At 48.0% G+C, this 57,671-nt stretch carries 42 protein-coding genes and 1 pseudogene (2 of these 43 cut by a window edge); 25 read left to right on the top strand and 18 right to left on the bottom strand.

Annotated elements, in window-relative coordinates:
* Positions 1-100, bottom strand: the start of a protein-coding gene (locus ACXX82_RS02335) for a ferritin-like domain-containing protein (RefSeq protein WP_322239663.1). Its footprint begins 761 nt before the window's first position; only the first 100 of its 861 coding nucleotides appear in the window; its start codon is at positions 98-100; the stop codon falls past the left edge of the window.
* 214 nt (positions 101-314) lie between these two features.
* Here ACXX82_RS02335 and ACXX82_RS02330 point away from each other — a divergent pair, with 214 nt between their 5' ends.
* Both ACXX82_RS02330 and ACXX82_RS02325 read left to right on the top strand, forming a co-directional pair.
* The gene (locus tag ACXX82_RS02330) at positions 315-554 is read left to right on the top strand and encodes a hypothetical protein (protein WP_322239661.1); all 240 of its coding nucleotides are present in this window, start codon (positions 315-317) and stop codon (positions 552-554) included.
* A gap of 110 nt (positions 555-664) precedes the next feature.
* A complete protein-coding gene (locus tag ACXX82_RS02325) occupies positions 665-820 on the top strand; it encodes a hypothetical protein (protein WP_322239659.1) in 156 nt (51 codons plus the stop codon).
* Between the two features lie 100 nt (positions 821-920).
* Here ACXX82_RS02325 and ACXX82_RS02320 read toward each other — a convergent pair whose 3' ends face one another.
* The 10 genes from ACXX82_RS02320 to dapC all read right to left on the bottom strand — a co-directional run bounded on the left by ACXX82_RS02320 (position 921) and on the right by dapC (position 12,419).
* Positions 921-1,583, bottom strand: coding sequence for an amino acid ABC transporter permease (locus ACXX82_RS02320; RefSeq protein ID WP_458562315.1), 663 nt, complete (start codon positions 1,581-1,583; stop codon positions 921-923).
* Positions 1,584-1,776: 193 nt separating this feature from the next.
* Positions 1,777-2,574 (bottom strand): cystine ABC transporter substrate-binding protein, encoded by a 798-nt coding sequence (locus tag ACXX82_RS02315; RefSeq protein ID WP_322240732.1) that lies wholly within the window; start codon positions 2,572-2,574, stop codon positions 1,777-1,779.
* A 208-nt stretch (positions 2,575-2,782) separates the two neighbouring features.
* Entirely contained in the window at positions 2,783-3,757 is a 975-nt protein-coding gene (locus tag ACXX82_RS02310; RefSeq protein WP_458562314.1) for a Rossmann-like and DUF2520 domain-containing protein, read from the bottom strand.
* Positions 3,715-5,694 carry an ATP-binding cassette domain-containing protein gene (locus tag ACXX82_RS02305; protein WP_322240730.1) on the bottom strand — a complete coding sequence of 660 codons (1,980 nt, stop codon included), beginning with the start codon at positions 5,692-5,694 and terminating at the stop codon, positions 3,715-3,717. The genes ACXX82_RS02310 and ACXX82_RS02305 overlap by 43 nt, the downstream gene beginning before the upstream one ends.
* Positions 5,695-5,995: 301 nt before the next feature.
* On the bottom strand, positions 5,996-6,880 hold the full coding sequence (prmB, locus tag ACXX82_RS02300) for a 50S ribosomal protein L3 N(5)-glutamine methyltransferase (RefSeq protein ID WP_322239653.1): 885 nt from the start codon (positions 6,878-6,880) through the stop codon (positions 5,996-5,998).
* 260 nt (positions 6,881-7,140) lie between these two features.
* Positions 7,141-8,283, bottom strand: coding sequence for a succinyl-diaminopimelate desuccinylase (gene dapE / locus ACXX82_RS02295; protein WP_322239651.1), 1,143 nt, complete (start codon positions 8,281-8,283; stop codon positions 7,141-7,143).
* Between the two features lie 2 nt (positions 8,284-8,285).
* Entirely contained in the window at positions 8,286-8,639 is a 354-nt protein-coding gene (locus ACXX82_RS02290; RefSeq protein WP_458562313.1) for an ArsC family reductase, read from the bottom strand.
* 127 nt (positions 8,640-8,766) lie between these two features.
* Positions 8,767-9,918 carry a PilT/PilU family type 4a pilus ATPase gene (locus ACXX82_RS02285; RefSeq protein ID WP_458562312.1) on the bottom strand — a complete coding sequence of 384 codons (1,152 nt, stop codon included), beginning with the start codon at positions 9,916-9,918 and terminating at the stop codon, positions 8,767-8,769.
* Between the two features lie 306 nt (positions 9,919-10,224).
* Entirely contained in the window at positions 10,225-11,052 is an 828-nt protein-coding gene (dapD, locus tag ACXX82_RS02280; RefSeq protein ID WP_322239645.1) for a 2,3,4,5-tetrahydropyridine-2,6-dicarboxylate N-succinyltransferase, read from the bottom strand.
* Positions 11,053-11,207: 155 nt separating this feature from the next.
* On the bottom strand, positions 11,208-12,419 hold the full coding sequence (gene dapC / locus ACXX82_RS02275) for a succinyldiaminopimelate transaminase (RefSeq protein ID WP_458562311.1): 1,212 nt from the start codon (positions 12,417-12,419) through the stop codon (positions 11,208-11,210).
* Between the two features lie 426 nt (positions 12,420-12,845).
* Between dapC and smc the strand changes: the two genes are divergently transcribed.
* The 10 genes and pseudogenes from smc (at position 12,846) to galU (ending at position 30,728) form a co-directional block, all read left to right on the top strand.
* Entirely contained in the window at positions 12,846-16,367 is a 3,522-nt protein-coding gene (gene smc / locus ACXX82_RS02270) for a chromosome segregation protein SMC (protein ID WP_322239641.1), read from the top strand.
* A gap of 635 nt (positions 16,368-17,002) precedes the next feature.
* Positions 17,003-18,166 carry a cell division protein ZipA C-terminal FtsZ-binding domain-containing protein gene (locus ACXX82_RS02265; protein WP_322239639.1) on the top strand — a complete coding sequence of 388 codons (1,164 nt, stop codon included), beginning with the start codon at positions 17,003-17,005 and terminating at the stop codon, positions 18,164-18,166.
* Between the two features lie 1,366 nt (positions 18,167-19,532).
* Positions 19,533-20,414 (top strand): AraC family transcriptional regulator, encoded by an 882-nt coding sequence (locus tag ACXX82_RS02260; protein ID WP_458562310.1) that lies wholly within the window; start codon positions 19,533-19,535, stop codon positions 20,412-20,414.
* Positions 20,415-20,753: 339 nt separating this feature from the next.
* Positions 20,754-21,641 (top strand): ABC transporter substrate-binding protein, encoded by an 888-nt coding sequence (locus ACXX82_RS02255; RefSeq protein WP_322239634.1) that lies wholly within the window; start codon positions 20,754-20,756, stop codon positions 21,639-21,641.
* Positions 21,642-21,708: 67 nt separating this feature from the next.
* Complete coding sequence (locus ACXX82_RS02250) at positions 21,709-23,208, top strand: sugar ABC transporter ATP-binding protein (protein ID WP_458562309.1); 1,500 nt, start codon at positions 21,709-21,711, stop codon at positions 23,206-23,208.
* Positions 23,186-24,181, top strand: coding sequence for an ABC transporter permease (locus ACXX82_RS02245; protein WP_322239630.1), 996 nt, complete (start codon positions 23,186-23,188; stop codon positions 24,179-24,181). Before ACXX82_RS02250 ends, ACXX82_RS02245 begins: the two co-directional genes overlap by 23 nt.
* A gap of 54 nt (positions 24,182-24,235) precedes the next feature.
* Positions 24,236-25,363, top strand: a complete 1,128-nt coding sequence (locus ACXX82_RS02240; protein WP_322239628.1) for an alcohol dehydrogenase catalytic domain-containing protein — start codon at positions 24,236-24,238, stop codon at positions 25,361-25,363.
* A 20-nt stretch (positions 25,364-25,383) separates the two neighbouring features.
* Positions 25,384-26,952 (top strand): annotated as a pseudogene (locus ACXX82_RS02235) (FGGY-family carbohydrate kinase).
* Between the two features lie 390 nt (positions 26,953-27,342).
* Positions 27,343-29,541, top strand: coding sequence for an NAD-dependent DNA ligase LigA (ligA, locus tag ACXX82_RS02230; RefSeq protein WP_322239624.1), 2,199 nt, complete (start codon positions 27,343-27,345; stop codon positions 29,539-29,541).
* A gap of 311 nt (positions 29,542-29,852) precedes the next feature.
* Complete coding sequence (galU, locus tag ACXX82_RS02225) at positions 29,853-30,728, top strand: UTP--glucose-1-phosphate uridylyltransferase GalU (RefSeq protein ID WP_322239622.1); 876 nt, start codon at positions 29,853-29,855, stop codon at positions 30,726-30,728.
* A 705-nt stretch (positions 30,729-31,433) separates the two neighbouring features.
* Here galU and ACXX82_RS02220 read toward each other — a convergent pair.
* Positions 31,434-31,811 (bottom strand): hypothetical protein, encoded by a 378-nt coding sequence (locus ACXX82_RS02220; RefSeq protein ID WP_458562308.1) that lies wholly within the window; start codon positions 31,809-31,811, stop codon positions 31,434-31,436.
* A gap of 208 nt (positions 31,812-32,019) precedes the next feature.
* The gene (locus tag ACXX82_RS02215; RefSeq protein WP_458562307.1) at positions 32,020-33,123 is read right to left on the bottom strand and encodes a hypothetical protein; all 1,104 of its coding nucleotides are present in this window, start codon (positions 33,121-33,123) and stop codon (positions 32,020-32,022) included.
* A gap of 361 nt (positions 33,124-33,484) precedes the next feature.
* Here ACXX82_RS02215 and def point away from each other — a divergent pair, with 361 nt between their 5' ends.
* Positions 33,485-34,021: a peptide deformylase gene (def, locus tag ACXX82_RS02210; protein WP_322239616.1), complete on the top strand. Its 537-nt coding sequence runs from the start codon at positions 33,485-33,487 to the stop codon at positions 34,019-34,021.
* A 203-nt stretch (positions 34,022-34,224) separates the two neighbouring features.
* On the opposite strand, the gene cphA is transcribed toward def, so the two are convergent.
* A complete protein-coding gene (gene cphA, locus ACXX82_RS02205) occupies positions 34,225-36,795 on the bottom strand; it encodes a cyanophycin synthetase (protein ID WP_322239614.1) in 2,571 nt (856 codons plus the stop codon).
* A gap of 191 nt (positions 36,796-36,986) precedes the next feature.
* On the bottom strand, positions 36,987-39,185 hold the full coding sequence (locus ACXX82_RS02200; RefSeq protein WP_322239612.1) for a cyanophycin synthetase: 2,199 nt from the start codon (positions 39,183-39,185) through the stop codon (positions 36,987-36,989).
* A gap of 356 nt (positions 39,186-39,541) precedes the next feature.
* Here ACXX82_RS02200 and ACXX82_RS02195 point away from each other — a divergent pair, with 356 nt between their 5' ends.
* Both ACXX82_RS02195 and ACXX82_RS02190 read left to right on the top strand, forming a co-directional pair.
* The gene (locus ACXX82_RS02195; protein ID WP_416186891.1) at positions 39,542-41,803 is read left to right on the top strand and encodes a cyanophycin metabolism-associated ABC transporter; all 2,262 of its coding nucleotides are present in this window, start codon (positions 39,542-39,544) and stop codon (positions 41,801-41,803) included.
* 13 nt (positions 41,804-41,816) lie between these two features.
* Complete coding sequence (locus tag ACXX82_RS02190; protein WP_322239608.1) at positions 41,817-42,287, top strand: cyanophycin metabolism-associated DUF1854 family protein; 471 nt, start codon at positions 41,817-41,819, stop codon at positions 42,285-42,287.
* A 140-nt stretch (positions 42,288-42,427) separates the two neighbouring features.
* On the opposite strand, the gene ACXX82_RS02185 is transcribed toward ACXX82_RS02190, so the two are convergent.
* From ACXX82_RS02185 to map, 3 genes are all read right to left on the bottom strand, one after another.
* Positions 42,428-43,174: a pseudouridine synthase gene (locus tag ACXX82_RS02185; RefSeq protein ID WP_322239606.1), complete on the bottom strand. Its 747-nt coding sequence runs from the start codon at positions 43,172-43,174 to the stop codon at positions 42,428-42,430.
* 54 nt (positions 43,175-43,228) lie between these two features.
* Complete coding sequence (locus ACXX82_RS02180; RefSeq protein WP_322239604.1) at positions 43,229-45,781, bottom strand: [protein-PII] uridylyltransferase; 2,553 nt, start codon at positions 45,779-45,781, stop codon at positions 43,229-43,231.
* Positions 45,782-45,981: 200 nt separating this feature from the next.
* Entirely contained in the window at positions 45,982-46,785 is an 804-nt protein-coding gene (map, locus tag ACXX82_RS02175) for a type I methionyl aminopeptidase (RefSeq protein ID WP_322239603.1), read from the bottom strand.
* Positions 46,786-47,159: 374 nt separating this feature from the next.
* On the opposite strand from map, the gene rpsB reads away from it, so the two are divergent.
* From rpsB to ACXX82_RS02125, 10 genes are all read left to right on the top strand, one after another.
* Positions 47,160-47,912: a 30S ribosomal protein S2 gene (gene rpsB, locus ACXX82_RS02170; RefSeq protein WP_322239601.1), complete on the top strand. Its 753-nt coding sequence runs from the start codon at positions 47,160-47,162 to the stop codon at positions 47,910-47,912.
* Positions 47,913-48,106: 194 nt separating this feature from the next.
* Complete coding sequence (gene tsf / locus ACXX82_RS02165; protein ID WP_322239599.1) at positions 48,107-48,988, top strand: translation elongation factor Ts; 882 nt, start codon at positions 48,107-48,109, stop codon at positions 48,986-48,988.
* A 266-nt stretch (positions 48,989-49,254) separates the two neighbouring features.
* Positions 49,255-49,971 carry a UMP kinase gene (pyrH, locus tag ACXX82_RS02160; protein ID WP_322239597.1) on the top strand — a complete coding sequence of 239 codons (717 nt, stop codon included), beginning with the start codon at positions 49,255-49,257 and terminating at the stop codon, positions 49,969-49,971.
* 173 nt (positions 49,972-50,144) lie between these two features.
* Positions 50,145-50,705 (top strand): ribosome recycling factor, encoded by a 561-nt coding sequence (gene frr, locus ACXX82_RS02155; RefSeq protein ID WP_322239595.1) that lies wholly within the window; start codon positions 50,145-50,147, stop codon positions 50,703-50,705.
* Positions 50,706-50,933: 228 nt separating this feature from the next.
* Positions 50,934-51,698, top strand: coding sequence for a polyprenyl diphosphate synthase (gene uppS, locus ACXX82_RS02150; protein ID WP_322239593.1), 765 nt, complete (start codon positions 50,934-50,936; stop codon positions 51,696-51,698).
* The gene (locus ACXX82_RS02145; protein ID WP_458562306.1) at positions 51,698-52,531 is read left to right on the top strand and encodes a phosphatidate cytidylyltransferase; all 834 of its coding nucleotides are present in this window, start codon (positions 51,698-51,700) and stop codon (positions 52,529-52,531) included. The genes uppS and ACXX82_RS02145 overlap by 1 nt, the downstream gene beginning before the upstream one ends.
* An 8-nt stretch (positions 52,532-52,539) precedes the next feature.
* On the top strand, positions 52,540-53,709 hold the full coding sequence (ispC, locus tag ACXX82_RS02140) for a 1-deoxy-D-xylulose-5-phosphate reductoisomerase (RefSeq protein WP_458562305.1): 1,170 nt from the start codon (positions 52,540-52,542) through the stop codon (positions 53,707-53,709).
* Positions 53,709-55,076: an RIP metalloprotease RseP gene (gene rseP / locus ACXX82_RS02135; protein WP_458562304.1), complete on the top strand. Its 1,368-nt coding sequence runs from the start codon at positions 53,709-53,711 to the stop codon at positions 55,074-55,076. The genes ispC and rseP overlap by 1 nt, the downstream gene beginning before the upstream one ends.
* Before the next feature lie 106 nt (positions 55,077-55,182).
* On the top strand, positions 55,183-57,570 hold the full coding sequence (bamA, locus tag ACXX82_RS02130; protein ID WP_458562303.1) for an outer membrane protein assembly factor BamA: 2,388 nt from the start codon (positions 55,183-55,185) through the stop codon (positions 57,568-57,570).
* Between the two features lie 59 nt (positions 57,571-57,629).
* Positions 57,630-57,671, top strand: partial view of an OmpH/Skp family outer membrane protein gene (locus ACXX82_RS02125; RefSeq protein WP_416186840.1) — the 5' end (the start) only. The gene runs 480 nt beyond the window's last position; only the first 42 of its 522 coding nucleotides appear in the window; it begins with the start codon at positions 57,630-57,632; its stop codon lies beyond the right edge, outside the window.

Below are 57,671 nucleotides of genomic sequence, written 5' to 3'. Positions count from 1 at the left end.
TATCGATTGTCGAGAATGCCAGGTCGTCAATACGCCAATGCGGGGTTTGCTGATGCTCTGTGGTCGATTCGTCCTCGCTGTGCGTGCTGTGTGTTGTCATGATCGATCTCTCCAAACTAGTTGAGACTGCGGGTGGATAATGAAAACGCATAGATTCTTGCACCACTGCAAGTAGGACGAATAACAATGGATTTGGTTCACTTTCAATAACGTTATCACTCTTACACAGTACATCATCGACACGAGATGCGTAATTTTCGGTCGCATGCTAGGATATTTAGATAAATTTCCGACCAATTCAATGGAGGTAAAAAATGCTCTCAGCTGATAATCAAAATGAAAATATTGACTACCGTGGTTACACCATCGTGCCACTGCCGACGCAAGGCCACGATGATCTTTGGCACGATGGATACCAAATTCTTATTGCTGGCGCTCAGGTTACTAGTAGAAATAATACGGAAAGTGCACATTCGACCCGTGATACGGCGTTCGATAGCAGTGTCGATTTTGCTAAAATTGAGGTTGATAATTTGATTGCGTTGACGGAGTAAACTCAGATTTTAAAAGTTATCAGCGCCATTGATTGGCGTAATGGGGAGCTTGAACTGAGAGTTGTCCTTGAGAACTGTCGATAAAAATCTTACATCAGACGGAGAAGAGCATGCCTGAAGCAGCCTTTTTTGAATCGCAAGCGGGCAGTATTGGGCACCGCGCGCCAACACCCGTCCCGGCGGAAGAGCCACCATTGCCAGGACCGGGACCCGTCCCTAGCCCTGAAGAGGATCCGGTACCAGATCATAATCCGAGCAATTTCTAGATATTTGGTTTTAAAAGTATCTGGACCGGCATAGACAAATTGCGGAGCGCTGGTTTTGAGTCGGTTTAGCGCTCTACAGCGCAGAAGAGCCGCATAAAACTTAGTTAGTTTTATGCGCTTTACCCAATTTCTTCTCAAGACGGCTTTGAAGGCGCTCAAAGCAAATGCTTAAACACCAATACATCACCGCGGCTGCAAGATATAAGGGCAGTGGACGAAAGGTCACGGCGATGACTTCTTTAGTTGCCAGCATCAGTTCCGTGACGGTGATGACCGACACTAAGGACGTGTCCTTTATTAAACTGATGAGTGTATTGCTCATCGAAGGCACGGCAATCCTGATGGCTTGAGGAACGACGATATAGCGCAGTGTCTGCCAATATGTCAAACCGATGCTGTAACTGGCCGACCATTGACCTTTATCCACACCAATAATAGCGCCCCGAAGGCTTTCGGACAGATAGGCTGATGAATTGAGACTTAATGCAAGGATACCGGCAGTCAAGGGAGAAAAATTGATGCCAACGCTTGGCAGGCCATAATAAATCACAAAAATCTGCACCAGCAAGGGCGTGCCGCGTAGCAAGCTGACATAGACGGTGGCAGGCCATTGACACAGGCGCGACGGCAAAATGCGCGCAACCGCCAGCGGAAAACCGAGTAGAAGACCGCCTAGCATTGATGCCACCGCAAATATCAGGGTGTAGCCCACGCCTTTTATCAAGGTCGGCAGTGCAAGCTGCAACAATTCCAGTAATTCCATAATGTCTTTGTGAAAAAATATCCCCGCACGACAATTCGGGCGGGGATAGTTGCGCTGATAAGACGCTCATTTTAAAACAGCTAAGCCGTGAATGGTTTGTTAATGCATTGCATTAATGGCATCCATCTGATGCATCCTTAGATTATCGCCGAAAAAATCTCTTTGGCTTAGAAATGATACGTCGCAAATGCTATCACTTTGCAGTCGGCGGTTTGCTGACATCGATACCGAACCATTTCATCGACACTTGTTTAAAACTGCCATCTTTCAGGATGTCTTCAATGGCTTTGTCAAGAGCAGCCTGAAATTTTGGGTTGCCTTTTTGGAACGGAATACCAATTTTATCGACTGCGCCAATTGGTGCACCGGCTTTTAACGGTAGCTTGGTATTTTTTAACAAATAGCCAACCAACAAGCTGTCATTCAAGGCTGCATCAATTCGACCGCTTGCCAGATCTGATAAATATTCTGGCGAGCCTGGATACGTTTTGACATCAATACCTGGGACACTTTTCGCTTTTTGTTCGAAGTTGGTGCCTTGTCCCAGACCAAGTTTTTTACCTTTTAAATCTTCCAGGCTAGTGAAGTTGCGTTTTTCATCTTTACGGACGATCAGCTGCGCACTGGAAATCGTGTACGGAATAGAAAAATCGAATGCTTTTTTGCGCTCATCGGTGATGCCAACCTGATTCAGAATCACGTCATATTTTCCTGCACCCAGGCCCGCCAGAATGCCACTCCATTCAGTCGTGGTGAACTCTGTTTTTACGCCGAGTTTGGCTGCGATCAAATTAGCCACGTCGACTTCAAAGCCGGTAAGTTGACCATTTTTAGGGTCTTTAAAGTTGAATGGAGGGTAATTGCCTTCCATTGCTACTTTGAGTGTTCCGCGTGCTTTGATCGTATCGAGAAGGTCGGCGGCAAAAGCGCTGACCGCTAAACTAGAGATAAGAACGGCAGCGGCGATTTTGGTCAAACTGGAAAGTTTTATTGAAGCCATTTTTAATCCTTCGGTCGGTGTGAATTGAGTGATATCGCTAAGCTAAAGGGATTAGCAAATTGCGGACTTGGGCCATCCGTGTGTATATGTTGATAAAAATTTTAACGACTATATTAAGCGCTCATCCTGACGAATGGGAAGTAATGGTTTGGTTGTTAGATAGTTGTTTAGTAAAAAGAAAAATCTTTTATGAATTTCTTTAGGGTTTTTGTCGCGCCAGATGCAACGTCAATCCTTCAAACTGTTGGTATAGCCCGGCAATTTCGGGGTTCCAATGCTGCACCGCGTCACGTTGTCGCTTGACGGTGTCCATGTCGCCACGCGCAATCGGGCCGGTAAGGGCGATTGCCGGGCCTAGCTTAAAGGCGTTAGTGGCGCTTTCAATGAGCAGTGGTTCGATTAAGCGTAGTGCAACGTCGGGCGGCAGACCCGCCTCTACGTAAGCTTGACGGGCCACATCGATCAGCGTTACCAGATAGTTTGATGCAAATACCGCTGCTGCGTGATACAAAATTTTGTTTTCGCGTTTGATGGCGACGCAACATCCACCGATGGCGTCAAATGCGGGAATCAGTCGGGCGAACGCGACGGTGTCGCCTTCGCTGCCGCAGTAGGTACCGGCGAAATTTTCAGTAACTTGTAGTGGATCAGCGAAGCTACGAATTGGATGAATGCTGGCAACTGCCGCGCCTTGCTCGGCCGCAGAAATCAGTGTATCGGAACCTAACGCGCCGCTGCAATGGAAGACGACGCTGCGCGCAGAGAGCTTTCCACTAGCGGCAAGTGCGGCACAACAGGCGGTTATCTGATCGTCACCAGCTGCGATCAGATAGACATCTGCGTGGCGTAACTCGGCATAGGTGTTGACGGGATTACCGCCGCCAATGAACGTACACGCTTGCTGCGCGCTATCGGAGGAGCGATTTAATATGTCCAGTAACTGGAATGCCTGATGCGCGTGCCAAAGCCGCGCAAGGGTTTTCCCCACTTTACCGCAACCGATGATGGAAAGGGTTGGCACAGCGAGAGCGTGACCAGCGTTTTGCTGGCCAGTCGCCTTATTGTTGACATCGCTGACATCGTAGGAGTCAATACCGGCAATCGTCTTATCTGCAGTATTGCGCACCTTGGTTAGTTGCCCAGCTGTTCCAATGCTTCCTGCTGTTCTAGCCATTCAGCCTCCAGTTGTGCCAACTCTTTGGCGTAAAACGCCTGATCGGTCAGCAAAGTTGTGAGCTCTTTCTTCTTATCTTTATCGTACACTTCCGGATTGGCCAGATGCGTATCAACGGTTGCTTTTTGTGCGTTACGTTTTGCTAACTGCTCATCTAAACGTTTGATCTTTGATTCGATCGGCTTTTTCAACGACGCGAGTTTTTGACGCGCCTCTGCATCCTGACGTTTTTGTTCGCGGCGGTCTGCGCTGTCAACCTGCGGCGCTGCGGCGGGTGCGACTGCGCTGGTGATTTTTGCGGTTTCCTTGGTTTTAGGTAAGCCGGCATCTTTACCAACGTTTTTGGCAGCAAGCTTGGTTTTGAATAGCCAGTCTTTGTAGTCGTCCAGATCGCCGTCAAACGGTTCCACTTTGCCATCGGCAACGATAATGAATTGATCGGTCGTTGCGCGTAACAGATGACGATCATGCGATACCAGTACCAGCGTGCCTTCGAATTGCGCCAGCGCCATGGTCAACGCTTCGCGGGTTTCCAGGTCCAGATGGTTGGTCGGCTCATCCAGCAGCAGCAGGTTGGGGCGCTGCCAGACGATCAAGGCTAAGGCCAGACGGGCTTTTTCGCCACCGGAGAAAGGTGCGATAGAACTGGTTACCATCGGGCCGTTGAAGTTAAAGCTACCCAAGAAATTGCGTAGCTCTTGTTCACGCGTCGTCGGCGCAATTTTTGCCAAATGCCATAACGGTGATTCGTCATGACGCAGCATTTCAACTTGATGCTGGGCAAAATAGCCAATCGACAAACCTTTACCGAACTGGGCGTCACCGTGCAGTGGTTTCAGTTCCTCTGCAATGGTTTTGATGAAGGTTGATTTACCCGCACCATTGACGCCCAGCAATCCAATTCGCTGACCAATTTGCAGTGAGAAGTTGATCCCGGCGATGATAACTTTTTCCGTGACATCATGGCTGGTTGCGCTTTCAATCCGATAACCGGCGCTGACATCTTCCATCGTCAATAACGGATTAGGCGCACTCAGTGGCTCACGAAACTCAAAAGAAAATTCAGCAGCGGCGCGCAGTGGTGCCAGCTCTTCCATTTTGGCGAGTGCTTTCATCCGGCTTTGCGCTTGACGGGCTTTGCTTGCCTGCGCCTTGAAGCGACTGATAAATGATTCAAGATGTGCGCGTTGACGGGTTTGCTTTTCAAGCGCACCAGCGGCCAGAATCATTTGCGCAGCACGTTGTCGTTCGAATGATGAATAGTTGCCGGTATAACGCTTCAATTTGCGTTCGTCGATATGCACGATGACATTGACGACGCCGTCAAGGAAGTCGCGATCATGCGAGATGATAATCAGTGTGCCAGTATAGCGTTTGAGCCAGTCTTCCAGCCAGATAATGGCATCAAGATCCAAATGGTTGGTCGGTTCATCAAGCAGCAACAAGTCGGACGGACACATCAGCGCTTGCGCCAGATTCAAACGCATGCGCCAACCACCGGAAAAACTGGCGACGGGTTCTTGCATTTGTGCCATTGAGAAACCAAGGCCGGTCAATAATTGTTCACCACGTGAGCGCACCGTGTACGCATCGGCGTCGGCCAGCGCACTATACAAATCGCCGATCAACGTGCCATTGGCAGCGCTTTCCGGTTCACTTTCCAGAAAAGCCAATTCTTCTTCCAGACGACGCAGCGTGATGTCGCCATCAATGGCGTATTCCAACGCTGGACGGTCAAGGGCAGGGGTTTCCTGCGCGACGTATGCCATGCGCCATTTGGAGGGAAAGTCGATCTCGCCGGCATCGGCGTGAAGTTCGCCGCGTAATAGTCCGAACAGGCTTGATTTACCGGCGCCGTTAGCCCCGATCAGGCCGATTTTGTCACCCGGATTGAGGGTAATATCGACTTTGTCGAGCAGCGGCTTGATGCCGCGCATCATTGAAACTTGTAGGAAACGTATCATGAAAATGGTGTGTTGGAAATGCGTTGGGGGAAGCTAAGTGACGCAGTATTCACATTGACCAGAATAAATGCTGCATGCCTGGAAGCACATTTAGCATCAATTATGGCGGTCAATCATTGATTGAATCTTCAGTAAGTCAGGAAAGACTATTAAAAACCCAAAATCGTCGGATATTTAACCCTTCCTGCCACTTTTAGCGTGCTTCCCTAAAAAAGAAAGCGCCTATGATAAGGCGCTTTTATCAATTTGCCTAAATTCTGGCATCTTCTTGTTGTTAAGGCAGCTGATCGGCTGTTAATAAAAACACCATGTCATCGCCCGCGCTGGTCGATACCCATGTCATTTCCATATCAGGGAATGCTGCTTCGGCAAATGCGCGTTCGTTACCGATTTCCACGATCAACACACCGTTTTTGGTCAGGCGTTGTTTTGCACCAGCCACGATTGTACGCACTAAATCCATTCCGTCACTACCGCCAGCTAAAGCAATCTGCGGTTCCGCCAGATATTCTCTCGGTAACTTACCCATTGAGCCAGTATTAACGTACGGCGGATTGGTAACGATCAGGTCATATTTTTTGTCAGGTACGTTGGTATACAAATCAGATTCGATGAGAGTGATCCGATCTTGCAAGTCGTAATCGTCTACATTGCGCCGCGCTACCGCCAACGCATCGGCAGAAATGTCAGCAGTGTCAACATGCGCGTTGCCAAAGGCATCCGCCAACATGATCGGCAAGCAGCCAGAACCGGTGCACAATTCCAGGATATTGGTGACTGCTGCGGGATTTTGAACCCATGGCGAAAAGAAATCGGGAATCAGTTCAGCAATAAACGACCGTGGAACGATCACCCTTTCATCAACATAAAAGCGGTAATCGCCGAGCCATGCTTCTTGCGTGATGTAAGCGGCGGGAACGCGGTCAGTGCTGCGGCGTTCGATGACGCGTAGCACTGTGTCCACTTCTTGCTGCAACAATCGCGCGTCAAAAAACGGCTCGATTTTATCGAGTGGCAGCTTTAATGTATGCAGGATCAGATAGGCGGCTTCGTCTAGGGCTGTGCTGCTGCCGTGGCCAAAGAATAGTGCTTCGGTGTTAAAGCGAGTGACTGCGTAGCGCAGCAAATCGCGGATGGTGGCGAAAGAATTGGGTGTCATGGGACGGATTATAGATGTTATGAGCGCTGACGAGAAGAAGAGGCGCAATGTTGGTCGACTATTGATGTGTATTTCTCGCTGCCGTTCTATATGAAAGCGTTGAGCAGAAAGATCCGATTAATCGCATACAAAACGTAAATAAAAGGCGACATCTTGAATGCCAATGTTTTGGTCGTGATTGTATTTAGCTGGGAGGAGGTGAGTTCATCGCCTTGTCGCTCTAACGACAAGGCGATTGCATACCGGATTACGGCAGCAAATTACGGCAGCAGATTTTCGAGCGTCTTACGATAGATATTTTTCAATGGATCGATAAAGCGCACTTCAATGTGTTCATCGATTTTGTGAATGCTGCCATTAGGGGGACCAAATTCGATGACTTGAGGACAGATTTGCGCAATAAAACGTCCATCAGAAGTCCCCCCAGTTGTCGATAATTCGGTTTCAATCCCGGTTTCTGCCTTGATGGCAGATGCTAAAGCCGCGCTCAATGCGCCACGTGGTGTCAAAAATGGGCGACCGCCGATAATCCACGCCAGCGAGTATTCGAGTGCATGTTTGTCTAGAATCGCTTGGACGCGCTGTTGCAGGTCTTCTACCGTACTGGCTGTTGAAAAGCGAAAATTGAAATCAATGACCATTTCGCCAGGAATGACGTTTGATGCACCGGTTCCACCGTGAATGTTTGACATTTGCCAAGAAGTTGGCAAATAGTACTCGTTAGCGTCATCCCACTTTTCCGCAGCTAACTCCGCTAGTGCTGGCATCGCCAGGTGGAGTGGATTTTTAGCCAAGTGCGGATAAGCGATGTGGCCTTGCACGCCTTTGATGATGAGCTTGCCTGACATCGTCCCGCGTCGGCCATTTTTGATCATATCGCCGAGTTCACCGCTGGAAGTCGGTTCGCCGACGATACAATAATCGAGCTGTTCACCGCGGGCTTTTAACTTTTCGCAGACCACCACGGTCCCGTCGGTGGCAGGACCTTCTTCATCACTGGTAATCAAAAAACCTATAGAGCCGGAATGATTTGGATGGGCCAGCGTAAACTCTTCGACTGCCACCACCATGGCGGCAATCGAGGTTTTCATGTCGGCGGCACCACGTCCATATAATTTGCCATCACGATGGCTGGGCAGAAAGGGGTCTGATTGCCATTGGTCACGTGGACCAGTTGGCACTACATCTGTGTGACCAGCAAACACCAGTAATGGTTGCGTGGTGCCTTTACGGGCCCAGAGATTGGTGACATCACCAGACTGAATCGTTTCGCAGACAAAGCCAAGCGGAGAAAGGAGTTCGATCAGACGGTCCTGACATCCTTTGTCCTGTGGTGTGACGGAAGATAAGGAGATCAACTCCTCTGCAAGTGCAAGGGTTTTGCTGACGACGGTATTTGACATAGTTATTGATTAAAAATCTGTTGATAAAGCGCGTCGGAAAAGCCGACGTAGGTGTTTTTGCCAGTAAATAATACCGGCCGCTTGATAACGGAAGGGAACTCCATCATCAAAGGCGTCGCACTGATACTGTCGGTAATGCTGGCGCGGCGCTGGTTAGATAGATTGCGCCAGATTGTGCCTTTGCGATTCACCAGCACGTCCCAGGGGATATCGGCGAGCCATGTGTTGATCAGGGCGACGCTGACGCCATCTTTTTTAAAATTATGAAACGTGTAGGCGATCTCTTGATCTTCAAGCCAGGTGCGGGCTTTTTTAACTGTGTCGCAATTCGGGATGCCATAAAGGGTAATTGCCATGCGAGGTTACATTCTTTTGAGTGATATGGACGATGAGTATAAATCGAAGCAACGTGCGCTTTAGCTGCGCACGGAGCTGGCTATAAGGCGATATATATCGGCTCCGCTGCTAAACCTTTAAAGATTGCTATAAATCAAGCGTAAACTCAGTGTAGGTCGGGCCTTCGCCTTTATCTGGAGAAGGTGGTACGGTGTTTGTTTTTTTGGACGCAGCGCCATTGTCACTGGCGTTGCTGATGAGCCAGTATAAATTGCTAGGGGAATCGGCTTGAGAAAGTGCTTCTTCTTGCGTAATGATACCTTCTTCGATCAATCGCATCAGTGCTTGCTCAAAGGTCTGTGAGCCTGGCGCCATACTTTTTTCCATGGCATCTTTAATCTGACCGATTTTTCCATCTTCCATTAGCTCAGATATATGCCTGGTGTTGAGCATAATCTCAACCGCTGGCGTACGTTTATCGTCTGTTGTGTTGACCAGCCGTTGCGACACGATGGCAGTTAATGTTGATGCCAGATCTTCAAGCAAGGTTGCACGATTTTCCAGAGGGAAAAAGCCGATCATCCGATTTAAAGCGCGGTAACTATTATTTGCATGCAACGTTGACACCACCAAGTGGCCTGATTGGGCATAGGCAAGTGCCGCTGACATCGTTTCTCTGTCGCGGATTTCTCCGATCAAAATACAATCGGGGGCCTGCCGTAAAGCGTTTTTGAGTGCAACGTCGAGATTGTCGGTATCAATTCCGAGCTCACGTTGATTGACGATCGAGCGCTCATTCTTGAATAAAAATTCAATCGGATCTTCGAGCGTCAGAATGTGACCGGCCTGGGTTTTATTGCGATAGTCCAGCATTGATGCAATTGTCGTCGATTTGCCTGAGCCGCAGGCACCAACGACAAGGAGCAAACCGCGTTTGCGGTTGATTAGTTCCATCAGAACGGGGGGCAAGCCAAGACCTTCAAACGCCGGAATGTCGAATGGAACATAACGAATAACTGCGGAGATATTGCCGCGTTGCTTGAATACCGACAGTCGGAAACTACCGATTCCGCTGATGTGTAAACCCATATTCAGTTCTTTATCGCGTTCCAGCTCTTGCAACCGCGCGACCGGCACAACTTCGTTCAATAGCAGAAGAATGGTTGCCTTATCCATTTTTTGCTGATTGATCGGTACCAACTGACCTTTAATCTTAAGGTGGATTGCCGAGTTGATGGTCAGGAACATATCCGATGCTTCTTTTTCCTGCATCAGACGGAACAAGCGATCCATTGCCATAAGGGTTCCTCAAAAAATAGGTGTCAGGACTTACGCAAAATCGCCCCAGCGGCTTTGTGCGTTTCTAGCCAAAGTCGCTACTGTCTGCATCGACAGAGTTGGCAAGCCCGTTGCTGGGACAATTTTGAGTAAGTCCTAAACAAGTCACTTTAGTTTCAATTTTGCTTTATGGTGTTCGGTCTGGATTGAATAATCACGAAATAAGCAAAAAATATCAACAAAACTAAGTGGTAAATTTATATTTAAAATAAGAAACGGAACCAGTGCACACGTTGGTTCCGAGGCTTATTTATTTTGCGTTACTTATTAAGCGTCGCGTAGTAGTTCGTTAATAGCTGTTTTTGCACGTGTTTTTGCATCCACACGTTTAACGATAACAGCGCAATACAGACTGTATTTGCCATCGGCGGATGGCAGGTTGCCAGAAACGACGACTGAGCCCGACGGAATGCGGCCGTAAGTTACTTCGCCCGTTGCGCGGTCATAAATTTTGGTTGATTGACCGATATAGACGCCCATCGAAATGACTGAGTTTTCTTCAACTACGACGCCTTCGACGATTTCCGATCGCGCACCGATGAAGCAATTGTCTTCAATAATGGTCGGATTGGCTTGCATAGGCTCCAGAACACCACCAATACCAACGCCGCCGGACAGGTGGACGTTTTTACCAATTTGGGCGCAAGAGCCAACCGTTGCCCAAGCATCAACCATCGTGCCTTCGTCGACATATGCGCCGATGTTGACAAAAGAAGGCATCAGAACGACGTTTTTGCCGATGAAGCTACCGTGACGTGCGACCGCCGGTGGCACCACGCGGAAACCGCCTTTGGCGAAATCATCCGCTGTGTAGTTCGCAAATTTGGTCGGAACCTTGTCATAGAATTGCATATTTTCACCTGCAGGCATCGGCATGTTGTCTTCCAGGCGGAATGACAACAGCACGGCCTTTTTGATCCACTGATTAACAATCCAGTTGCCGTCGATTTTTTCAGCGACGCGCAAGGTACCTTGATTTAACTCGGCGATCACTTTCGCGACCGCTGCGCGCAGGTCGGAAGGGGCCGTTTTAGGTGAGAATTCAGTGCGCTGTTCCCAGGCTTGGTCAATAAATTGTTCTAGAGATTGAGTCATGATTTTGTCAGTTAAAAGTTAAAAAAATGTTATTAAACACGATGTGTGTGAAAAGCGCTCAGACGCCGTGGGTGACTATTGACTACTACTATTGATGATTGTACTTATTAGTCGTTATCGACAGTCACTACCAGTGGTGAACAAATTTGGTACGTTTATTGGTTTTGTAAACCGTGAACGAATTTAACAATGCGATGTGCCGCCTCAAGGCATTCGTCGACTTCTGCGACCAGTGCCATTCGAATACGCTGTTGACCTGGATTGATGCCATGTGCATCACGGGCAAGATAGCTTCCCGGTAAGACCGTGACATTATATTCGGCATACAGGCACTTGGCGAAGTCGACATCTGAAAGCGTAGTGCATTTATCGACTTTAGCCCATAAGTAAAATCCCGCGTCAGGGAGCGATACGTCCAATACCTCTTGCAACAATGGTGTCACTTGCTGAAATTTGGTGATGTATTTTGCACGATTTTCTGCAACATGGGTTTCGTCGTTCCAGGCGGCTATCGAGGCTGATTGCACAGAAGGGCTCATCGCAGCACCGTGATAGGTGCGATATAGCAAGAACTTCTTCAAAATCGCGGCGTCGCCAGCGACAAAGCCTGAGCGCATGCCCGGTACATTGGAGCGTTTGGATAAGCTGGAGAACGTGATCAGGCGCGGGTAGCCATCGCGTCCTAAACGATGTGCTGCTTCCAGGCTGCCGAGTGGCGCTTCCGGTTTGAAATATATTTCTGAGTAACACTCGTCGGCGGCGATGATAAATCCATAACGATCTGAGAGCGCAAACAGTTCTTTCCAGTCGTCCAGAGTCAGTACCGCACCTGTTGGATTACCCGGCGAACACAAATAAAGGAGTTTAACGCGCGCCCAGACATTTTCCGGCACGTTGCTGTAATCCGGCGCAAAGTTGCGATTTGCGTCTGAATTAACAAAATACGGTTGCGCGCCCGACAAATACGCTGCGCCTTCGTAAATTTGATAAAACGGATTGGGGCACATGACCAATGCATCACGATCAGAGGGGTCCACGACGGTTTGTGCCAAGGCGAACAAGGCTTCTCGAGAGCCGCTAACTGGGAGGATTTGCGTAGTAGCGTTGAGCGCGGGCAAGTTATAGCGGCGTTCTAACCATCCTGCGATTGATTGCCGTAGGGCTTCGCTTCCGGCTGTGCTCGGATAACTGGCGAGACCGTCCAGATTGTCTGCTAGCGCTTGCCGTATAAAAGCTGGCGTCGGATGCTTAGGCTCACCGATCCCGAGGCTGATCGGTTTATAGGCTGTATTTGGGGTGACGTCGGAAAAGAGCATCCGCAGTTTTTCAAATGGATAAGGCTGCAACTGGTCTAGTAGTGGATTCACGGAGATTTTAAATGGCAGAAAAAGGATTCGTAAGGCAAAAAAGCGTATTTCGCATTATATACAGAAGTAAATACACAGAACTAAATACACAGAGGCAAATAAGCGGGGGTAGTGTGTGGAGTATTGGTTATAAACTTGAAGAAATATTTCCTTTGGTGCAATCTTTAGCGTACTTTGTTCCTTAATGGCTATTAAATAAAATGATTTAAGGCGGTGTGGAAGACAGGTTTTTACTACGTTAGAGTCACCCTCCAACTATTGCCTCTTTACGATTGTATGGGTTATCACTATTTTTGACCTTTTCCGCGTCAACGGAGGTCACGTCGAATGTTATGATGCTGATCCTTTGCGAGATTTTTCTCGCTTTTATGCATTTTGAATGCGGCGGCGCTGTATTCGCCGACTTTGATAAGAATAGTCAATAACGTGCGTCTAACTTCCATTAAATTAGCGGGATTCAAGTCTTTCGTTGATCCAACCAATTTTCAGGTTCCTGGCCAACTGGTCGGTGTAGTCGGTCCGAATGGTTGCGGAAAATCCAATATTATTGATGCCGTGCGCTGGGTTTTGGGTGAATCCAAAGCTTCCGAGTTGCGCGGTGAGTCGATGCAGGACGTCATTTTTAATGGCTCGTCACATCGTAAGCCTGCGGGTCGCTCGTCTGTGGAGCTCGTTTTTGATAACGGGATGGGCAAAGCCAGCGGACAATGGGGCCAATATGCTGAAATTGCGGTTAAGCGTACGCTGACGCGCGACGGAACGTCTACTTATTACATCAATAATCAATCAGTTCGACGTCGCGATATCCAGGATATTTTCATGGGTACGGGTTTGGGACCACGCGCCTACGCGATTATTGGACAAGGGATGATTTCCCGCATTATTGAAGCGCGGCCTGAAGAATTACGGATTTTCCTGGAAGAAGCCGCGGGCGTGTCTAAATATAAGGAGCGCCGCCGTGAAACTGAAAATCGGCTGAACGACACCCGCGACAATCTTTTGCGCGTGGAAGATATTCTGCGGGAGTTGAACAGTAACCTCGAAAAATTAGAGGCGCAAGCGGCTGTTGCGCATAAATTCCATGCATTGCAAGGTGATCAGGAAGAAAAACAAAAATTGTTGTGGTTATTGCGCAAGAACGAAGCCAAAGCCGAGCAAGAAAAATTTTTCCGCGAGATCGAAAAAGCGCAGACAGATTTAGAAGAGCAAACTGCCAAATTGCGGCATGTTGAAACAGAACTTGAGCATATGCGGCAATCGCACTATGCAGCGGGTGACCGTATGCATCAGGCGCAGGGCCATTTGTATCAGACCAATTCTGAAATCGGCAGTCTGGAAGCGCAAATCAAATTTGTTATCGAATCGCGCAATCGCCTTCAGTCGCAACTCAATTCATTGACCGCGCAGCGCGACCAATGGCAACGCCAAAGCACGCAGCACCAGGATGATTTGTCGGAAGCAGAGATTCACCTTGAAGAGTTGGCCGCCCGCGTAGAGCAATCGCAAGTTACCGCGCAACAGCATAGTGATCACGTGCCGGCACTGGAACAATTATGGCGTGAGGCGCAACTCAAAACTACAGAGTCACGCGCCAAAATCATGCAATTCCAGCAGCAAATCGAGCTGGAATCAACGCATCAGCGTAACGCCTCGAATATTTTGAATGGCCTGACCGGTCGCCGCGAGCGCTTGTCGCAGGAAAAAAGTGGACTGAACTTGCCAGACACCACGCATTTGACCAACCTCAAAATGCAGCTCGAAGAAAAGCAGGCTGGGCTGGAAGAGGTCAGCATGCAGCTGGAAGAGGCGCAAGAGCAACAACCGCGTCTTGAAGAAGAGCGGCGCACCGCACAGCAGCAGGTGAATACCGAAACTGCAAACAATGCGCAATTAGAAGCCCGTCTGACGGCGCTAAAGCAATTGCAGGAAAGCGTGCAGAGTCAGGGCAAGGTGCAGCCATGGTTGCAAAAGCATGAGCTTGCCGAGTTGCCACGTCTATGGCAAAAGCTGCACATCGATCAAGGCTGGGAAACTGCACTCGAATCGGTTTTGCGCGAGCGTACATCTGCCCTGGAAATGTCGAATCTGGACTGGGCCAAAGGCTTTTTTAACGATGCGCCTCCAGGGAAACTCGCATTATTCACGCCTAGCGGGATAGCATCAGAAAGCAGCGTCCCCGTTCCAGCCGGTTTTAAGCCCTTTCTGAATTTGATGCAGCTCAACGATCCGGGCTTGCGCGCATTAATGCAAGATTGGTTGCACAACGTATTTGTGGCAGACGACACCGTAACGGCGTTTGCCGAACGTAGCAAATTGCCGGTAGGCGCTTGTTTTGTGACCCGCCAAGGGCACGTGATTAGTAAAACCAGCGTGCGGTTCTATGCTTCCGATTCGGAGCAGGACGGAATGTTGGCGCGCCAGCAAGAGATTGAAAACATCACCAAACAATTGCGGGCGCAGCAAATGCTGGCCGACGAAGCGCGCTCGCGCTCGGTACGCGCTGAGGCGGCGTTAACGCAAGCGACGCAACGTCTACAAGAGTTGCGCCTTCGTCATAACGCTCTCACGCAAGCGGTGCATAGCTTGCAGATTGACGTGATGAAACTCTCCGAATTGCAAGAACGATTCAATCAGCGCAGTTCACAAATCGCGACCGATCTGGCCGAAATTGCCGCTCAGGAAAACGAGCAACAGCAAATTAAGATGGAATCTGAGGCGAAGTTTGAACAACTCGATGCTGAGTTGGGCGAGTTGCAGGAAAAGCATGAGGATGGCCAAACCGACTATCTTAATAAAGAGCAACAACTCAACGATGCCCGCCAACGCCTGCGCGAACTGGAACGCAGCGCGCAGGAAACTGAATACGCTGAAAAGTCACATCGCAACAAAATCGAAGAATTAAAGCGCAGTATTTCTACTGCACTGGAACAAGCGGCGCAGTTGTTTGCGAATATGCAGCAAGGCCATCTGGAGTTAGAGAGTCTGGACGATCAGGCCGCGCAAACCGGTTTGCAAGACTTGCTGGACAAGCGCACGGATCAGGAACGTGCCTTGGCCGATGCACGGCACGAGTTGGATCAGGTATCGCAAAACTTGCGGCAGCACGAAGACACGCGGACACAGGCGGAACGCAGCTTGCAACCACAGCGGGACCGCATTATGGAAGTACAGTTGAAGGAACAGGCTGCACGTTTGAGCCAAGAGCAATACGCACAGCAACTGGTCGAGTTTGGCGCAGATGAAGTCGCATTGAGCGAAAAGTTGCATGACGATTTGCGTCCGTCTTATTTGCAAGGTGAAGTCACCCGGCTGACGAATGCGATAGCTGGATTGGGTGCCGTCAATCTGGCGGCCTTGGATGAGTTGGCGCAGGCTTCCGAGCGTAAGAATTTTCTCGATGCGCAAAATGCTGACCTGACTGAAGCGATCAACACACTACAAGATGCGATTCACAAGATCGATATTGAAACACGTGAATTGTTGCAGGATACGTTTGATCGGGTAAATGGCCACTTTGCTGAACTGTTCCCGATCTTGTTTGGCGGCGGCCAGGCTAAGCTGATTATGACCGGCGACGAGATTCTTGATTCCGGCGTACAAGTGATGGCACAACCGCCGGGCAAGAAGAACGCCACGATCCATCTGTTGTCGGGCGGTGAAAAAGCGCTGACAGCGACAGCGCTGGTGTTCTCAATGTTCCAACTGAATCCGGCACCATTTTGTTTACTAGACGAAGTTGATGCGCCGTTGGATGACGCCAATACTGAGCGCTTCTGCAATATGGTGAAGCGCATGTCTGAACATACGCAGTTTTTGTTCATCTCTCATAACAAAATTGCGATGGAGATGGCGAATCAATTGATTGGCGTAACGATGCAAGAACAGGGCGTTTCGCGCATTGTGGCGGTGGATATGGAGTCCGCCAGAAGCTTTGCGACTGTAGCTTGATGATGAATGGAAATGTTGTCTTTCATTTGTTATCGCGTGATTATGCCGTCATTATGAAGAATACCGAAATGATGACTTTTTGGGAACACTAGCTGAATTCTTGTGTCCGACAAAGGCTTTTTGGGGATTGGTCATGTCACTTCGGCTGTATAACCGACTTAATCCGCGGTAATTAAGAAAGTTAATGAAATATATTCAATAACAGTAGGCGTTATTCTTACATTTATTGATAATGATGGATTGGTAGATGCATTGGTAGATGCACTATTGCAAAATTCGAATTCATTGTGAAAATTAGGTTTATGAAGACAAAATCGGTTGGCTGAAGATGATGATCATGGCAGACGATTTATTTCTTATCGCCTCTTTTTAGGTTTAATTTCGAATTGTTTGCTTCATCTGGACCACTTCGATAACAATTTGGTCGCCCGTTGCTAACCACTTATTACTTATTTACTATTAACTTATTCGTTAGTTTATGCTGCCACTGAATTTACCGCAGACTTATTGCCGCCTGGGATCACTGTCCAGACTGCGGGCAGTGGACATGACTAGCTCCCTATTTCAACCGTTATTTGCGCGTACTCCGGCACCGTTGTATTTGCCAGTATGTTCGCTTTCGAGGCCTTAGTAGCATGACCGATCTACAAACCAGTCTGTTCGTCATAGGCGGTGTCATTATTGTTGGCGTCGTCTCTTATAATAAATGGCAAGAATATAAGGCCAAGAAAAGTGTTGAACGGGCATTCTCCACGTCACATGACGACGTCTTGATGACACCGCCAGCGGCTCCGTCTGAGCGATCAGAGCGACATGAGCCCGTATTGTTTACTCCAGAAGCCACACCCGACGGATCGGTGCCATACGATATTCCACAAGATAATATTGAATTGACTGCAGAGCAATTGGCAATTGAACCGCAGGGCCAAATGACCGCGCCGTCTGCAGCGGAAGAAGTCGCAGGATTGGAGGCGGTGATGGTAAAGACCGTTGCTCCCCCGCAAATTGAATTACCTGTCGATGGCTTGATTGATTGCGTGATTCCACTTTCGTTGGAAGCCCCGGTGCGCGGCGATAAGATTTTGCCAGTCCTCCAAAATTTGCGCTATGTCGGCAACAAACCGGTTAATTATATAGGTGAAGATAGTCATGGCGAATGGGAGCCGATTGCACATGGCGGCATCTACAAATCGTTGATGGCTGGTGTACAGATGGCGAATCGTAGTAACCCATTGAACGAGATTGAATATTCTGAATTGGTAATAAGTTTACGTCAGATATGCGACGATCTTGGAGCTGAACCGGACATTCCTGATATGACCGAAGTGATGCAAGGCGCACGCGCATTACATCAATTCGTGATTGAACATGATGCTCAGTTGGGTGTGAATATTCAGTCCAAAGGGGCGCCTTGGGCAGTAACGACGCTGATGTCGGCTTTGACCCGACAAGGCTTTGATGCCCGCCCGGAAGGTCGTCTGATTATGTCGGATGGCGATGGCGGGGTGTTGTTCTCGCTGTCGATAAATGCCAGTGCAACCAGCGAAACAACGGCGCGTCTGACACTTTTACTCGACGTTCCACGCGTTTCTCAGTCACGCGATGGTTATGGTGCGATGGTCGCCTGCGCTCGCTCGCTCGCATCGCGTTTAAGCGGTGTGGTGGTGGATGACAGTAATCAGCCACTGGCAGACATGCAATTATCAGAAATCGCTGGTCAGGTGGATGCGTTCTATCTCGACATGGACGGTGCCGAAATTCCAGCAGGTTCCACGCGCGCTTTGCGTTTGTTTAGTTAATTTTTCTGCCGTAAGTTTTTGTCGTGACTTCAGCTATTCGATATCGAATTTGAAATATCTACTAGCTAGATTTAAATAGTTGCAGTTGCGCTTCAACATATGGATACATAATCGTACCGCCTTAGTATTACTCTGGGTGACCGACGGATGTAGCCGGGTGGTGCGGTTGGGTAGTATATATGTCCCGGCGCTTGAAACATGAGACTGACGCATCCGTCGGCATCTCTTCTTGCGCCATCTTTAGCTATTCGTACCTTGTACTCGGAAAATCAGATTAGAAATTTACTGTCGAATTTCACCCATCAATTCTGCCGAGGTGACCGCTGATATTCCTTCATCAAAGTAGCCGATAGTCACGCCTGCATTCCATTTTTCAATCACCGCTTTTAGTCCGTGATGATCGATGAAATGCTAGCCTTCGTCATGTTTTTTTGATGTGACGCCACAACTCCTCCGCCATCGCTCCTGCAATAAATATACACAACCTTCTTGCGCAGATGCGTCCAATCTCACCTATATTTTTGGTGTTTATTATTGTTCATATCCTGCTTTGCTGGTCACGCTCAGACTATGCAGATTTGTCATTCACGATTACTTTATTTCTTAATGTGTCGGTCTCTTTTGGCCTGGATTATATATATCCAACATGAGTTTAAAAAATCTGATCATTCGTTTGATAGATTTGATGATGTGAACACAAGTTAAGAAAAATCTTAAGATGCGTCCTATATCGGTTCACAACCTCGTATTTATAGTTGCATCGTAAGTGTACTTTTCCGACTTACGCTTACACATATCCGGTCCAAAAAAAGAGGCAAAAAAAATCGTGCCACGTCACATCCTTTTTTCATAAATCTTAACGTCTACAGAGGTGATGAAGCAGTATTTAGCGCTAATCATTAGAGGTCATTGTCTACAGATTACTTGCTTATTCGATCCCGATTTAGGGCAAAAAATATGCCTTAATAATTTTTCAAAACAAATTTTTTTAATCTTTAGTGATTCGCTAGAACTACGGACTTCAAAAGTGAAGGGTCAAATAATCGCAAAAAAGTATCGTGGCATGCACTTTTTTTGGTAGTCCCTCAAAGATTGAGCATCTAGACTAAGTCACATAAACCATAACGACGTGATCTGTTTCGACCGCGGGATTTGCACTTCCTTTTGCACATCCCGTATGTCGCACGACTATCAGCGCAGTGCAACCAGCGGGGACAAAATAATGACAGCTTTTCTTTTTGAATTATCCATAGTCCAATTATGGATAAAAATAAAACTCGTTAAAAAATCAAAAACGTGTGTTTGCCAGATGCCCTATGAATCAGGCGTCAGAGGTCTGATATGCTGATTAGCGTTGGGTGCTGATATGGCGCCAGATATTGAAGTTGTGCATCTTGGCGGTAATGAGTCGTTTCGTGCTTGGTCGCATGGTTATCCTTACAAGACTGTCCGCTGGCATCGCCATCCCGAGTACGAAATTCATCTCGTGACTGCCACAACGGGAAAATTTTTTGTCGGCGATTATATTGGCACCTTCGTTCCGGGAAACCTGGTAATGATAGGGCCTAATCTTGCACATAACTGGGTCAGTGAATTACCTGGCATCGAGACGGTGAAACAACGTTGTCTTGTGCTGCAATTTCCTAGTGCGTTGGCCTTGAATATAATCAAAATTTTTCCAGAACTGCGGTATCTCAGAAGATTATTAAAAGAATCGCATAGCGGCTTATTATTCGAGCCAGAAACTGGCTTGTTAGCGCAGCCATTGATGCAGGAATTAACTGAGGCACATGGTTTTCGACGGGTACAGCTATTTCTAACTTTAATAGAACTACTGTCGCGCGATGCCGGTCGCAAGCGGCTAGCGAGTTCAGAATACATATCCGAGCCGGACGTCTTTGCGACATCGAAGATAGATCTCGCCTTAAGGTATATCAGTAAAAATTTTTCAAATGAACTGCATGAGCCTGATCTCGCCGCCCTGACAGGCCAGAGCGTTAGCGCCTTCTCACGTGCTTTTCACAAACATACTGGAATGACTTTCGTTAGTTACATCAACCATCTACGCATCAAGAGTTCTTGTGAGTTACTGACGAATGGGCGACTGAGCATCACCGATATCTGCTTCAAAGTTGGATTCAATAATGTGTCGAATTTTAATCGACAGTTTTTGCTCCAAAAAGGGATGTCACCATCTAAATTTCGTGCATATGACGAGATAAAAATTTCAAATTACAACAAAGCTTGAAGAGGTGGGTGCGGGTGAATTAATTGAGTGACCGGGGGTAAATAACGTTCATCTTTCTTTCTTTTCTCTTCTTTTTTAGTAAGAGTTATGTGAGGTCAGAGATGCGTCCTGGGACGTTAGTGAAAGTGTTTTTCAACTTTTAGGAGGGTGCATTTTTATGAATTTTATCTTAAACATATGCGACAGGAAGGGCTGCAATTGCTCTACCAGTAAAGTCATGATTTCCTGGTTATCGGGAAGTTTTTTATAAACCAGAATTTCATGCCGTTTCATTGGCATCATTTAAATAAAAAAACAGAGGAGATCGTTATGATTTGCAAAAAAAATTTAGCGCTATGCATGACAGTAATACTTTGTGCAATAACCTTTTCACCATCAACTTCAGCTGCACCGTTAAAAATCGGGATGTCTTTTCAAGAATTAAATAATCCGTATTTCGTCACCATGAAGCAAGGATTGATGGATGCTGCGGCCAGCATTGGCGCCACGGTGATAGTGACCGATGCCCGACATGATGTCTCCAAGCAAATTAGTGATGTCGAGGATATGATTCAGAAGAAGGTCGATATCTTGTTGATTAACCCAACCGATTCGGTAGGTATTCAATCAGCCGTTAAGTCTGCACACGCCGCGGGGGTGGTGACGGTAGCGGTGGATGCGCATGCGGACGGTCCGGTGGATTCTTTTGTCGGGTCCAAAAATTTCGATGCCGGTCAGATGGCCTGCACTTATCTTGCCAAGAGTCTTAATGGCAGTGGAGATGTGGCGATTCTTGATGGGATTCCTGTGGTCCCGATTCTTGATCGGGTGCGAGGTTGTAAGGCGGCATTGTCAAAGTTTGCCGGAATTAAGATTGTTACCATCCAGAACGGTAAGCAGGAGCGGGATCAGGCGCTGACCGTCACTGAAAACATCCTGCAAGCAAATCACGCACTAAAAGGTATGTTTAGCGTTAATGACACTGGGTCGATGGGCGCGCTATCGGCCATTGAAGCTAGTGGCAAAGATGTCAAGCTGGTGAGCGTGGACGGTGCACCAGAAGCGATTGCGGCAATCCAAAAAAATAACTCCCGATTTATTGCAACCGCAGCGCAATATCCACGCGACCAGATACGGCTGGCCCTCGCGATTGCATTAGCAAAAAAATGGGGAGCAAACGTGCCGCCCACTGTGCCGGTTGACGTCAAGTTGGTGGATAAGGCCGCTGCTAACACATTCCGTTGGTAGTCGTCGCACTCTCACGACGTCATGGTGAGAGTGCGCTCTGATTTTTGATCGATTGTGCGAGGCGACAATGAACACGATTTTGAAATTGGAAAATGTTTCAAAAAGTTTTCCTGGTGTGAAGGCGTTGTCCGATATTAATTTGTCTGTTAATAAGGGAGAAATTCATGCCCTATTGGGCGAAAACGGCGCCGGCAAGTCAACTTTGATGAAAGTCCTCAGTGGGATTTATCGTCCTGATAATGGTCAAATTTTTGTGAATGGCAATCTACAAAATTTTTATAGTTATAACGATGCAATCCGTGCTGGCATCGCCATTATTTTTCAGGAATTCAGCTTGGTGCCGTATCTGAATGCCGTGGAGAATATTTTTTTGGGGCGCGAGCTGACGAACGGGTTTGGTTTGCTATCAAAGGCAAGCATGCGTCAAAAGGCGCAGCAGATATTTAATAAGCTGAAAATTAATATCAACCTTTCTGTCGATATTAGCAAACTCAGTATCGCCCAACAGCAGTTCGTCGAGATAGCTAAAGCATTGGCATTAAACGCCAAAATTCTTATTTTGGACGAACCCACAGCGACGCTCACACCCATGGAAGCAGAGCATCTTTTTAGCGTTATGCGTGATCTTAAAGAAGATGGCGTGGCGATGATTTTTATCTCGCATCACATGGACGAAATATTTGAAGTGTGTGATCGGATCACTGTTTTACGCGATGGAAAATACGTGGGGATGGTCGATACGTTAGCTTCCAATGTCGATAGTTTGGTGGAGATGATGGTAGGCCGGAAACTAGAAAGTAACTTCCCGCCCAAGCCAGTACATCGGTATTCTGAACGCGTGGTGCTGGAGGCAACGGACGTACGCATCGATAAGGATGGGCCGAGTAATAGCTTCACCCTTTACGAAGGTGAAATTCTCGGTTTTGCGGGTCTGGTCGGTTCGGGTCGCACCGAACTGGCGCGTGCGGTCATCGGTGCCGATCCCACCGCGCATAAGACGGTGTACGTGAATGGTGTGTTAGCTGCCTTGCGCGACCCTGCCGAGGCTCTGGAAAGTGGTATCGGTCTTTTGCCTGAGAGTAGAAAATCCGAAGGCCTGATTATCGATTTCAGTATTAAAGACAATATATCTATCAACAATTTAGGCAAATACGTGGGTCAGGGTTGTTTGATCGATAGGACTGCTGAGCGCTGCGCGAGCCAGTTAATGATCGACAAAGTCGGTGTTAAAACATCCAGTTTGAACGCTTTGGTATCAACCTTGAGCGGAGGTAACCAGCAGAAGGTGGTCATCGCTCGCTGGCTTAATCATCATTGCAAGATTCTTATTTTTGATGAGCCGACACGCGGCATTGACGTTGGGGCAAAGGCCGAAATTTATAGTCTGATGCGGGAGTTAACGCTACACGGCTATTCGATCATCATGATTTCTTCAGAGTTACCAGAAATAATCGGTATGTGTGATCGAGTGGCGGTATTCAAACAAGGATCAATCGTCAAAGTGCTAGCGGCGGATTCTATCAATTCGAGTGAGGTAATGCGCAATGCAACCACCGGTAAACATTAATGCACGTCATTTTTCAGAAAAACCTGCGTATTCATTTACAGGGCTACTGGAACAACTAAAAAAATCTCCTGCCTTTTTTCCGTTTGTAGGGCTGCTTCTCGTTTGTCTGGTTGTGACCGCCACGACTGACGACTTTCTGTCTGCTGCTAATCTTGTCAATATCGCGCGGCAAGTTTCTATTAACGCGATCATAGCGGTCGGCATGACGTGCGTGATTTTAAGCGGTGGTATCGATTTGTCTGTCGGGGCTGTTATGGCGCTTACCGGAACGATCACTGCTGGTCTTATGGTGGCAGGCATACCGGCAGTGTTTGCTATCCTCATCGGACTGGTGGCGGGGATTCTGTTTGGAATGGCAAATGGCTTTTTTGTCGCCTATGCCAAGATGCCGCCGATTATTGTTACTCTCGCCACGATGGGCATTGCCCGTGGACTGGCGTTGATTTATACCGGTGGCTATCCGATTGGCGGCTTACCTGACTGGTTTGAATTTTTCGGTCGGGGCAGTGTCGCCGGCATCCAGACGCCCATTTTGATCATGTTAATGGTGTTCGTTATTGCCTATATCGTACTTGACCACACGCCGATTGGTCGCTACATCTACGCGATCGGTGGCAATGAGGAGGCCACGCGGTTAAGTGGTGTGCGTGTTCCTCGTTACAAACTTATGGTCTACGCGATTAGTGGCTTTACTGCGGCAATTGCCGGATTGGTGCTGACATCGCGACTAATGAGCGGTCAGCCTAACGCGGGCGTCTCGTTCGAACTTGATGCGATTGCGGCAGTCGTAATGGGAGGAACCGCAATCAATGGCGGCCGCGGATCCATTCTCGGCACGTTGGTTGGCGCATTGATGCTCGGCGTACTCAACAATGGCCTGAATATGATGGGAGTATCTCCTTACCTCCAGAATATTATAAAGGGCGTCATTATTCTGCTCGCTATTTACATTAGTCGCAGCGCAAGCAAATAAGCCTGATTGTCCTCTGTGGGCAATCATACAGTTAACTATTTTATGGAATTAATCATGGGGGAAACTAAAATTCAAGCTGAATCAGAAAAAGTGACATTCTTTAAAAATACTATGCAAGCAGTGGTCTGCCACGGGCCGAAGGATTACCGACTGCAAAAAATCAGGCGACCGATTGCCGGCTACAAAGAGCTGGTGATCAAGATTGCAGCCTGTGGTATTTGCGCCAGTGACTGCAAGTGCCACTCTGGCGCAGCCATGTTCTGGGGTGGTGAGGGACAGCCATCGTGGGTTAAGCCCCCCGTCGTTCCTGGCCATGAGTTTTTCGGTTACGTAGTTGCAGCGGGGGAGGGCGGGGAGGAACATTTTGGTGTTAGGATCGGCGACCGTATTATTGCCGAACAGATTGTGCCTTGCGAGAAATGCCGATACTGTAAATCAGGAAAATATTGGATGTGCGAAGTGCACAATATTTTCGGCTTCCAGCGTGATGTCGCAGACGGTGGAATGGCAGATTACATGCGTATTCCACCGACTGCGATCGTGCATCAGATTCCAGACAGTCTGTCGTTGGAAGATGCGGCTTTGATTGAGCCGATGGCATGCGCTATTCATACTATCAATCGTGCAGACATTCAGTTTGATGATGTAGTCGTCATTGCTGGCGCCGGTCCACTCGGTTTGATGATGGTACAGGTTGCACGTTTAAAAACGCCTAAAAAATTGGTGGTCATTGATTTAGTTCCCGAACGCTTGAATGCGGCGCTGCAAATGGGCGCGGATATGGTTATTAACCCGTCTGACGATGATGCAAAGGTGATTATTGATTCGCTTACCGATAGCTATGGTTGTGACGTGTATATTGAAACGACAGGCGTGCCGGCCGGTGTCACTCAGGGTCTTGAGCTAATTCGAAAATTGGGCCGTTTTGTAGAATTTAGTGTGTTCGGGAAGGAAACGAGCGCTGACTGGTCAATTATCGGCGACCGTAAAGAGCTTGATATCCGTGGCGCGCATCTGGGACCGTATTGTTATCCGGTTGCCATTGATTTGTTTGACCGAGGTTTGGTCACTTCCGAAGGTATAGTTACACACACTTTTTCACTGGATGAGTGGGAAAAAGCATTCGCTCTTGCTAATTCGCTTGATTCGATCAAAGTGCTGCTCAAACCAACGTCTACCTAAGGCATCGCATGGATTACCGCATGGATTACGTTATTGGCGTCGATATAGGTACTCAAAGTACCAAGGCATTGCTGGTTGATAGCGCTGGTCGGATTATTGCTCAGCACGCCACGGGCTATCAACTGGATACGCCAAAACCGCTTTGGGCCGAGCAATGGCCTTCGGTCTGGTGCGAGGCGGTCATGGAGTGCATCAAGCAGGTAGTAGAAAAAAGTGGGTTACCCGCTGAACAGATCAAAGCGGTCTGCGTCAGTAGTTTATACGGCGGTGCGGGCATCCCGGTTGATGCGTGGATGAAACCACTGCATCCGTGTCTTATCTGGATGGATCGACGCGCCAATGAAGAAGTTAAGTGGATTAAGGAAACAATCGATCAGGAGCGACTATTCGATATCACTGGCAATTCGGTTGATAGTTACTATGGCTTTACCAAGATGCTGTGGATAAAGAATAATCGCCCGGATGTGTGGCAACGGACGCATTTGTTTCTTCCGCCAAATAGCTATGTTAACTACTTGCTATGTGGAGAAGTGGCGATTGATCATAGTTCGGCTGGGAACATTGGCGGTATCTATGATGTGCGAGCACGCGCCTGGTCGAAAGAACTGCTGGCTGAATTCGGTATTCCTCTTGCAATGATGCCGCCGCGTCTGGTCGATTCCAGCGATGTGGTGGGTGGATTGCGGTCTGAACTGGCTGCGTGTCTTGGGCTTGCCGCCGGCACACCAGTTGTGGCGGGCGGTGTTGACGCAGCTGTTGCGACCTTTGCAGCGGGCGTGACTCGGGCAGGAAATCATGTGGCCATGATCGGCACCAGTATGTGTTGGGGCTATATTAATCAGCAAGTCGATGCGCGTCACGGCCTGATTAGCATGCCGCACGTCCACAACAGCTAAAAAGATCTTTATATCTTTGGTGGTGCAATTACGGCTGGCGCTTCCGTAAGTTGGTTTCGGGATACATTTTGTCAGACGGAGATTGAGGCGGCAAAGTATGTGGAGGCTGGCGATGTCCATCAAATTCTGGAAGAAAAGACGAAACAGATTCCTGCGGGATCGGACGGAATCCTATTTTTGCCTTACTTGATGGGAGAGCGCAGCCCAATCTGGGATGCAAAGGCCAGTGGTGCTTTCGTCGGTCTAAGCCTGTTTCATACACGAGCACATCTTTATCGGGCCGTATTGGAGGGCGTCAGTTTCGCCCTCAAACATAATATTGAGGCAGGTGCAAAAGGAGCACAGTCTCTCGATGCCAAACTGATTGTGGTCGGCGGCGCTGCGCATTCCGATTTATGGATGCAAATCATTGCCGACGTTACTGGTTATCCCGTCTACACCATTGAACAGAATGTAGAAGCTGCTTTGGGAGCGGCGCTGCTTGCGGCTGTTGGTGTTGGATTGGTGGATAACCAAACGGCGGAAAAAGGTTGGGTGACGCTGGTTTCCCGAACTATACCTAATCCAACGGATAGTCAGATTTATCGCAAGGCATATGCGCTTTATGTTGACCTTTATCCCGCATTGAAACCGATAATGCACAGACTTCAGAGCGATTATGCGGGCGGGTTTGACGGGGACACGTGCGTATAAGGTGAAACTAAAATACTTGAATCTGCGGTAAGCAAAGAAATCAGCAGATTCTCATGTGCGCCCAAAAAAATCGTGGGACCGTTAGTTGCACCAGTAGTGCATAAAAAGCCCAATCCCAGCTGCACTTGAATGCAATAATCAAAAACTACAAAAAATAATAATAAGAAATCCTACTCTTCATCTTTCCGTTATTAGCGCCTCTGCACTATCAAGGTCATGTTGCGTAAGATCGACACCAACGTCATAGTTGGCCACGTCCCTAGTTATCTCGTATTGCAAAAGCTTTTTGTTGCGCTCGCCTGTATACTTAAAGGTATTAGAAATAGAGCAACGGCCATAACAAAGTATGCAATATTTAATACAGGATTTCTGGCGCTCGGGACGGACACAATGACAAAATTAGCACAAAATCGTACGTTAAGTCGTACTTCAAACTTTGATACACCGGTGCAGCAGTTGGAAGCACAGGAAGCTGCGTCTGAGCTTACCGAGCTCGCGGATCTGCTTGCTCATCACGATAATCTCTATCATGCAGAAGATGCGCCGGAAGTAAGTGACGCTGAATATGACGCGTTGCGGCAGCGTAATAACGCCATTGAAGCCCGCTTTCCCGAGTTGATACGCTCTGATAGTCCGTCGCAAAAAGTAGGGGCTGAGCCAGCTAAAGGATTTAAGAAAGTCATCCATCGTGTACCGATGTTGTCGTTGGATAATGCCTTTGTCGAAGACGATATACAAGGCTGGCTCGACGGAGTTCGAAATTTTCTCCGCGAACTCAAAGACTCAGACGTCATCGTTGAGATCGATTGTGAGCCAAAGATTGATGGTTTGTCTTGTTCATTACGTTACGAGAACGGAATACTGGTTTCTGGGGCCACGCGGGGAAGTGGTGGCGTGGGCGAAGATATTACCGCCAACGTCAAGACCATTAGCGATATACCAAAGAAGTTACATGGTGATGGTTGGCCTGCAATTTTGGAGGTCCGCGGCGAAGTCTACATGACCGATGATGGTTTCCTAAAACTTAACGCTGAACAAGAAGTGGTCGGTGGAAAAATCTTTGCGAATCCACGCAATGCCGCCGCCGGGAGTATGCGTCAGCTAGACGCAAGCATCGCCGCCAAGCGACCGCTGCGTTTCTACGCCTACACTTGGGGTGAAATTTCAGAAGCTTTCGCTGGCACGCAATGGGAAGCGCGCGCCAAGTTTAAAACCTGGGGCTTTGCGCTGAACGAACCAAGCCGTCTGGTGGAGGTGACTGAAACCTCACTGAGTGCGCTTGTCACTTACTATGAAGATATTGAACGCAAGCGCTCATCGCTTGGATTTTCAATTGACGGGATTGTTCTCAAGGTTAATCGCCTTGATTGGCAAAACAGGCTTGGTTTCGTCAGCAGATCGCCACGATGGGCAACTGCTTGGAAATTTGCTCCGGAACGTGCGCAAACGGTAATCAATGCAATTGAGTGCCAGGTTGGGCGCTCAGGAAAAATCACACCAGTTGCCCATTTGGCACCCATTAGTGTTGGTGGCGTCCTCGTGCAGAGAGCAACCTTGCATAACGCAGATGAGATTCAACGTAAAGATGTACGTGTCGGTGATACGGTGATTATTCAACGCGCGGGTGATGTAATTCCCCAGATCATTGGCGTGGTGCAAGACGCACGTCCTGAAAGCAGCATTCCCTATATTTTTCCGACGCATTGCCCTGTGTGCGATAGCCTGGTGGTGAGAGAGGACGGTGATGCAGGGAGTTTTTGCACTGGTGGATTAGTGTGTGCCGCGCAAGTAATTGAGCGTTTGAAGCACTTCGCATCTCGGGATGCATTTGATATCGAGGGCTTGGGCGAGAAGAATATTGCACTTTTTTATGAACGAGGGCTGATTAAAACGCCAGTTGATATCTTCACTTTGGAAGATCGGGATGGCAAGAGCGACAAAGATGGCCGCTCGCTACCGCCGCTACGTTTGTGGGAAGGTTGGGGTGATACATCTGCGGCGAAATTGTTTGCTGCAATCCAGCGCGCTAAAGTCATTTCTCTGGATCGATTTATATACGGCTTGGGAATACATCAGGTGGGACAGGCCACCGCTCGCCTGCTTGCTAAACATTATTTGTCACTGGATGAGTGGCGCAAATCTATGGATGCTGCGCAAAATCCCGATTCGGAAGCCTACGCCAACTTACTCTCAATCAATGGGTTGGGAGAAAGTATGGTGAATGACATCCTTGGTTTTATTGCTGAACCGCATAACAGTGAGGTGCTTGACGCGCTGACCGGCAATCAAGCATCCGCAGAGCCACTTGTTACTGTTATAGATTTCGAGCGCCCTTCCGCGCTTTCTGCCGTTTCTGGAAAAACAGTTGTTTTTACAGGAAATCTGGACACGATGAGTCGTAACGAAGCGAAAGCCCAAGCAGAAGCATTGGGCGCCAATGTCGCAGGATCGGTATCTAAAAAAACCGACTTTGTAATTGTCGGTGCAAGCGCGGGTTCAAAAGAAAAGAAAGCGCGTGAACTTAATCTGACGATACTGACCGAGGTGCAATGGCTGGAACTAATTAACATTCAAACTCCTCTTTTTTAATGTTATACAGACAATAATTGACGCATAATCAAGGCACTGGGCTACAGTCTTTGATCAATTGGATAAATTGTTTTGCGAACCTCCCGGCGAAAACCAAGTCAAATTCTTAGTTAAATGGAAATTTATTCTGAAAAGCAATCCTAGCTGAACGCGTTCAGAGGAGCTGGACACTAGCGAGAATGGCCAGTTTCGTCGTCAAGGGTTTAAGGCACGCTGATACAGGGCAAGCTTTGTCCAAGCTTAGTAACGCGGAAGACTTCATCGAACAGCCTCCGCATAAATTGATTTACGCACTCTTTTAGAAAGCGATCATGACAAAAATTAGAAAAGCAGTATTCCCGGTAGCCGGGTTGGGTAGCCGTTTTTTGCCAGCCACCAAAGCGCAGCCGAAAGAAATGCTTCCGATTGTCGATAAACCTTTAATTCAGTACGCTGTTGAGGAGGCTGTCGCTGCGGGTATTACTGATATGGTATTTATTACCGGTCGGAACAAACGAGCGATTGAAGATCACTTCGATACCGTGTATGAACTTGAAAGTGAATTGGAAGCAGCCGGAAAAATCAGGCTGCTGGATCTGGTGCGTAATGTTATTCCTAAGCACGTAAATTGTATTTTTATCCGTCAATCGGCACCGTTGGGTCTTGGGCACGCGGTACTGTGCGCACGCCCTGTCATTGGTGATGAGCCGTTTGCGGTATTGTTGGCAGATGACTTTATGGATGTCGACGCGGGCCAGCGCTCGGTATTAGCGCAAATGACCGACGTGTTTGAGCAAGAGGGTAGTAGCGTATTGGCAGTGCAGGATGTGCCGCGCGCGGACACTAAACAATACGGGATCGTCAGTATTGACTCTTTTAAACCAAATTTGGAACGCGTAAATAGTATCGTTGAAAAGCCACTTCCTGCGGATGCACCGTCTACATTGGCGGTCGTCGGAAGATACGTACTGACGAATGGTATTTTCGACTGTCTGGAAGCGACGGGTAAGGGCGCTGGCGGTGAAATTCAATTAACCGATGGTATTGCGGCATTGATGGAAAAAGAAAAGGTATTAGCATACCGCTACGCTGGTCAGCGCTACGATTGTGGTTCGAAATTAGGCTATCTGAAAGCAACGTTGGCAATGGGCCTCAAGCACCATGAAACCGGTCCTGAGTTCGCTGAATATCTGAAACAATTTCAGTAAATTTCCTTCGGCACCTTCTAAACCCTGAAGTATTGCGCCTGTGATTCTCACAAGCGCTTCTCTACATAATGCGGAGCAGGTCAGCGTGGACTGCCGTGAGGGTTTCAAAAAAAATCTCATGAAAAAAACTTTCTTTAAGATATTTCCGATCAGATGCGTGGAAAAAACAAGTGGCTGTGTTACAGACTAGCTGTTTAGTACCGTGCAATCATATCCCGATTCGTAGTTGGCCTTACTTCAGAGCAAAGGCGCGCTTAGATGCCCTGATTAGCAGTTTTCGGTGCAATAATCTTGAACCGGACACTGCTCTCATGGGGAGATAAACTGCATGGGTTCTACCATCCACCATATCCCGCAACCGGCGATTGATGGAAAAACCCCGATTTAAGCCCTCAAAAAATGGCAGCAGGAAAAAACCGAATCTGTTTTTAAAACGCGGTTATATCAAACGGGACTAAACCGGTAATCCCACACCAAAGGATCAGTTTTCTGGTGCAACGTCCCGGCTTCTACCCAAGCAGGTTTGGTCTTCAACAGGGTCTAAACCAGGCGCGGATCATTTTCCTTTTACTCATGCATGAAGCCCCACCACAATGGTTTGTCTTCCTCAAAATAGCGGATGCGATCGCGATGTGCGTGAACAAAGTTCACGTGCGGGTGTGACACGTCGCAGTTGGCGCGCCATGCACCGCTGACCGGGGTAATTCATGCTGCGTCTTGATTTTTTTGAGAATGGCGGGCCAGCAGCCTCACGCCCGAAGCCGCACAAAAAACAATACCCGAGCACAGACCGAACCCAATACCGAAAAGGACTTCTTCATAGTTAATTTCTGCAGAAGATCCGTTTAGTAGTCGTGCATAAAGGAACAATGTCACAGGCCCGAGCGCAGCGCACCAGATGCACAGGCGCACTGACGATAGGGCCTGTTTTCGCCGCAGCCATAGAGCCATCGGCACAACCAATACAAAGGTGATGGAGTAAGTGAAAAAGCCGCCAATGCACATGATAGCAAATAGCGCTAGCCGCAAATCATAGAAGACTGCAATAGACACTTCATCTGTACATCCTATAAAGAAGGCCACGAGGTAAATGCACATACACAAGGGAACTATCAACGGTGATATGAGAGCCCCCTTCCATAAGCTTCGAGTGTGCTGGTATGCTTTTATGGTCATATTTTTTTTGAGATTAGGCAGAATTTATGTGAATGCAATTAGGCTTACATCGGCGTCATCCGACTGAGCCACGTTGCGCTGTGCGAGTCGGTGATCAATGCCCAAAAGTCCAACCCTATTTGGGCGCAGGCTTATATAGCTTTGCAAATGCAGGTAGGGCAGAGCGGGCACAATTTATCATCCTTTTTCCTGTTTCTTGCAGCTTAGGATCTGGGTCACTAAGCAGCGAAGTACCTAATACGTATTGCGATCCGTAGCTACCTTTCATTGCAGAGAATCGATCCAAAAAACCATTGTCCGAGAATCCAGTCGCTTCCAGAGCAACCCCGAATAAACCATAAAGTGAGCCAATTTTTTTCTCTTGCAACCATTCCGTTACCTGCAATAGACGATACCGTTCAAGGTAGCTCATTTTATCGTGGTGCTTTCTACCTAATAGTCGATAAATTTGTACGCGTGCCAACCAATTCCCTTTTGCCGCAGCTGATACTAGATTCCTCCAGATGGTATTAATATTTTTTGCATAATATTTTCCCTTCTTAGAATGTGGATCTGAGAGTGTTGCAATAGTTGCTTCCAAAAACTCGTTCACCGCGTCCATGTCAGGAATGTCGCCAATCTGAGCGGGATTTTTGCATTCGAACTGATTCAGATCAATGGTGCCGACATCCATATCAATGCCCATTTTTTCAAATAATTTTGAAGTTCGCTCTTCAAAAACCTCACTTGACCAGATAGGTGGTAATTTTCCTAACCAGGCTAGCTCATCATCGTTGGCAGCAGCTTGCTTCTTATAATCGTTCTGCATTTCTTCTTCGCGTAATTTATCTGTTTCTTTTTTTGCTTTTGTCGCAGCATCATCTTCAATATCGATCGGTAATTTATATTCGTTGCACTCTTTTCCCTTTGGATTCACTTTTAGACGTTGGTCATTGCTCAATAGAATGACGTAACAACTCGTTTTAATATAATTTTTAATGTAACCCTTTCCCGCTTTATCGGTAAGTCCATGTTTAACGAATTGCCCATCGCGATAGAGCGTGTAAGGTTCAGGAATATCTTTAGAAAATCCGGATAGGGAAAATTCAAAAGGTTTATCAGTTTTCGGCGGATTGAGCGGCGCCGCATGCAGTGTCGCAGACAGGCAAAAAATTGTAAGAATTCGAAAGAGAAAAGAACCCGGAAATTGAGAAAATTTACTACTTATATTGCGATGCATATTGATCCGATAAAAAATATTAAAAAAGTCGTTCCCAGATAGCTGCCAAAACGCAAGATACAAGAATTTAGTGCAAAATTACGAGCGCACGCGCAGTGCTTAGGGAAACGACTTAGATACGGAAGTTGAAAAATTTATCGGAACATTAATACGAAGAAAACATAAATTGACATCACGCTTCCAAAACCGATAGCAGGACGGTATTGGGAAGGTGAAGCTGAAGGTATGCTCGGCTGTGCTGCAAACCAATCGTGCTGTAAACCGAGAATGTAGTTTCAAAGGAATATTTCATTACTTTCGAATCTCACTGAACTGAGGTTAAAATAAGGTCCTTCCAATACTCTGCTTCTCGATTGATTCTATGAGCGTTCGTGAAATTCTAAAAATGGGTGATCCGCGTCTGCTGTTGAAAGCAGAACCGGTCACCGACTTTAATACCCCCGAGCTAGAAGCGCTGATCGCCGATATGTTTGACACCATGCATGCGGCAAATGGTGCTGGTTTGGCCGCACCGCAAATCGGCGTCAACTTACGCATCGTTATTTTTGGTTTTAAAAATAGTGTCCGCTATCCTGAGGCTGAGCCAGTACCCGAGACAGTGTTGATCAACCCGGTGTTGCGGCCCTTGTCAGATATCACCGATGACGCCTGGGAAGGTTGCTTGTCAGTGCCAGGGATGCGCGGCGTGGTGCCGCGTTGGACTAATTTGCATTACGAAGGTGTCGATCAGTACGGTGCCCCGATTAGTCGCACGGTTGATGCATTTCATGCGCGGGTTGTTCAGCACGAGTGTGATCATTTAGATGGCGTTTTGTATCCAATGCGGATCAAGGATTTAGCACTTTTTGGCTATACTTCTGTGTTGTTTCCAGAGTTAGATCCGGATGATGACGACTGACGAAACTCTGACGTACAAGATGTCATTTTGTAGGATCATGGCCAATTTAAGTTGATAATCACGTCATAAGCATCATTGTTATGTATTAAAGGGTTGTTTGAAATGATGAAGTTATCATTACTTAACAAGTTTAAGCACTAAAAAAACGGGCTAACCTTTCGATAAGGTTAGCCCGTTTTTTTATCAGTCGAGGATGTCAGTATCTATCCCTCGGCAATTCGCTTTGCAATATGTTCCAGCGCTTCCTCGACCTGATCTACGAGAATCAGGCACAAGTCACCTTCACCTAATGTTGACAGTGCAGTGTCGATAGCAATGAATTCACCATTAATTTCTTGGGTGGCGGTGGTACGGCGCGCATTTTTTAAGCCATCTCGCAGCAGCGCCAATACTTCACCATCGGCGCGCCCACGTTGACACTGATCTTGATAAAGGATGACTTCATCGAAAGCGTCACCCAGCAATTGGGTTTGCTGGCGGATATCCTCATCACGACGATCACCTGCACCGCTAATGACAACAGAACGGCGTTTCGCGGGCATGTTTTCAACCGCCTGAACCAGCGCGACAATCGCATCCGGATTGTGACCGTAGTCAGCGATCACCGTTGCACCGCGATAGTCGAATACATTGAAACGGCCTGGTACGGTAGCTGGATCATTGATAAATGTGCGCAGTCCGGTCCGAATGATTTCCCAATCGAGTTTTAAAGCCCACGCTGCTGCGGTTGCTGCCATCACATTTTCGATCTGAAAACGAATAGCACCGTTGCGGGTTAATGGAATCTCAGCCAATGGCAGGCGCACTTCGTTAGTACCTTGGGCCGCGACGATATCTGTACCATCCAGATAGACCACGCGATTACCTTGTGCGCGATGCGTCGTCATCACCGGGTTGCTATTATCATGGGCAAAAAAGGTGACGGAACCTGGGCACACTTTCGCCATGTTAGTGACCATCGGATCACCGGCATTTAATACTGCAACACCGTTAGGGGCGACGTTTTCAACAATCACGCGTTTGACTACGGCAAGGTCTTCCACTGTGCTGATAAAACTCAGGCCAAGATGATCGCCCATGCCGATATTGGTAATAACGGCGACGTTACAGCGATCAAAGCCAAGGCCCTCACGTAAGACGCCACCGCGGGCGGTTTCGAATACCGCTGCATCGACGTCAGGGTGCATCAGGACGTTGCGAGCGCTACGCGGACCGCTGCAATCGCCGGTATCAATGCGCTGCTTTTCGATATACACGCCATCTGAGTTGGTCATGCCGACACGCAGGCCTTTGCAACTTAGCAGGTGAGCGATAAGGCGCACGGTGGTGGTTTTGCCGTTAGTTCCGGCAACTGCGACTAATGGAATACGACCATCGTCATGGGCGCTGAACATGGTTGCGATAATGGCCTTGCCGACCGCGCGGCCTTTGCCGTAGGAAGGGCTGATGTGCATGCGCAGGCCTGGTGCAGCATTTACTTCAACGATGCCGCCTTCTTGATCTTCCAGTGGCTTGTGGACGCTGTTACAGACGACATCAACACCACAAATATCCAACCCTACCATTTGCGCTGCGGCGACCGCGCGCGCAGCCATTTGTGGATGGACGTCATTGGTAACGTCGGTGGCGGTGCCGCCAGTGCTCAGATTGGCGTTGTTGCGTAAAACTACACGCACGCCTGTTGGCGGGATAGTATCAGCCTGGTAATTTTGCTTGGCTAGTGTTGCCAAAGCGATGGTGTCGAAGCGAATTTTGGTGAGGGGCGTCGCATGACCGTCACCGCGCAAGGGATCGCTGTTAACTTTGTCGACCAGTTCACGAACAGTGTGGACCCCATCGCCTATAACGAGCGGCGGATCGCGTCTGGCGGCAGCAACCATTTCTTTGCCGACCACGAGTAAGCGAAAGTCGTGTCCTGGCAGATAGCGCTCAACGATGACATCCGAACAGATTTTTGCGGCGACATCGAAGGCAGCGAAGACCTGCTCGCGCGTGTTGATATTGACGGCGACGCCTTTTCCCTGATTACCGTCGCGTGGCTTGACCACAACCGGGCTGGCGATTTCTTGCGCAACGTCCCATGCATCGGCAGCGTTTGAAACAACGCGGCCTTGCGGGACAGGAACACCCGCCGCGTTAAGCAGCATCTTGGTGAGTTCTTTGTCCTGCGCGATCGATTCTGCAATCGCGCTAGTAGCGCTGGTTTCTGCTGCCTGAATACGACGTTGGCGGCTACCCCAGCCAAATTGCACCATGCTACCATCGGTGAGGCGACGGAATGGTACACCTCGGGCTATCGCAGCTTCAACGATCGAACCGGTACTTGGCCCCAAACGCACGTCCTCGTCGAGGTCTCGCAAACGGGCCAATGCATCGGCCAAGTCGAATGGCTGATTGTTGGCGGCGGCATTGCATAAAGCTTGGGCTAATTCAAAAGCCAGTTTGCCGACTGCTTCTTCGGTGTATTCAACGATAACTTGATAAACACCGGATTCCAAGGCTTGAACGGTCCGACTGAACGTGACAGGGCAACCGGCTTGCGATTGCAGACCAAGCGCGGCACTTTCCAGCGCGTGTGCCATTGAAATCTTGTCGTCGCTGCCAGTCGATTCAAGGAACCCGATATGGGGGAAGCGAGCGCGCAGCCGAGTCTCGAAACCGACCATTCCGGCAATCGATCGCTCTGCTTCAGCGCAAGACACGATTGCTTCAATCGCTGTGTGGCGGCTCCATAAATTTGGGCCGCGTAGAATTCGGATACGTGATACGTCCATTAACAAGTTTCCTGATTTTTTGGTCTGTTAGACCAATTTTAATGGGTACTAATGTGGGTTGCCAAATGTAAATCCTGACAATCCAAACATAAAATGTCTTGGTTTGAGGGCAATGCCAAATCAATCACCGCAACATCACATCATGCTCTTATATTTCTTACACAACATATTTACGTGTGCTGGTGAATTGATTACGCCAATTGTTTTTTTCGTGATTTGGCATGTGGCACAACTTGTTCCATATTAAAGGTCTCGATGCACGCACGAATCAAATCCACCGAAATACCAAGGGCCCAGGTTGCTGCGACTGCTGCCAATACATTTTCTGTCTGAAAGGTCGGTTGACCGTCGGCAGTCAATGGGATGGTAGCGACACGCGCCAACATGATTTCATCCTTGCCGCTTGCCAGTATGATTTGTCCTTGACGAACGAATACGGCGCGTTTGTCTTGGGCCAGATGTTCGGTGATCACCGGTAGCGTTTGATCGATACCAAAGAAAATAACTTCGCCATCGCACAACTCTGCCATTGGAACCACTAAACGGTCTGCCGCGTTCAGAACGGCAACGCCGGTCGGCAGGACAATATCGACCTGGGTCCGAAGTACCTTTGCCATTTGCTCTGCATCGTCAATATAGTATTCAGGTAGTTGGTCATTTGCGGCGATGTTAGTCACCACACCGACTTGACAACGATCGTAGGCCAACCCTTCGGCTAATATAGTCGTGCCGCCATTTTCGAATACGGCAGCTTCTACCGCACGATTAAGCAATACCCGATGCGCGCCGGTCCAATGCGCGCAATTACTTTTCTCAACTTGTTGATTGTTGAAGTAAAGGCCATCGCTGCATGCCAGGCCGGTATGCTGTCCATTCAGATTCAGCAGACGAGCGATCAAGTGAGAAACCACAGTTTTGCCATGCGTACCAGCGACACCAACTATTGGAATGCGACCATTTTCTTCACCTGAGAACAGGTGATTAATGATGGCTTGTCCGACCGGTTGCGGCTCGCCTTCGGCTGGCTTCAGATGCATCAACAGCCCTGGTCCAGCATTGACTTCGACAATCGCACCGCGTTGTTTTTCCAGGGGTTGGGATATATCTTCTGCCACCAAATCGACGCCAGCGATATCCAGACCGATAATGCGTGCTGCCAGTGATGCCGCAGCGATGACACTAGGATGAACTTTTGCAGTGACGTCGATTGATACGTTGCCGGTGCGCTGAATGAGTACTTGCTTATCTTCAGGTGGAATCGTGGTGGAGGAATAACCCTGACGTTCCAGCTCCATTCTGATGATAGGTTCTTGATCCAAAATGATCGGATTAAGGGGATGCTCTTCCAAATCGCCGCGTCGGGGATCGCTATTTAACTGACTGTCGATTAGTTCGCTGATAGTTGATTTGCCGTCACCAGTCACTGACAGCGGTTCGCCGCGTGTGGCAGCGGCCAACTTGCCGCCAACAATCAGCAGGCGATGTTCGTTGCCTCGCACAAAACGCTCGACGATGACACTGCTACCTTCCTCCAGCGCAACAGCGTAGGCGGTTTCGACTTCGGCGCGGGTATTTAAGTCGATGAAAACGCCACGACCGTGGTTAGCATCGGTGGGTTTGACCACGACAGGCAACCCGATATCTTCAGCGGCCAGCCATGCATCTTCGGCGCTGTCGACCAGGCGTCCTTCCGGAATCGGCACGCCGCAAGCTTGCAACAAGCTTTTGGTCAGATCTTTGTCGCGTGAAATACTTTCTGCGATGGCGCTGGTTTGATCCGTCTCTGCGGTCCAGATGCGTCTTTGGCGCGCGCCATGACCAAGCTGTACCAGATTGCCGGTTGACAGTCGCAACGAAGGAATGCGGCGTTGATCGGCTGCATCAACTATACAGGCGGTGCTTGGCCCAAGACATAGCGAATCAACCATTTCTCGTAAGATGGTGATCTGGGCGGAAACGTCAAATGGACGATCTTCAATCGCTGCCATCACAAGATCGCGTGCGGCGTATAGAGCGGCGCGAGTGACTTGTTCGTGACGTGCGCGGACGACCACTTTATAAACGCCGCGCTTGGATGTTTCACGCGCTTTGCCAAAACCGCCCGGTAAACCGGCTAAATTTTGCAATTCTAAAGTGACATGTTCCAAAATATGACCGGGCCAGGTGCCGTCAGTCAGGCGCTGCACAAAACCACCACGTTCGCCGTAGCTGCAACGATGTTCGATCAACGACGGTAACCAGCTTGTCAGACGCTGGTTAAAGCCTGGAATGACGTTGGAAGGGCAATCTTCCAGTTCTCCGATATCGATCCAAGCTTCTAGCGCTGAACGATACGTCCATATATTTGGTCCGCGTAGGGACGTAATTCGGAGAAATTCTATGTTTTTCATGAGTATCTAGGAAGGCCATGGGATCGCACGCTGCAGAAATACCCAATTGGTTTTAACGCTTTAAGTGTTAAATGGTTTACACAAAATAAAAAATAAATAATGTCTATTGATCGCAATCAGCTTATGAAAACCCTTAAAATACGGCAGAATAATAGTTGTCTATTAAATGATATGCCACCGTAATTGATTCATTGCATCAAACATCACACAAAATGTGACGTTATTGTTGCTTATCAAAAGCGAATAAGCAACATTCCACTCATTCCATTTCATCCTACTAAGGGATGTACCATGCGGTTCAGATGACAAGCGAACACCTTAGCTCGATTTTACATTCCAAAAATATCATGCAATCTATGCCCGATCGTTGGAGTGTGGAGGTCGCACCACAACTAGCGCCCGAAGAAAAGATCGCTGCTTGGTTAGAAGTGGATATCGATTCCGCATTACATTTTACGCGTGGTTTGGTGGTTGTGACTGATCGTCGTGTATTGGCCAAAATGTCAGGCGACATAGAGTGGGGACAATGGCTTTACTCAGATGGACTGTCGTTACGTCACTTCGATCACGCAGGGATAGGAAGCCTTGAACTCATCGATCCACAAAAACGGTTGGCATGCTGGCGCTACACGCTGGGATTGAATGTCATTGCTTTGCGATTGATCAACCATTTTGAGCAGCAACTAGAAGCATATTTGTCTGGGCAACCGGTACATCATCTGGATGAAGGAGTGTGCGCCCAATGTCAGGCTCCACTGCCGCCGGGTGAGGATTCGTGTGCAATCTGTCCAGAAAAAAAGGGCGCAGTATCATCGCGCTGGGCCTTGTTTCGGTTGGTGCGATTTGCCAAGCCTTACAAATGGTCTTTGATATTTGGCTTTTTGCTAACGCTGGCATCGACCGCCGCGACCCTCGTGCCGCCGTATCTGACGTTGCCGTTAATGGATAATATTCTTATCCCATATCAAAATGGCAAGCCAATCGACGTCGGCCTCGTTCGACTGTATATGGCCGGTTTGTTGGGTTCTGCTTTGGTGGCATGGACACTGGGTTGGGCGCGGACTTATATTTTAGCGATTGTCAGTGAGCGTATTGGTGCGGATTTACGCACGTCGACCTACGAACATTTGTTGCGTTTATCGCAAGAATACTTCGGTGGAAAACGCACTGGTGATTTAATGGCGCGTATCGGATCTGAGTCTGATCGTATTTGTGTCTTTTTATCGTTGCATTTGCTCGATTTCGCGATTGATGTGTTGATGATGCTGATGACCGCAGCGATTTTGATCTCGATTAACCCTTGGTTGGCGTTGGTTACGCTTCTGCCGTTACCATTTATTGCCTGGATGATCCATTTGGTACGTGACCGCTTGCGTCACGGCTTTGAAAAAATAGACCGTATCTGGTCGGAAGTGACCAATGTTCTGGCCGACACGATTCCAGGAATACGAGTAGTTAAAGCGTTCGCTCAGGAAAAACGCGAGGCTTCACGGTTCAAGGAAGCCAACCGGCATAATTTGCTGGTCAACGATAGGGTCAATAAAATCTGGTCGTTATTTACTCCAACGGTTACCTTTCTGACCGAAATAGGGTTGTTGGTGGTGTGGGCCTTCGGTATTTGGCAAGTCTCACAAAATCAGATAACCGTGGGTGTTTTGGTGGCTTTCCTCGCTTATATTGGTCGTTTTTATACGCGTTTGGATTCGATGAGCCGAATTGTCTCGGTGACACAAAAAGCCGCCGCCGGTGCTAAGCGCATTTTTGAAATTCTCGATCACGTCTCGAGCGTTCCCGAACCAGCCAATCCGGTGCATCTTGAGAATGTTCAAGGCGCCATTGAACTGCGTGATATCGGCTTCCGCTACGGTAATCGGTCGGTGATGCGGGGGGTGAATTTGTCCATTAAACCGGGCGAGATGATCGGCTTGGTTGGACATAGTGGCTCAGGAAAAAGCACGCTGGTCAATCTGATTTGTCGCTTTTATGATGTCTCCGAAGGTGCGATCAGGATCGATGGCGTGGATATTCGGGCCTTGCCTATTGCCGAATATCGTCGCAATATCGGTCTCGTCCTGCAAGAACCATTTCTTTTCTTCGGAACCATCGCTGACAATATCTCTTATGGCAAGCCCGAGGCGACCCGCAAAGAAGTGGTGGCCGCAGCCCGCGCCGCGCATGCGCATGAATTTATTTTGCGTTTACCACAAGGTTACGATTCTCTGGTCGGCGAACGGGGTCAGGCGCTGTCAGGCGGTGAGCGCCAGCGTATTTCGATTGCGCGCGCCTTGTTGATTGATCCGCGTATCTTAATCATGGACGAAGCGACTTCGTCCGTCGATACAAGTACTGAAAAAGAGATTCAGAAGGCACTGGATAATCTGGTGCAAGGCCGTACGACCATCGCTATTGCGCATCGTCTGTCAACGTTACGAAAAGCAGATCGACTCGTAGTAATGGATCGTGGGGAGATCGTTGAGGTCGGTAATCATGATGAACTGATGGCGAGTGAAGGTGCATATTACCGCCTGTATCAGGCCCAATTACGCAACGTTGATGAGGAACCGGAATTGGAAAACTGGAATAGCATTACCGGTAAAATTCCTGAGACTATCGATTAAGATGACAATAAAAATGACACTGCATGATTTTCGATTGAGTCTGAATGCGTTTGGCCGACTGGTATTTACTGCGGCCGAGGGTGAAGTCTATCAGGGCGTTTTGCCAGTGCGGGCGTTTCCGATTAGCGCAGCCGACGAAGGCCTGTCAATTGTGGCCGCGAATGGGCAGGAGCTTGCATGGATCGATCATTTAAGTGATTTGCCGGATGATTCCCGCGCAATGGTCGAGCACGAGTTGGCAAGTCGCGAGTTTATGCCTGAAATCACACGCATTCAACATGTATCGAGCTATTCAACGCCGAGTAGCTGGACTGTAACAACGAACCGAGGTGACGCTATTTTTACGTTAAAGGGCGAGGAAGATATCCGTCGACTAGTTGGCGCATCCTTGCTTATCGCGGATAACCACGGCGTACATTTTGTGATCAGGGATATGCACGCTCTGGATAAAGTAAGCCGTAAAATTTTAGATCGATTTTTATAAATTTATTTGGCTATTTTTTTCCTGAAAAGCGGACGTTTGAAAACGTCGCTTTCTTTGAGATTATGCTTTCGCTGTCACTATACCGCTCGAAGTTTGATATTCAGGGAAAGCACATTCTGCAATAGAATGTGACTTGCCCTTTAGAAACTTTCGTCAAGATTCAGATAACGCCATTCTCCTGTCGGCAAATCTCCAAGCGTGATTTTGCCGATTCGGATTCGCTTCAATCCCGTTACCTTCAGGCCGACAAGTTCGCACATGCGACGAATTTGCCTTTTTTTACCTTCTCGTAGCGTAAAGCTCAGTTGATCTTCGTTTTGCCATTTGACGATGGCCCGTTTTAGCGGCTTGCCATCCAGAGAAAGGCCAAAATTAAGTCGCCGCAGATCGCTGTCAGGCAACTTTGCACCATGCGGATATTGGACGCGAACCAGATACTCTTTATCGATGGACGAGTCTTCGCCAATCAGTTCCTTGGCAATTCGACCGTCCTGCGTCAAAACCAGTAAACCAACGGAATCAATATCCAGCCGACCAGCAGGAACCAGATGACGCAATTGACTACCGTGAAATTCCTGCACGGATTTATCTTCTTTCCAACGACTGGCACCGTTGACCAGAACGACAGCTGGCTTGTAGCCATCTTCGGCCTGACCACTGACATAACCCATTGGTTTGTTGATCAATATAGTGACGCGCTTTGCCTGTTCGGCGCTGGCCTGGCGCTCTACTGTGACGTGTTGATGTGGAAGTACTTTGCTGCCAAGCTCAGAGATAATGATGCCATCTACACGCACCCAGCCACGGGCGATCCATTCATCGGCTTCGCGGCGTGAGCACAGGCCGAGTTCGGACATGCGTTTGGAAAGGCGTAACGGTTCAGTCATAAAGATGCAAATCAGGTAAAGGTAAAAAATGGTGAAAGCAAAATAAAATAAGGCTTAAATCTGCAAAGCATCGAGTAAATCGGTTTCGAGTTGTAGTTGCAGGCGATTATGATTGAGCGCATTGCCATCGACTAAAAATACATCCTCGACGCGTTCGCCCAACGTCATAATTTTGGCCGTATGTAAATTAATTTTGTATTTGGCGAGTACGTTCGCGATCAAATAAAGCAAACCAGCGCGGTCATTGGCAGTGATAGCCAATAAATAATATTGTCCCCGTTCGTCTGGCCGTAAGTCAACTGTTGGCGTAACCGGAAAGGTACGTGACAGCCGTGACAACCGACCACGAGTCGGCGCAGGTAGTGGACCACGCGCCTCAAGTTGCTCGGTCAGTTCGTGCTCAATCAGATTAATAATATCGCGATAATGTTTGGCGAACAACGGCGCACTCAATAAAAATGTATCAAGGGCATATCCATGTTTGGTTGTATGAATCTTCGCATCCAGAATGCTGAAATTCTTGCTATCAAAATAACTGCAAATACGTGCAAACAAATCGGTTTCATCGGGCGTGTACACAGCCACTTGCAAGCCTTCGCCGATTGGCGCGAGCCGGGCCTTAACGATTGGTTTCGGGCTATTGACGAGTGTGTAGAAAGAACGCGTCTGCCAGGCTATATCGGCGGCATCGTGGCGTAGAAAGTACGCTACGTCCAGTTGCGCCCACAATGGCTCATGCGCATCATTGGGCAAGCCATATAAGCGCAATGTCCTCAATGCATCTTCTTGGGTATTCTTTAGTTCACGATCAGTGGAGGGGCTTTCACCCCCTAATACTCTTAGGGTGATGCGATATAAGTCCTCTAGTAACTTGCCTTTCCAGGCGTTCCAAACCTTGGGACTGGTTCCACGGATGTCGGCGACGGTCAGTAAATAGAGCGCTGTTAGATGACGTTCATCCTTGACCGTATTAACAAATTGCAAAATAACGTCAGGATCTGACATATCCTGCTTTTGCGCCACCTGAGACATCGTCAGATGCTGTTGCACCAAAAAGACCACGAGCTCGGTGTCTTCTGCCGTCAATCCGTGCTGCTGACAAAATTGGCTGGCATCGGCCATGCCGAGTTGGGAATGATCGCCGCCGCGACCTTTTGCGATATCGTGAAAAAGCGCCGCTACATAAAGTATCCAGGGGCGCGCAAAGTTGGCAATTAACTGGCTGCAAAAGGGATATTCGTGTGCATGGTCGCTCATCGTAAAGCGGCGCACGTTGCGAACCACCATTAAAATATGCTGGTCGACTGTATAGACGTGAAACAGGTCATGTTGCATTTGACCTACGATGCGACGAAAATTGGGGAGGTAGCGCCCCAAAACACCGGTCTCAGTCATCCCGCGTAGAGCATGGGTTATTCCTTGCGGTGCTTGAATAATTTGCAAAAATAATGAGCGATTGTAGGGATTTCGACGGAACGCAGCATCAATCTTTGCGCGCGCATGCCATAGAGCCCTGCGCGTACGCACGGTCATGTCTTTAAGTCTGGTATCCTGCGCGATAAGCAAGAATAGTTCGAGCATCGTGGACGGCATGGTCTCAAATTGATTATCCGCGACTATGTCAATTAGCCCGTTTATTTGATTAAAACGTTCGTTAATTGGCCGAGGAACTATGGGCTGTGGGAACAGATACCCTTCAATATTTTGCAAAAGCACCAAATTTAACTGTGTGACCGCTTTAGCGGCCCAATAATAGCGCTGCATCAGATATTCGCTGGCGCGTCGGGTCTCGGTTGTCTTGAAACCCAAGGTTTCAGCGATTGGTGTCTGGACGTCAAACACCAGTCGATCTTCGCGGCGATTAGTATGAATATGCAGACGAATGCGGATGTCTTTGAACGCTCGTTCTTTTTGTCTTAGCTGCCGTGCTTCAGTGGCTGTAATCAAAGATCGCTTGGCAAGCTGAGTCCATGAGTCACCTAGGCCCGCGGCCTTGGCGACCCACAATATCACCTGCAAATCACGCAGGCCGCCCGGACTTTCTTTGCAGTTGGGCTCAAGGCTGAACGCGGTATCTTCAAACTTCACATGGCGTTGCCGCATTTCCAGTTTTTTTGCTTGAAAAAAGGCACGTGGGTCCATCGCTGCGTCGTACCGTTTTTGTAACTCAGAGAAAAGGTGCTTGTTGCCAGTGACCAGTCGGGCCTCCAGCAAACTGGTTTTGACGGTGATATCGGCAGCAGCTTCGGTCATGCATTCGTCTATCGTACGGATGCTATGGCCAATTTCCAGGCCAATGTCCCAAAATAATTGAACAAGTTGTTCCAGATTGTTCTTTAGCTCAGCATCGGGTACCGCTTCTAATAAAATCAATAGATCGACATCAGAATGCGGAAATAACTCCCCCCGACCATACCCGCCTACTGCAACCAATGAGGCGGAGGCGGGTAACTGGAGTATTTTCCACGCTAACGTCAGAGCGGTATCGACACTTTGTCGTAATTGCTTCAGTAGCGGTTCGGGTTTGCCGTTGACTAAAAAAGCATTGATGACCGTTTGCCGTTCAGTTTTGAGTTGATTTTTTAGGGTTTTGGCAAGTGTCGACATAGCTTTGCTAAAGGGAGCGGAAAAAGGCGGTTGGGACAGCTGGAACGATTGCTATATTGACGAATGATACGATTACTTCCCGCGCCAAATCACAAGCGCACATTAACGAAAAACTCGGGAGGCAGTTGTCAATCCAGGATTGAAACCGGCCTGCCGAGTAACGCAATGATTAATATGGCAATAAATTTTGTAGCGCCAGCTTACACGATGAAAGCCGGCGGCGGTGGCGTTCCAGCCGATTTTGTCAGAATTTCATAACCTGTTTCCGTCACCAGAACTGTGTGCTCCCATTGAGCCGACAAACTACGGTCTTTTGTACGGATGGTCCAGCCGTCGCCCATTTCGCGAACGTCGCGGCGCCCGGCATTGATCATTGGCTCGACGGTAAAAATCATTCCTGCTTCTAATTTTTCGAGAGTGCCAGGACGTCCATAGTGCAGCACTTGAGGCTCTTCGTGAAATACCTTGCCGATTCCGTGCCCGCAAAATTCGCGAACAACACTGTATCCGGCTTTTTCTGCATGTTGTTGAATGACGTAGCCAATATCGCCCAAATGCGCGCCGGGTTTAATTTTGGCAATCCCAAGCCACATGCATTCATATGTCACATCACCGAGACGTTTTGCCATGATTGACGGTTCGCCCGCATAAAACATGCGGCTTGTATCGCCGTGATAGCCGTCCTTAATAACCGTAATGTCAAGATTCACGACATCACCGTTTTTAAGAACCTTATCGCCAGGGATACCATGACAAATCACATCATTTACTGATGTGCAGATTGCTTTTGGATAGGGCGTGTAACCTGGGGGGCAATAGTTCAATGGCGCTGGGATGGTTCCCTGAACATTTGTCATGTATTCATGGCAAAGACGATCCAGTTCACCGGTAGTGACGCCGACTTTAACGTAAGGAGTAATGTAATCAAGAACTTCCGAGGCGAGTTTGCCAGCAATCCGCATACCGGCGATATCTTCGGATGTTTTAATTGAAATAGAGGACATAGGTGAATAAATGTGGGAAAAGAATGACAAAATAATGTCGAAAGAATCATAAAAAATAGAGGGAATGGTAGTCCCAGCTAAATTGAGATTCGGCAGCTTGCCTAATTTAGCCCTAATTATAGTCGAGCTGGCTTAGCTTCGCTGTAAACAGGCATTGGGTACTTGAAGCATTACCCTGTTTTGAGGTAGAATCTTGGGCTGGCTGGAATTGCTATTCAGGCAGCGTTGCATTATTTTGTTTAGCACTTAAGATAGTAACGTCGTAACTCGTTGTTTTAAATCGCGAATCCGCTCGAAAAGGGTGCCCTTCTTGTATATGTATATATACAAATCTGGTGACTGAGCAGATTCCAGACCCAACCCTGGAGAAAATTATGTCCGTAACAATGCTCGAAATGCTGGAAGCCGGTGTTCACTTTGGTCACCAAACTCGTTTTTGGAACCCAAAGATGGCACCTTACATCTTCGGTCATCGTAACAAAATTCACATTGTCAACCTGGAAAAAACCCTTGGTATGTACCAAGAAGCGATGAAGTATATTCGCCAATTGTCATCCAATCGCGGCAACATCCTGTTTGTTGGTACAAAGCGTCAGGCACGTGAAATCATCGCTGCTGAAGCTGCACGTTCAGGTTCACCTTTCGTTGATCAACGTTGGTTGGGCGGTATGCTGACTAATTTCAAAACCATCAAGACTTCGATCAAGCGCCTGAAAGAAATGGAAGCTTCGATCGCTGACGGTTCAGTAGAAAATCTGAGCAAAAAAGAAGGTTTGATGTTCCAGCGTGAAATGATCAAATTGCAAAAAGCTATTGGCGGTATCAAGGATATGGGCGGCATTCCTGACGCAATCTTTGTTATCGACGTCGGTTACCACAAAGGCGCTATCACTGAAGCCGCAAAACTGGGAATCCCGGTGATCGGCGTTGTTGATACCAACCACTCACCAGAAGGCGTAACTTACATTATTCCTGGTAACGACGATTCGTCTAAAGCAATTGCTTTGTACGCTCGTGGTGTTGCTGATGCAATCATTGAAGGCCGTGCTAACGCTGTTAATGATGTAGTTGAGTTGATCAAGGCTAATGCTGGTGACGAGTTCGTTGAAGTTAACGATCAGGCGTAAATCCTGAGATTGAGGTAACACACTTCAACCAAAAAAAGGGGGCAGCGATGGCCCCTTTTTTTGTATATCCCGAATATTTTTGACTGGTGTGCGGATGATGGTTCGGTCTAGTTCTTGACGGTTTTAGCCTCACAAGTGACTTAAGCGACCAGATGGCGAAAGCGCCTTACCCGCCCCAATTCTAGGAGAATAATATGGCAGTAATTACTGCAGCACTGGTTGGTGAACTGCGCGCAAAAACTGATGCGCCAATGATGGAATGCAAAAAAGCGTTGACGGAAGCCGAAGGCGACATGGTCAAAGCAGAAGAAATTTTGCGTGTTAAATTAGGTGGAAAAGCCTCGAAGGCAGCCTCCCGGATTACAGCCGAAGGCGTTGTTGCTGCTTATATCACTGGCGGCGTTGGCGCTTTGGTAGAAGTTAACTGCGAAACAGACTTCGTAACCAAAAATGACGAATTCATCGCATTGGTTAACGCTTGCGCCAAGTTGGCAGCGGAAAATAATCCAGCTGACATCGCTGCGTTATCCGCCTTGCCATTGAATGGAGGTACTGTCGAATCTTGCCGTACAGAATTGATTGGTCGTATCGGTGAGAATATGTCGATTCGTCGTTTTCAGCGTTTTGAAACCACTGCCAAACTCGCTTCTTATATTCACGGCACCAGTATTGGTGTAATGGTTGAGTACGACGCTGCGAATGAGCAAGTCGGAAAAGATGTTGCTATGCATATTGCTGCAATGAAGCCAGTATCGTTGTCTTCGGATCAAGTGCCAGCGGAACTGATCGAAAAAGAACGCTCGGTAGCGACTTTGAAGGCTGCAGAATCTGGCAAACCTGCTGAAATCGCTGCAAAGATGATTGAAGGCTCGGTACAGAAGTTCTTGAAAGAAGTTTCTTTATTGAATCAGTCGTTCGTAAAAAACGACAAACAAACCGTCGAACAAATGCTTAAAGAGGCAAATGCCAGCGTTAAGTCGTTCGCGATGTTTGTGGTCGGTGAAGGCATAGAGAAAAAAGTAGATGACTTTGCTGCAGAGGTTGCGGCAACGGTTGCCGCAGCCGGACAAGCTTAAATAATAGGAAAAAGCGGGCCGGAAGGCCCGTTTTTTCTGTTGTCGGGAATTTTTTGATCCATACGTGGACTAAATGGCGCGACAAGCATTTTGTGACTGCAAATCGCCTGCAGTTTAATGGGGCGGATTTACTTTACAGGCGCAAAGTTGTAATTTGTACGGCTAAGTTGTGGCTAATTTAAAAAATAGTAGCCTCGAATAGCTAGTGTAATAATAAAAATACGTAATAATTAATTGTTAATCGGATAGAACGAAGGACTCAGACCATGACCAAACCAGCATATAAGCGTGTTCTCCTTAAGCTCTCCGGTGAAGCCCTGATGGGCAATGATGCCTATGGCATCAATCGAGCGACTATCGATCGTATGGTTGCCGATGTTGCCGAAATTGCAGCGCTAGGTGTGCAACTGGCGATTGTTATAGGCGGCGGAAATATTTTCCGCGGTGTGGCACCCGGTGCAGAAGGAATGGATCGCGCCACGGCAGATTATATGGGCATGTTGGCAACAGTGATGAACTCACTAGCGCTGGCAGATGCTATGCGTCAAGCCGGATTGACTGCACGCGTCATGTCGGCGATCAGTATCGAGCAAGTGGTAGAACCATATGTACGACCAAAAGCGTTGCAATATCTGGAAGAAGATAAAGTAGTGATTTTTGCAGCAGGTACTGGTAACCCATTTTTTACTACGGATACGGCGGCGGCGTTGCGCGGTTCCGAAATTGGCGCTGAAATAGTGCTTAAAGCGACCAAAGTTGATGGCGTCTACAGCGCAGACCCTCAAAAAGACCCTGCCGCGACACGCTACACCACTATTACTTTTGATGAAGTTATTACTAAGCATCTGCAAGTAATGGACGCAACGGCGTTTGCGTTGTGCCGCGATCAAAAGCTACCCATTAAAGTATTTTCTATCAATAAACCGGGCGCGTTACTGCGCGTGATTATGGGTGAAGATGAGGGTACGCTGGTTCACGTTTAAAATATCAACCTGTTCACGCGTGTGAGGGTGGACCTGCATGGTATCTCCGCAGGGTCTTCATTCTAGAATGATATCTTGGAATGTTTAGTGGACGGTATAGCTGAATATTAGGCAGTTTTTTAAATTAAGTTATTCAAAGATTAAAGCCTAAGGCTTACGAATAGGAGAGCAGCATGAGCGTTGCTGACGTTAAAAAAAGTACCGATCTGAGAATGCAGAAGTCCCTTGAGACTTTGCGCGCAGATTTGGCCAAAGTACGTACCGGCCGTGCCCATACCGGCATATTGGACCATGTTCAAGTTGAGTATTACGGTAGCCCCACGGCTTTGAGCCAGGTCGCAAGTGTGACCTTAATTGATGCCCGTACCATCGGTGTACAGCCATTCGAAAAGAAGATGATTGCTGTCATCGAAAAAGCGATTCGGGAAGCTGATTTAGGCCTGAATCCATCGACGCAAGGAGAGATCATTCGTGTTCCGACTCCGGCATTGACGGAAGAACGTCGTAAAGAAATGGTCAAACTCGTCAAAAGCGAAGCAGAAGATGCGAAAATTGCTATACGTAATATTCGTCGAGACGCCAATGAAGGGCTAAAAAAACTCGTTAAAGATAAAGAGTGCTCCGATGATGACGAGCGACGCGCCCAAGATGAAATTCAGAAGCTGACAGACAAAGCGGTATCCGATGTAGACAAGCAGGTCGTAGATAAAGAAAAAGAAATTTTGACGGTGTAAAGTATTGCTGGATGTCCGATTCAGGATATTTTGTAAGCAGCCATCAATGGATTGACGAGCGGCACATGAACAGACGTTTACTAGAAGAAATTTTTCTGTAAGTGAAATTTTTTGTGCTGCTCCCGCATTCCGATCAAGTCTGCGTAGTAAGATTCTAAATCGGTACCGAGAATTTTACGGACGATTCGAAGCAGCAGGCTCTAAACAATCATTCTTATTTCATTTTTCATGACTTATTCAAGTTCGACGCTTTCAGTGCCGTCAAGTGCGGTAGTGCCTCGGCATATAGCTATCATTATGGATGGCAACGGCCGTTGGGCTACGCGCCGATTTTTGCCACGCTTTGCGGGGCACGGTAAAGGCGTCGAGGCGGTTCGTAATATTGTAGAGACATGTGCCAAGCTTGGTGTCGAGTTTGTCACTTTGTTTGCATTTAGTTCTGAGAACTGGCGACGTCCTGAAGAAGAGGTGTCATTATTAATGCGCCTTTTTGTTACCGCGCTCGAACGTGAAGTTGGAAAAATGCATAACAATGGAATTCGTCTGAAGGTGGTTGGTGATCTGAGTCGTTTTGACGCTAAGTTGCGGGATATGATTGCCAATGCTGAGCGTAAAACTGCGAACAATACCAATTTAACTGTCACCATTTGTGCAAATTATGGTGGTCGTTGGGACGTTATGCAGGCTGTAAAAAAGATGTTGGCCCAAGGTATCCCTGACAACGGGTTGTCGTTTACTGAAGATCAACTCGCTGAGCATCTGGCTATGGCTTATGCGCCGGAACCAGACCTATTTATTCGCACTGGCGGTGAGCAGCGGATTTCCAATTTTTTGCTATGGCAATTAGCGTATAGCGAACTCTATTTTACGGATACTTATTGGCCTGATTTTGACGCCGCTGAACTAGATAAGGCGATTGCCTCTTATCAGCAGCGTGAGCGTCGCTTTGGGCGTACCAGTGAGCAATTGGTAAAACATAAAAAGGCGTCTTGATGCTTAAAACGCGTGTAATTACAGCGTTGTTACTATTGGCAGTGTTATTGCCGATTCTTTATCTCAATTTTTTTCCTGCGTTTGCTATTGTCGCCGTACTTTTTTTTGCCGCTGCCATTTGGGAGTGCGCGCGGCTTTTTGGCGTCACTGGCCAGCGTGCGTTAGCTTGTGCCGCTGCTGCAATGATCTTACTCATTTTGGTATTGGTAAAAGGCAATGGTGCCAATCTGGGTTCGCTATTTGCTCTTTGCGTAGCGCTTTGGTGTCTGCGTTTTACGCCTTCTTTGGGTTTAGGATTGCCGGCGCTCAACAGTGTTGGTAATCGCATCGTTGGATTCACCTACGCGATCTCGATTTTTGGTTGTTTTCTTGCTATCCTCGGACTTTTCCTGCATTCTCCAATTTACTTGCTTTCAGTGATGGCCATCGTGTGGGTTGCAGATATTGGCGCCTATTTTTGTGGCAAAGCGTTTGGGAGACGTAAGTTAGCACCGTCCATTTCGCCGGGTAAATCGTGGGAGGGGGCGATTGGAGGCTGGGTATTTGTGTTGGTGATCGCCAGCCTCATTTGCGTTTCTCCTGCAGCGATACCGTTAGCAGATACTTTTCCTGTGCAGCTATTCCTGGTGTGGGGTTGGCCTGGCTTATTTGGTGTCATGACAATATTGGTAATGGCGAGTGTAATAGGGGACTTATTTGAGTCATTATTAAAACGCCGTGCCGGCTTTAAGGATAGCAGTCAACTGTTACCGGGGCATGGCGGCGTTTTAGATCGAATTGATGCGTTGATTCCTGTGCTCCCGTTGGTAGCATTATTGGGTTACTGGTTTTAAGGTCGCTCATGCAAAATATTACAATTCTCGGTTCAACCGGCTCAATAGGTGTATCCACGCTCGATGTGCTTGCGCGCCATCCTGAGCGGTATGCCGTTTACGCGTTGACCGCGCATAGCAGGATTGAGCGGCTGGCAGAGCAGTGCGAACAATTCAGGCCGCAGGTTGCTGTTGTGGGTACTGCGCAAGCGGCCTCTCAATTGTCACGGCTACTGCTTTCAAAAGGCTTAAAAACACAGGTTTCTTACGGTGAGCAAGCCTTGTGCGAAGTGGCGAGTTCACCGTCTTGCAACACGGTCATGGCTGCGATTGTTGGTGCCGCAGGATTGGCACCATCGCTGGCAGCAGCGTATGCCGGAAAAAAAATCCTGTTGGCGAACAAAGAAGCGCTCGTCATGTCGGGCCAGTTGTTTATTGATGCCGTGCGCATCAGTGGCGCAACGCTTTTGCCGATTGACAGCGAGCATAATGCGATTTTTCAATGCCTGCCACACGGATATCAGCGTGATCCGAGTGCTGCGGGAATTGTCAAGATTCTGTTGACGGCATCTGGTGGTCCATTTCTCGGAAGAGCGGTCGAGACGCTCGAATTAGTCACGCCAGCAGAAGCAGTTGCCCATCCTAACTGGGTAATGGGGCGAAAAATTTCAGTCGATTCAGCGACCATGATGAACAAAGGCCTCGAAGTCATCGAGGCGCATTGGTTGTTTGGTACGCCAGCGAGTCAAATTGAGGTGGTGATCCATCCCCAAAGTGTTATTCATTCGATGGTGTCCTACGTGGACGGTTCTGTTTTAGCGCAATTAGGTAATCCTGATATGCGCACGCCGATTGCTTATGCTTTGGCTTACCCTGAGCGTATTTCCTCTGGCGTTGCTCCACTTGATCTGACTATAATCGGTCAATTGCAATTTACTAAGCCTGACCTGACTCGCTTCCCTTGTTTGAAACTCGCGTATGATGCGTTGTTGGCAGGGGGATCAGCGGCGACGGTATTAAACGCAGCGAACGAAGTCGCTGTCGAAGCGTTTCTTGATGGAAAAATCGGATTTCGCATGATAGATCAATTAATCGCCCGTACTATGGACAAGTTGCCGTTATGCACGGTAACCGATATTAACTCACTGCTTGAGCAGGATCATGTGGCTCGTCTTGCAGTTCGCTCATTAATCTCCTGATGGCCTTCATACAAACAATTTTAGCTTTTCTGGTGGCGTTGGGTTCATTAGTCATCATTCACGAACTCGGTCATTACTCGGTCGCACGTTTGTGCGGCCTGAAGGTTTTGCGTTTTTCTGTCGGGATGGGAAAAGTGGTCTTCTCACGCCGCTTTGGGCCAGATCAGACCGAATGGGCGATCTCCCTGTTGCCATTAGGCGGCTATGTAAAAATGCTTGATGCGCGCGAGCAAGACATTAGCGCCATGTCTCCGGCAGATCTTAAGCGTGAGTTCACGCATCAGTCCGTATGGCGGCGTATAGCGATTGTTGCTGCTGGGCCGCTAGCGAATTTTGCGCTCGCTATTTTGTTATTCGCTGGTTTATACATCCATGGCATCCCAGAGCCGACACCTAAATTACGCGCCGTCCCAGAGCAATCTGTAGCCTATCAAGCTGGCTTACGTGGTGGTGAGTTGGTGACCGCGGTGGATGGTGAGCCTATTCAGATTTGGTCAGACCTTCGCTGGAAGCTGATGCAGGTTGCGCTTGAAAAAGGTAGTGTGAAGCTGGATGTTCAGCACCCGAATACTGGACCTTCAGGCGGAAATGTATTGGATACTGTCACTTTACCGTTAAACAGTATTAGCGCTAAGGAGCTAGAGGGTGATTTTTTAGGGAAGTTGGGGATTTCACTGGCACGACCAAAAGCGGTACTGGGCAAAGTCATGCCTGATGGGCCTGCTATGAAGGCTGGGTTACGTGAGGGTGATTTAATTACGAGTGTTAATGGTCTTGCGGTTGATGATGGCTTGGCATTAGTTGAAAAGGTACGTTCCTCACCAGATAAAAAGCTCACCATCGCAGGATTGCGTGAGGGTCAGGTTTTTCAACTCGAAGTGACGCCAGCCCGGCAAGAAAATAAAGGCGAGACATTCGGCCAGATTAAAGTAGAGGTACCATTAGCGCCAGAAATGATTGTTGCCAGTAGTACGCCGTTGGCAGCGCTGGTAAAAGGTGCCGAAAAAACCTGGGATAGCAGCGTTTTGACCTTAAAAATGCTGGGAAAAATGTTGGTTGGTCAGGTTTCCTGGAAAAATATTACTGGTCCGATTACTATAGCGGACTACGCAGGGCAAACTGCACGTATTGGCGCAATTAGTTATCTCAGCTTTATTGCTTTTATTAGTATCAGTTTAGGTGTCATGAATTTGCTCCCTATCCCGGTTTTAGATGGGGGCCTTTTGCTGTATTATTCGGTGGAAGTTTTGACCGGACGTCCCGTTCCTGAACGTTTTGGAGAAATTGCTCAACGTGCAGGTATTGGCATTTTGATGACGTTAATGGCAGTTGCTATGTTTAATGACATCGTTCGCCTTATATTTTAGTGTTGAGCCTCGCTACATGCTTCTCAAATAGTGAGGTTCATCTCAAGTTTTTTCTTCTTGTCCGACAATCGTGGTCGGCGAGGACATTGATAACAAACGATCGCTAATGAAATTACATTCCCAGCATTTCCCTTTGTCGATTCTTCCCCGTCGTTTGATCGCAATCGCGGCCTTCGCTCTCTGTTCAGGACAGGCGCTGGCTGTGCAGCCTTTTGTGATCAAGGATATTCGTGTCGAAGGTATCCAACGGACCGAGGCTGGTACCGTTTTCAATTACCTCCCGGTGCGTGTCGGTGAAACTTTCGACGACGAAAAGGCAACAGCTTCCATTAAAGCGCTGTATGCCACTGGTTTCTTCAAAGACGTCAGAGTGGAGTCGGATGGCAATGTACTAGTGATTATGGTCGAGGAGCGACCTGCAATTGCTGGCGTTGCATTCTCTGGAACCAAAGAATTTGATAAAGACCAGCTCACCAAAGCCCTGAAGCAGATCGGCGTCGGTGAGTCGCGTATTTACGATAAGGCTTTAGTTGATCGCGCGGAGCAAGAGTTGAAGCGTCAGTATTTGTCGCGTGGTTTGTACGGTATGAAAGTCACAACGACGGTAACGCCAGTTGAGCGAAATCGCGTTAACATTAATTTTGCGGTTGATGAAGGAGACGTTTCTCGCATCAAGCAAATTAATTTTGTTGGAAATAAAGTCTTTTCTGACAATAAGTTACGAGAACAACTTAATTTGCGTTCGCCAGGTTGGTTTACCTGGTACACCAAGGCTGATCAATATTCCAAAGAAAAACTGGCTGGCGACATAGAGACCTTGCGTTCGTATTATTTGAACCGTGGTTATATCGAAATGCAGATTGATTCTAGCCAAGTATCAATTACACCAGACAAAAAAGATATTTACGTTACCTTAAATATTAATGAAGGCGATAAATTTACAGTATCTGATGTCAAGTTGGAAGGTGAGATGTTCGGTCGTGAAGACGAGCTTAAGTCATTAATACAACTGAAAAAAGGTGAGGTATTTTCCGGCCAGAAGTTAACCGACACTACGAAGAAAATTTCAGAGCGCCTTGGTAATTTCGGCTATGCATTTGCTAATGTGAATGCTAATCCGATATTAGATCGGAATAAAAAGGAAGTCGCGTTTACCATTACGGTCGACCCTGGTAAACGGGTTTACGTGCGTCACATAAATGTGGTTGGCAATACCAAGACCCGTGACGAAGTGGTGCGTCGTGAATTCCGTCAATTTGAAGATTCATGGTATGACGGTTCAAATATTAAATTATCGCGTGATCGGGTTGATCGCCTGGGTTATTTTAAAGATGTGAATATTGATACGCCAGAAGTCGCAGGGACCACGGATCAGGTTGATGTCAACATGACGGTGACCGAAAAGCCGACCGGTAACATTATGATTGGTGCAGGTTTTTCACAAGCCGACAAAGTCAGCTTAACCGGTTCTATTCAGCAACAGAATGCGTTTGGTAGTGGTAACACGGTAGGCTTGGAAGTCAACACTAGTCACACTAATCGGACTATTGCCGTATCGCAGACCAATCCGTACTTCACCGACGACGGCGTCAGTCGGACGTATGATTTGTACTTGCGCACAGTGAGTCCTTCCGTGTACACGCAGGGTGACTATAAAGTCCGTACTCTTGGTAGTGATGTCAAGTTCGGTGTTCCGTTTTCAGAACTTGACACGATTTTCTTCGGCATTGGTGTTGAAAATACCAAAGTATATGCGGATGGTCTGAGCCCGAGCCTTTATCAGCAATATGTGGCCGATTTCGGTAATGGCAGAATTGACCCTGCGACGGGCTTCCTTAGAAGTCCAAGTTCGGCAGCGACAACTAGTTTCCCTCTGACTGTAGCTTGGCAACGTGATAGTCGTGATAGCGCTCTGGTTCCGACAAAGGGCCGTTATCAGCGTGCTAATCTGGAAGTATCTGCTGTTGGTACTTTGCGTTACTACAGAGCAAGTTATCAGCATCAATACTTCCAACCGCTATTTGGTAATGCCGTGACATTGGCAATGAACGGCGAAGTTGATTACGGTGCAGGGCTATTTGGTCAGGCTTACCCAGTCTTCAAAAACTATTATGCTGGTGGTATTGGAACCGTACGCGGTTACGAAGCTTCAACACTCGGCTCGAAGGTCGATCAATATGGCGACTCACTTGGTGGCTCTAAGCGTATATTTGGTAACCTCGAGATGCAGTTTCCGTTCCCTGGTTCTGGCAATGATCGTACGTTACGTTGGTTTACGTTTCTGGACGGCGGTCAGGTATTTGCTGATAAGACGCCAATGTCTTTCAAAGACTTGCGGTACTCAACTGGCTTCGGCTTGAGCTGGGTCTCTCCGATTGGCCCATTGAAGTTGAGTTGGGGTATGCCTTTGAATGCTAAAACTCAAATTATAGATGGTGTAAGTGTTTCTGATAAAGTGCAACATTTCCAGTTTCAGTTAGGCACAGGATTCTAAGAAATGGCACTGTTGTACAAGAATGGCATAATGTTTAATTTGAATAGCGGAGAACGGCTTTGAAGTCTCTTACTACATCATTCGGATCGCTGAAATTGGCT

It is taken from the genome of Glaciimonas sp. GNP009 (genome assembly GCF_054343755.1).
Note: the sequence above shows the minus strand (reverse complement) of the source record. Positions and strands in the feature narration are given on the sequence as shown.

What these genes read in the sequence shown, in the direction of transcription:
- ACXX82_RS02330 (WP_322239661.1), top strand. Translation starts at nt 315, where the DNA reads ATGCTCTCAGCTGATAATCAAAATGAAAATATTGACTACCGTGGTTAC.
- ACXX82_RS02325 (WP_322239659.1), top strand. Translation starts at nt 665, where the DNA reads ATGCCTGAAGCAGCCTTTTTTGAATCGCAAGCGGGCAGTATTGGGCAC.
- ACXX82_RS02320 (WP_458562315.1), bottom strand. Translation starts at nt 1,583, where the DNA reads ATGGAATTACTGGAATTGTTGCAGCTTGCACTGCCGACCTTGATAAAA.
- ACXX82_RS02310 (WP_458562314.1), bottom strand. Translation starts at nt 3,757, where the DNA reads ATGGCTAGAACAGCAGGAAGCATTGGAACAGCTGGGCAACTAACCAAG.
- ACXX82_RS02305 (WP_322240730.1), bottom strand. Translation starts at nt 5,694, where the DNA reads ATGCGCGGCATCAAGCCGCTGCTCGACAAAGTCGATATTACCCTCAAT.
- prmB (WP_322239653.1), bottom strand. Translation starts at nt 6,880, where the DNA reads ATGACACCCAATTCTTTCGCCACCATCCGCGATTTGCTGCGCTACGCA.
- dapE (WP_322239651.1), bottom strand. Translation starts at nt 8,283, where the DNA reads ATGTCAAATACCGTCGTCAGCAAAACCCTTGCACTTGCAGAGGAGTTG.
- ACXX82_RS02290 (WP_458562313.1), bottom strand. Translation starts at nt 8,639, where the DNA reads ATGGCAATTACCCTTTATGGCATCCCGAATTGCGACACAGTTAAAAAA.
- ACXX82_RS02285 (WP_458562312.1), bottom strand. Translation starts at nt 9,918, where the DNA reads ATGGCAATGGATCGCTTGTTCCGTCTGATGCAGGAAAAAGAAGCATCG.
- dapD (WP_322239645.1), bottom strand. Translation starts at nt 11,052, where the DNA reads ATGACTCAATCTCTAGAACAATTTATTGACCAAGCCTGGGAACAGCGC.
- ACXX82_RS02265 (WP_322239639.1), top strand. Translation starts at nt 17,003, where the DNA reads ATGACCGATCTACAAACCAGTCTGTTCGTCATAGGCGGTGTCATTATT.
- ACXX82_RS02260 (WP_458562310.1), top strand. Translation starts at nt 19,533, where the DNA reads ATGGCGCCAGATATTGAAGTTGTGCATCTTGGCGGTAATGAGTCGTTT.
- ACXX82_RS02255 (WP_322239634.1), top strand. Translation starts at nt 20,754, where the DNA reads ATGACAGTAATACTTTGTGCAATAACCTTTTCACCATCAACTTCAGCT.
- ACXX82_RS02250 (WP_458562309.1), top strand. Translation starts at nt 21,709, where the DNA reads ATGAACACGATTTTGAAATTGGAAAATGTTTCAAAAAGTTTTCCTGGT.
- ACXX82_RS02245 (WP_322239630.1), top strand. Translation starts at nt 23,186, where the DNA reads ATGCAACCACCGGTAAACATTAATGCACGTCATTTTTCAGAAAAACCT.
- ACXX82_RS02240 (WP_322239628.1), top strand. Translation starts at nt 24,236, where the DNA reads ATGGGGGAAACTAAAATTCAAGCTGAATCAGAAAAAGTGACATTCTTT.
- ligA (WP_322239624.1), top strand. Translation starts at nt 27,343, where the DNA reads ATGACAAAATTAGCACAAAATCGTACGTTAAGTCGTACTTCAAACTTT.
- galU (WP_322239622.1), top strand. Translation starts at nt 29,853, where the DNA reads ATGACAAAAATTAGAAAAGCAGTATTCCCGGTAGCCGGGTTGGGTAGC.
- ACXX82_RS02215 (WP_458562307.1), bottom strand. Translation starts at nt 33,123, where the DNA reads ATGCATCGCAATATAAGTAGTAAATTTTCTCAATTTCCGGGTTCTTTT.
- def (WP_322239616.1), top strand. Translation starts at nt 33,485, where the DNA reads ATGAGCGTTCGTGAAATTCTAAAAATGGGTGATCCGCGTCTGCTGTTG.
- cphA (WP_322239614.1), bottom strand. Translation starts at nt 36,795, where the DNA reads ATGGACGTATCACGTATCCGAATTCTACGCGGCCCAAATTTATGGAGC.
- ACXX82_RS02200 (WP_322239612.1), bottom strand. Translation starts at nt 39,185, where the DNA reads ATGAAAAACATAGAATTTCTCCGAATTACGTCCCTACGCGGACCAAAT.
- ACXX82_RS02195 (WP_416186891.1), top strand. Translation starts at nt 39,542, where the DNA reads ATGCCCGATCGTTGGAGTGTGGAGGTCGCACCACAACTAGCGCCCGAA.
- ACXX82_RS02190 (WP_322239608.1), top strand. Translation starts at nt 41,817, where the DNA reads ATGACACTGCATGATTTTCGATTGAGTCTGAATGCGTTTGGCCGACTG.
- ACXX82_RS02185 (WP_322239606.1), bottom strand. Translation starts at nt 43,174, where the DNA reads ATGACTGAACCGTTACGCCTTTCCAAACGCATGTCCGAACTCGGCCTG.
- ACXX82_RS02180 (WP_322239604.1), bottom strand. Translation starts at nt 45,781, where the DNA reads ATGTCGACACTTGCCAAAACCCTAAAAAATCAACTCAAAACTGAACGG.
- map (WP_322239603.1), bottom strand. Translation starts at nt 46,785, where the DNA reads ATGTCCTCTATTTCAATTAAAACATCCGAAGATATCGCCGGTATGCGG.
- rpsB (WP_322239601.1), top strand. Translation starts at nt 47,160, where the DNA reads ATGTCCGTAACAATGCTCGAAATGCTGGAAGCCGGTGTTCACTTTGGT.
- tsf (WP_322239599.1), top strand. Translation starts at nt 48,107, where the DNA reads ATGGCAGTAATTACTGCAGCACTGGTTGGTGAACTGCGCGCAAAAACT.
- pyrH (WP_322239597.1), top strand. Translation starts at nt 49,255, where the DNA reads ATGACCAAACCAGCATATAAGCGTGTTCTCCTTAAGCTCTCCGGTGAA.
- frr (WP_322239595.1), top strand. Translation starts at nt 50,145, where the DNA reads ATGAGCGTTGCTGACGTTAAAAAAAGTACCGATCTGAGAATGCAGAAG.
- uppS (WP_322239593.1), top strand. Translation starts at nt 50,934, where the DNA reads ATGACTTATTCAAGTTCGACGCTTTCAGTGCCGTCAAGTGCGGTAGTG.
- ACXX82_RS02145 (WP_458562306.1), top strand. Translation starts at nt 51,698, where the DNA reads ATGCTTAAAACGCGTGTAATTACAGCGTTGTTACTATTGGCAGTGTTA.
- ispC (WP_458562305.1), top strand. Translation starts at nt 52,540, where the DNA reads ATGCAAAATATTACAATTCTCGGTTCAACCGGCTCAATAGGTGTATCC.
- rseP (WP_458562304.1), top strand. Translation starts at nt 53,709, where the DNA reads ATGGCCTTCATACAAACAATTTTAGCTTTTCTGGTGGCGTTGGGTTCA.
- bamA (WP_458562303.1), top strand. Translation starts at nt 55,183, where the DNA reads ATGAAATTACATTCCCAGCATTTCCCTTTGTCGATTCTTCCCCGTCGT.